This window comes from Streptomyces sp. ST2-7A (assembly GCF_021390475.1).
In the GTDB taxonomy this organism is placed as follows: domain Bacteria; phylum Actinomycetota; class Actinomycetes; order Streptomycetales; family Streptomycetaceae; genus Streptomyces.
Genome location: NZ_JAJUWS010000046.1, coordinates 1 through 53,192, shown reverse-complemented (window position 1 = coordinate 53,192; position 53,192 = coordinate 1). Strand labels below are relative to the sequence as shown.

The following is a 53,192-nucleotide window of genomic DNA, read 5'->3' as shown; positions in this document are numbered from 1 at the left end:
CCACCGCGCGCAGACCCGGGACGAGGTCCTCGAAGAGGGCTTCCTGGCGCTCACCGTGCCCGAGGGCTTCAAGGCCGAGCTCATCGAGGGACAGATCGTCGTGACCCCACCCCCGGACGGCGACCACGAGGACATCATCAGCACCCTGATCCGTCAGGTGCTCGCCGGCTCCTCCGAGGAGATGGACGTCTCCGGACACAAGGGGCTCCTGTTGGAGCGGGCGGATGGCGGAGCACCCGGCAACCGCTTCGTGCCCGACGCGACCTTCGCCCCGCGTGAGCTGCGGGTCTTCCGGGGAGCCCCGCCCTGGATGGACCCGACCGGCATCACCATGGTCACCGAGGTCACCAGCGGTCGCCCCGACCACGACCGCACCACCAAACGCCTCGCCTACGCCCGCGCCGCCATCCCCCTCTACCTCCTCATCGACCGCCGCACCGAAACCCTCACCCTCCACACCGACCCCGAACCCCGCACCGGCGACTACGGGCACACCCACACCGTCCCCTTCGGCAAACCCCTCACCCTCCCCACCCCCTTCGACTTCGACCTCGACACCACCGACCTCACCTGAGGCGCTCTTCCTCACGGGGTGTCCCGATACCCTTCCGGGCATGGCCGTCGACCCGCGCAACCCCGATCCCGTCTATCTCGAGTTCTGGCGGGAGTACCACCTGTGCACCCTCACCACGGTCCGCACCGACGGCACCCCACACGTGGTGGCGGTCGGGGCCACCTACGACCCGGAGGCCGGGCTGGCCCGGGTGATCACCAACCGGCACAGCCGCAAGGTCGCGCATGTGCGGGCGGCCGGCCCCGGGGGCGCCCGAGCGGCCCTCTGCCAGGTGGCCCGTGTCCGGTGGGCGACCCTGGAGGGCGTGGCGACGATCAACGAGGACCCGGCCGCGGTGACCGACGCGGTGGCCCGGTACGCGGAGCGGTACCAGCGACAGCCGAAGCCGAACCCCGACCGCGTCGTCATCGAGATCGCCCTGACCCGGGCCATGGGCCGCGCCTGATCCCTTGCCGGACGGCGAGCCCATCGCGCCGGGGCGGTCGTCCGCCTGCCCGCCGCCCCGGGAACCGGGGCCGCTCCCGGGACATCCCCCATCCCGGGTCCGTCCCGCCCGGCCCATTTCGCCCGCCCCGCGACGTCCGAACCGTTTCGGCTGCTCGCCATCGCCCCCGCTCGCGGCGACACCGGGCATCCAGTCGTCCCGGTCCGCGGCGGCCGCGTGCGAGCGTGGAGTGCTGATGTAGGCGACCATCGGGTGCATCGCGGTGAAGGGGGTCGCGAAACGGCCCGGGCTCATGACGAAGCCGTTGGCGACGTGGAAGGCGGTGGCGCCGCCGATGATCGGCTTCGCCGGTTTCCCGCCCCGCGAGCAGAGGAGGGGAAGAGGCACTCCAGGGCCGGCACGCCGTGGGCGAGGGTGTGGGCAGCGCGCGGGTACCGGGTGGTGAGCCGCCAGACGTCCTCCTGGCCGTATGTGCGGGTGCGCATGACGCCGCCGAGCGCCGCCCCGGACCGCCGGCCCTTCCCCTGCGACTTCACCCAACCGGAGACCGGGTACGACAGGTCGGACTGCGCCACGACGTACCACAGCAGGGCGTCGCGGGTGCGCGGGTCGTTCAAGAGCCGGGCCGGCCCGACGGCTCCCTGCACGAGCGTGGAGGCCTGGTCGGCGCCGTCGGTACCGTAGCGGTGGCGGGGGTGGAGGGCGGCGTTGCCGAGACCCGGGAAGAGGTGGGCGGCGCCGCGCCACCGGCGCCACCGGGCAGCAGCAGGCCGACCGAGGCGGCGACCCGGGCCAGGTACGGGCCGGTGGTGGGCGGTCGTCGGCGACCAGGTCAAGGAACTTGCGCAGAACCGGGTGCCGCGGCGCATGGTTGTCGCGAGCGATGGCCCAGTCGTTGAGACCACCCGGACGGGTGTGCCGACGACGGGTGAGGTGCTCGAGGCCGGAGGTCAGCGACGTGGCGGCGGTCAACCACTCGGAGAGGGCCATGGCGCGCTCCCGCGACACGAGCACGGGGCCCAGCAGTGCGTCCCTCGATCGGCGCAGGGCACGCGGCAGCCGTATGGGCCGTCGGGAGGGGTGCTCATGAGGCCCTCCGGGGCGTGAGGAGAGGGGCGTGGGAGGGGAAACGGGCGTGAACGGGCGGGGCACGGCGGAGTGGTGCGCGACGGAAACCGTCCGGTCGAGCGGTGTGATCGGGCACGCGCGGGACGCCGTACGGGCCACCGCTCCAAACCTCGGGAAAACCCGGCGACACCGAATCCACGACACCCGGGAAACAGGCGGACAATACATTCCCGGGACCTCGAGGGGAAAGCGGAAACCCTCGCCGAGTGGACACGGAATACAGCCGGTCACGGCGGAATTCCGTGATCCCCACCCGGTAATCGGGAGGTACTCCACCGAAGGGAATTCTCGGCGTTCGCCGGGTTGGTCCATCGGATGATTCCTCCGGCCGACCCGTCGACGGTTCCGGCGCGGTCACCCGCACGGAGTCCCCCGGTCGGGGCTCTGCGGCGTGGACCGGGTGGGCGGTGCCGGCGCGCCGGGCGGCCCGGGCCCGGGCGGCGGTCAGTCGGCGCTCGACGTCACTGGATGACCTGGCCGGCCCGGCGACCGGCCTCGTACGCCACCGCCATGGCGCCGCTGAAGGCGATGCCGGCCATGAAGGCGACCGGCGAGGCGCCCCCGGTCAGGTGCCCCCGCTCGTCCCGAGTGTCGATCCCGGCGAGCTCGGTGGACCGGTTCACGAAGCCGGTGAGGTCACGCATGGTGTCCCTTCTGTGGTGGGCCCGGACGAACCCGGGCGGGTGTCGTGGTGCCCGGACGGCCCCGGACGGTACGGCCGGGGCCGTAGTCCAATCCCGGTGTCCTCCCGCGGGTCGGGGAGAGGCCCGAGCGTGGCGGGGAGGGTGATGGGCCCGGCCGGTTCACCGGAGCACCTCACCGGCGGCCAGGGTGACGCCGGCGACGAACGTCGGCACGGTGGTGGGGGTGGCCAGCACGGGCTGCCCCGGCTCAGTGGTTCAGCCCTCGCTATTCTCACCGAATTCCCCGAACTCGGTGAGACGCCGGTCCAGCTTCCACTCCAGCATAAATGCTCCCGAATGATTTTTCGGAAAGGGTTTCGAGATGTGCCGGACCGGAATCCGGCCGGATCGCCCCGGCACGCACCACTGTTCCAATTCCGGAAGATCCATTGAAGAAACGGATTTGTCCACATACTGCACGGCGGGCGGCACCACCCTGCAGCCGTCCGGATCCGACGGTCCCACCATCGACCCCGCTGATCGGGAACATCCCACAGGGGCGAAGCCGTTCGAGGCCCCGGTCACCACTCCCGATGGTCGGACCGGCCACGAAGCGCGGGTCGACCCCGGCTCCCGCCCCTCCCCGTCCACTCCTGTGTGGCCCGTGCGGGCGACGAGGGCCCAAGCGGGCGGCAGGAGGCCTGGGGTGGGGGCGGGAGGCGGGGCCCTCACCCCGGAACCCTCACCGAGGGCGATGCGGCACGAGGTCTCCGGGAGTGATTCCCACGGGAAAGAGCCGGGGCGCACCGCGGCGGGATCTCGCCCTCCGCTTCGTTCCGAAGGTGGCCAACCGGCCGATGAGGGCACCATGATGGAGTGGCGGACCACACACGGGACCGGCCACCGGGCCGGTCGAACCGCCCGATCGGTGGACGGAGTCCCCCCGTCGCGTGAAGGAGCGTCATGTCCCATCCCGCCCAACTCAGGACCTACACGGTTCGGAAAGGACTGATGGATGAGTGGGTGGACCGGTGGCGCCGGGAGATCGTTCCCCTCCGATCGAAGTTGAACTTCGAAGTGGGGGGAGCCTGGATCGACCGGGAACGCGATCTCTTCATCTGGCTCCTCATCTACACGGGCCCTGGAACCCTCACCGAGGGCAATGCCCGTTACTGGGCCTCCCCTGAGCGAGCGGCGATGGGGCTCGACCCGGAGGACTACCTTCTCCGCACCGACGATCGCGACGTCGAAACCGTGGGGACGGCCCTCTGAAGCGGCTGTAGGACCTGGCGGGGAGAGCGTCGGTCACCTCATTCCGAAAGCGGCAGCATATGGTGTCGCCGTTCCTCCTCGGTAAGTGTCCGGGCCACCCGGGCCCGGGCCCGGGCCTGTAGTCGCCGGAAGTCCGGAGCGGTGGCCCATACCCGGGCCGTGCCATCGCGAGAAGCCGTCAGCACTGCCGAGCCGTCGGGTGACCAGTCGACCGACATCACCGCGCCCCTGTGCACCCCGATGACCCGCGCCGTGTCCCGATCGGCCGGGGACCACACCCGGACGGTCCCGTCGTCGGCTCCGGAGGCGAGGAACTCTCCATCCGGGGACCACGCGACGCAGCGCACCCGTGCCTCGTGTCCAACCAGCTTTTTCCTTCTCACGCCCGTGTTGGCGTCCCAGAGGGCCAGGGTTCGGTCGGCCGACGCCGTGGCGACCAGGGACTCGTCCGGGGACCAGGCCACTCCGTCCACATATCCCTCGTGTCCACGCAGCACGGTTCGCTGCTCGCCGGTGTCCAGATCCCAGATGCGGCAGGTCCGATCATCCGAACCCGACGCGAGCGCGTTACCCCCGGGAGACCAGTCCAGGGCTCCGACCCAGTCCTGGTGACCATTGAACTGCGCGATCACCGCGCTCGTGTGGGAATCGCACACCCTGATCACGGCATCATGACCGGCCACGGCGATCCGCTTCCCATCGGGTGCGCAGGCCACCGCCTCGATCGCTTCGTCGAATCCGACTTCGAGAACCGGTACAAGACGGCTCGAGCGAAGAGCCCGAACCGCGCCATCACCGGTAGCGAGTACGAGCAGCGACTCGTTCCGGCTTCCGGATCGCCCCGGCGGACCCCAGGCAAGTGCGGTGATCTCGTCCGCGAACTGATGGGAGGAACCGATCTCGCCGCCGAAGGAATCCCGAATTCCGAGAACACCGTCCGCGCCGGCGGTGGCCATCATCAGGCCGTCGGGTGACCAGACAGCACGGTTCACCGCACTCCGACCATGATCCATGAGCGTCGTCTCCGCACCCTGTGGGCGCAGGTCCCAGATTCGCACCGTCGTGTCGGCGGAACCGGTCGCCAAACAGGCACCATCGGGAGACCAGGCGACACTCCACACGGTGTCTTCGTGCCCGCTCAACACGGAGATCGGTTCGGCGTCTTTCGCATCGAAGATGCGAACAGTGCGGTCCGAGGAACAGGATGCCAACATCGAGCCGTCAGGAGACCAGGCCACGTTCCAGACATAATCCGAGTGCCCGCGCACCAGAAGTCGTTGGCGTCCGCTGTCGGCCTCCCACACCCGAACGGTCCGATCACCGGAGGCCGTGGCGATTTCGGTGCCGTCAGGGGACCAGGCGACCCCCTCGACGAACCCGGTGTGCCCCCGCAGGGTGGAGACGACCATGCCGGAGACCGCGTCCCGAACAATCACCGTGCGATCGTGTGAGGCCGTGGCGAGACGATGTCCGTTGGGAGACCAGGCCACCCCCCACACGTCGTCGGTATGACCGACGAACCCGCTCTCCAACTTTCCGGAGGTCGCCTTCCAGACCCGTACCATCCGGTCCCGGGAAGTGGCCGCGATCCAATCGCCATCGGGAGACCAGGCCACCCCCCGTCCGAAATCCGTGAGACCGCTCAGAACGTGGCGCGTTCCGGCCTCGATGTCGATGACACGGAGGGCTCGGTCCCGTGAGGCCACGACCAGCTTTCTCCCGTCAGGGGACCAGGCAACAGATTCAACCATGGCCCCGTCCCCCTGGTATGTGGACAGGACACGGCCCGAACGGGCCTCCAGGACAGCCACGGATCCGTCCCTTGACGCGGTGGCCAGCCGTCCACCGTCCGAGGACCACACCACCTGTCGGACTGCGTCGTGGTGGAAAGCGACCTGTTCGCGCAGATGACTGAAGCTCAAAGACGTCATCAGCGCTCGCTCAGCGGCGGGAGTGGGCGTGCATTCCGACAGGGCCGCCAGGGACAACAGAACGGACAGCTCCGGATAGCGATCCGCCCGGGTCAGGACATGGCGGCCCACGGACTCGGACACCCTTCGCAGAAAGGCGAGATCCCGACGCCGGGACTCCTCCACGAGGGCACGGGTGTGCGGGGAGTCCTGGCCCGTCTCCTCGAGCGCGAGCAACCACTGCTGCGCCAGGGTGAGACGGTCCCCGCTGAGCAGGTAGTCATCGCTGCGGCCCGATCTCCGCCAATCGTCCGCCCAGCGTTCCAACTCGGCACGATTACGCAGCCTTTCGGCACTCGCCTCCACCTCTTGGCGCAGTGGGGGCCACTGCCGAAAGAGTGCCTCGTGAGCGACGTGGACCACGGCTCCCCGTTCCTCGGAGCCCTCTTCCCCCACGGGAGCGGTGTCCACGATCAGGAGACGGGCCTCCACGAACGCGTCGACGATCCGCCGCTCTTCCGCGGACAACTCGGCAAGGGCCACCCGTCGCCGGGTGACATCCTGCCCCTCGACCGTCACACATTTCAGGAGGACGCGCGACACCGCTGTGAGGCCGTGCATGGTCCGCAGCTCGGCCAGTGTCTGATCGGCCTGACGTGACAAGGCACCGGCGACCCCTCCCAACCGTCGATAGTCGTTTTCCGTGACCACACCTCCGGGTCCGACGGCGTAGTACAACTCCTGGAGAAGGTATGCGAGCAGTGGCAGGGCATCCCCGGTGCCCACCTCGTCCACGATCGTGTCCACGATTCCGGGAGCGAACCCCATCCCCACCAGAGCCCCCGGAGCCTCCACCGCTTGGACCAGTTGCCTTCGACTCAGGGACCCCACTGTCACGGGTGTGCGAAACAGGGGAGCATGGGATGTTTCCAGCATCGGGCCGAGGAACTCGATCCGTAGGGTGGAGAGAGCCCACAGGCGTGGGTCCCCCTCCATGGCCACTCGTAGCGCGTCGAGGAAGAGCGACCTCTCCCTCTCGCTCGCCAGGGTGATCGTTTCCTCGAGTTGGTCGACAACCAGCAGGACCCGCCTGAACCTGCGATCACCCCGAAATCGGCGCAGTTCTTCTCCGAGGGCATCCGTATCCCGACGCAGCCGACGCTGTACCCGTCCGGGATCCTCCCCCAGCGCCTCGGCAAGCGGGGCCGCGAGAGCCGACAGCGGGGCGGCGCCGGGCGCGGGAATGTGCAGGATCATCCATCGACGTTGCCGCAACCGGGGCAGCACTCCGGCCCCGACGAGCGAGGACTTTCCGCTGCCCGACGCTCCCACCAGGGTGACGCACCGGTCGGCGGCTTCTCCTCCTTGTCCGTGCAGACGGCGAACAAGTTCATCGACCTGGCCCTCACGACCGAAGAAAACAGCGGATTCCGCCTCGGTGAAGGCGTCCAACCCCGGATAGGGAATCCGATCCCGATCCCAGACCCGGGGCGGAGGAGCGGGACGCCCCAGTCGATGCGCCGCGATATGAAGAACGACCATCAGGATGATGAGCACGCCGATACCGGGGACCGCAGCCCGCTGTAAGAGGTCGAGAGCCGGAGGAGGTTCGTCCGTTCCGGTGGCGTAATTCGTGACGATTCCCAGCATTCCGGCGATCAGAACCAGTAGAGCCTGGAGAACGAGTTCGAGCTGTCGCCGTCTCATCGGTGTGTGCCCCCCGAGGCGCTCCGTGTCATCGATCCCCGCGCTGCCACCGCGCCGTCCCCCTTCGTCGCCGCTCACGCCCGCCGAGCCATGATCGGGGAACCCCGGGGCCTGCGCAAGGACGCCTGACGGCCCCGGTGCGAGACTCCCCGGCCTCCGAAAGGCCGGGGAAACGCACGACGTTCACCCGAAAGGGGTGGGGCGCGGTGCCGGGGTGGGCCGGAACGACGTGGTGCCCGTCGCCACGACCGGGAGAGGTCGGGGTGACGGCCACCACGGGGAGAAGCGGCCCACCGGGCCGGCGCGTCAGCGGCGCCGACGCTCCGGCCGCCAGACGACCAGCGCGGAGGACTGCCGCACGTCCTGATATGGCACCAGGTCGCGTCGGTAGGAGGCGTGCACCTGGGCCTCGCGGCGGCGCATGGCCACGGCCGCGCCGTCCACCGCCTGCTGGAGTTCGGCCACCCGCGACTGGAGCGCCGCGACCTGGTTCTCCAACTCGATGATCCGCTTGATACCGGCGAGGTTGATGCCCTCGTCCTGGGAGAGCCGCTGGACCACACGCAACAGTTGGATGTCGCGCGCCGAGTAGCGGCGCCCCCGTCCGGCGGCGCGATCGGGGCTGACCAGGCCGAGCCGGTCGTACTGACGCAGCGTCTGCGGATGCAGCCCGGAGAGCTGGGCGGCGACCGAGATCACGTAGACCGGGGTGTCGTCGTTCAGCTCGTAAGGATTGTCGTACCGGGCGCCGCCGAACGGCGGCTCGGACCGGGTCCCGCCGGGGGTGCCCCCGGGGAGTCCGGTACCGCCCATGCCCTGCCCGGTTCCCATTCGACTTGCTCGGCCGTCCACGTCAGTCTCCCTTCGCGGCCTCGAAGAGCCCCGCCCGCGGGTCCTCACCCGCGGCAGCCTCGCGGTACTCCTCCAGGGCCTTCCTCGCCCTTTCCCCCATGTCGCGCGGCACCGCCAGCTCGATGGTGACCAGCAGGTCGCCGCGTGTTCCGTCCTTGCGCGTCGCGCCCTTGCCCCGGGCGCGCATGGTGCGACCGCCGGGTGTCCCGGGCGGCAACTTGAGCGTCACCGGCGGGCCGCCGAGGGTCGGCACCTTGATATCAGCACCGAGCGCGGCTTCGGGGAAGGTCACCGGCACGGTAATCGTCAGATTGTCACCACGTCGGCCGAAGAGGGGGTGCGGATCGACGTGCACGGTGACGTAGAGGTCGCCGTTGGGGCCGCCCCGCTCGCCCGGCGCGCCCTTGCCCCGCAACCGGATGCGCTGTCCGTTCGAGACACCCGCCGGGATGCGCACCTGCATGGTGCGCGAACTCGTCGCCCGGCCGCTGCCCCGGCACACCGAGCAGGGGTTCTCGGCGATCAGGCCGCGCCCCTTGCAGTCCACGCACGGGTCGGTGAGCGAGAATCCGCCCCCGCCTCCACGACTGACCTGCCCCGTGCCGACGCAGGTCGGACAGACCCGCGGCGTGCCGTTGGTGTCCCCGGTGCCCGCGCACCCCTTGCAGGCGGCGCTGGAGGACATCCGCAGCGGAACGGTGGCGCCGTCCACGGCCTCGGTGAAGCTCAGCGTCACCTCGGACTCGATGTCCTGACCCCGCCTCGGCTGCACCCGCGAACCCGGTCCGCCCCGGTTGAACAGACCGCCGAAGACATCGCCGATGCCGCCACCGAACCCACCGGCACCCCCCGTGGTGCCGGTTCCGGTGCCGCCGGCGCCGGTACCGGCGCCGAAGAGGTCGTTGAGGTCGAAGTTGAACTGGCCGCCCGCGCCCGGGCCCGGCCGGAAGCCACCGCCGCCGAACAGGGCGCGCGCCTCGTCGTACTCCTTGCGGCGCTTGGCGTCGCCGAGGACGTCGTACGCCTCGGAGACGTCCTTGAACCGCTCCTCGGCCTTGGCGTCACCGGTGTTGGCGTCCGGGTGGTACTCCCGGGCCAGCTTGCGGTACGCCTTCTTGATCTCCGCCTCGGTGGCGTCCTTGGGGACGCCGAGAACCTTGTAGTAGTCCTTCTCGATGAAGTCCTTGGTGCTCATCGCGGCGTCCCTCCTCTCATCGGCCCGGCGCCGGTCCGCCGCACCCCGGGGCCCCGCCCCGGGTCGGTTCCGATCGCCGGTCTCGCCGTGCCCGGGCCGGCCGGTGCCGGTCGGGCCACCGGTGGTTCCCCTGCTGCCGGTACCGCCGTTTCCGGTACTGCCGTCGCTGCCGGTGCTGCCAGTGTTCCCAGCGCTCCCCGTGGTCGGGCCGCGCACGTGCGCGGCAGCCCCCGGCGGCCCCCGAGGGGTCCGCCGGGGGCGTCGCCGTCAGCCCTCTTCCGGGCCACCGCTCTCCTTCTCGCCGTCCCCGCCGTCGCCGGACTCCCCGGCCGGGGAGTCCCCCGCCGACGCCTCGCCGGCGGGCGAACCGGGCTGGGGCTCGGCGACGCCGACCCGCGCCGGGCGGATCGTGCGGTCATTGATGCGGTACCCCGGCTGGAGGATCTGCACGCACGTCGTCTCCTTGACGTCCGGTGAGTAGCTGTGCATCAGCGCCTCGTGGATCGTCGGGTCGAACGGCTCGCCCTCCTTGCCGAACTGCATCAGGCCCAGCTTGGCGGCGACCGTCTCCAGCGACTCGGCCACCTGCTTGAAGCCACCGACCAGTTCGCCGTGGTCCCGGGCACGACCGATGTCGTCGAGCACCGGCAGCAGCTCGGTCAGGAGGTTGGCGATCGCGATCTCCTTGACGGCGACGCGGTCGCGATCCACCCGGCGGCGGTAGTTCTGGAACTCGGCCTGCAGGCGCTGGAGATCGAGCGTGCGCTCGTTCAGCGCCGTGCGGACCTGGTCCAGTTGGGCGGTGAGTCCGGCCTCGCGGGCGACCGCGGCTGCGGCCTCCGCGTCACGCCCATCGGTGTCGGCGGAGTCCGGGGTCTCCCCCGTCGGCGCGCCGCCCCCCTCGGAGGGCGGGGTGTCGGCGCCCCCCTCGGCGGCGCGGGCGCCGTCCGAGGGGGACTCCGGGTCGGTGCCGGCGTCGGGGACCTCGGGCTCCCGGTCGTTGTCGAAGCCCTTGGGGTCCGAGGTCACGCGGCACCGCCCTTCGGCTTCTCGTCGTCCACGATCTCGGCGTCGACGACGTCCTCGTCGGTGGAGCCGCCCTCGGTACGGGCGCCGCCCTCCCCACCGGCGGAGGCGGAGGAGGCCTGGGCGTCGGCGTACAGGGCCTGGCCGAGCTTCTGGCTGGTGGCCGCGACCTTCTCGGACGCCTCGCGGATGGCCGCGGTGTCCTCGCCCTTCAGCTTCTCCTTGAGGTCGGCGATGGCGGTCTCGACCTCGGTCTTGACGTCACCGGGGACCTTCTCGGAGTTCTCCTTGATGAAGTTCTCGGTGGTGTAGACCAGCTGCTCGGCCTGGTTGCGGGTCTCGGCGGCCTCGCGGCGCTTGGAGTCCTCGTCCGCGTACTGCTCGGCCTCGCGCATCATGCGCTCGATGTCGTCCTTCGGCAGCGCGGAGCCACCGGTGACGGTCATCCGCTGCTCCTTGCCGGTACCGAGGTCCTTGGCGGAGACGTGCATGATGCCGTTGGCGTCGATGTCGAAGGTGACCTCGATCTGCGGGACACCGCGCGGGGCGGGCGGCAGACCGGTCAGCTCGAACATCCCGAGCTTCTTGTTGTACGCCGCGATCTCGCGCTCGCCCTGGTAGACCTGGATCTGCACCGAGGGCTGGTTGTCGTCGGCGGTGGTGAAGATCTCCGAGCGCTTGGTGGGGATCGTGGTGTTGCGCTCGATGAGCTTGGTCATGATGCCGCCCTTGGTCTCGATGCCCAGGGACAGCGGGGTGACGTCCAGCAGCAGGACGTCCTTGACCTCGCCCTTGAGGACACCGGCCTGGAGGGAGGCGCCGATGGCGACGACCTCGTCCGGGTTGACGCCCTTGTTGGCGTCCTTGCCGCCGGTCAGCTCGCGCACCAGCTGCGCCACGGCGGGCATGCGGGTGGAGCCACCGACGAGCACCACGTGGTCGATCTCGGACAGCTGGATGCCGGCGTCCTTGATGACGTTGTGGAACGGGACCTTGCAGCGCTCCAGAAGGTCGGAGGTGAGCTGCTGGAACTGCGCCCGGGTCAGCTTCTCGTCGAGGTGCAGCGGCCCCTCGGCGGAGGCGGTGATGTAGGGCAGGTTGATCGTGGTCTCGGTGGAGGAGGAGAGCTCGATCTTGGCCTTCTCCGCGGCCTCCCGCAGGCGCTGCAGTGCCATCTTGTCGCGGCCCAGGTCCACGCCATGGGCGGACTGGAAGGTCTTGACCAGGTGGTCCACGACGCGCTGGTCCCAGTCGTCACCACCGAGGTGGTTGTCGCCGTTGGTGGCCTTGACCTCCACCACGCCGTCGCCGATCTCCAGCAGGGAGACGTCGAAGGTACCGCCACCGAGGTCGAAGACCAGGATGGTCTGGTCGTCCTTCTCCAGGCCGTAGGCGAGGGCGGCGGCGGTGGGCTCGTTGACGATGCGCAGGACGTTCAGACCCGCGATCTCACCGGCCTCCTTGGTGGCCTGCCGCTCGTGGTCGTTGAAGTAGGCGGGGACGGTGATCACCGCGTCGGCGACCTTCTCGCCCAGGTACGCCTCGGCGTCCCGCTTCAACTTCTGCAGGATGAAGGCACTCATCTGCTGCGGGTTGAAGTCCTTGCCGTCCAGGTTGATCTTCCAGTCGGTGCCCATGTGGCGCTTGACCGAGCGCACCGTCCGGTCCACGTTGGTGACCGCCTGGCGCTTGGCGACCTCGCCGACGAGCACCTCGCCGTTCTTGGCGAAGGCGACGACGGACGGCGTGGTCCTGGCGCCCTCGGCGTTGGTGATGACGGTGGGCTCACCGCCCTCGAGAACACTGACGACGGAGTTCGTCGTACCCAGGTCGATGCCGACCGCACGTGCCATGTCAGATCCTCCAGCCGAATCCTTGAGTAGCTTTGACTCAAGGGTGCCCGAGTATGCGACCGGCGTCAAACAGCCTGAGCGGATGTGGCTCAACTATTGGGCACCCCCCGCACTCAATTAAGGCCCTTCCCCTCGCGCGGCCACCCCGGAGGCGGCCACCCCGGAGTACGGAGCGGGGGCCCGGTGCGCACCCACCGGGCCCCCTTGTCACCCGTGGAGTGCCCCTGCCCGCTTCACCCCGGGTCAATCCCGAAAAAGGGCGGATCGGGAGAATTAACCCTCTGGTGCCGATATCCCCGTCGCCACCCCCGGTCGCCGGCGCCGCCACCCCTGAGCCCCGTCACCCGCCGGGCTCAGCCACCGGCACCGGAGGTCGTGCCGCCGTCGGTGCCGCTCCGCTCCTCGGCGAGCTCCTGGATCTCCCCCAACACGGCCGCCGGGTCGCCGTCCGGACCGACCGCCCGGTTCAGGTGCTCGAGGAGCAGCCCGCGCACCGCCGGCCAGGAGTGCTTGTTGAGCGGCTGGAGTTCGGCCTGCGGCATCTGGTCCACGAACTCCCACAGGTGGCGGTGATCCTCGTCCTCCAGCAACAATTGCGAGGCCGAGACGGTGGTGGGGATCGTGCCGTGCCGCCCGCTGGAGAAGGCGTGGTTCTCCGGTCGGTAGACGAACTCCATGAAGGCGCCGATCTCGTCCTCGTGCCCACCGTCGCGGAAGGCGATCAGCCAGTCGGAGATGCCGGTGGAGACGCCGGGGCCGCCGTCCCGGGACGGGAAGGGCACGTGCGCGTAGTCGACACCCGCCTCCTCCATGGCCACCAACATCGCGGGATGCCCCATCATCATGCCGACCTCACCGGTGAAGAAGCCGCCGTAGGAGGTGGAGCGGTCCAGTTCGGCGGGCGGCAGACCGGTGAGCCCCTCGGCGACCAGGTTGTCCCGCAGCCACTCCAGCGCCTCGACGTTCTCGGCGGAGTCGACCGCGTAGTGGTCACCGCCGTCGGTGTAACCGCCACCGGCGCCGAGCATCCACACCAACGCCTCCTCGTGCACGCCGTCCGGGCCGAACTGGAGGGCGTAGGGGATGGAGACCCCGACGTCCCGCAGCGCCCGGGCGGTACTCAGCAGTTCGGCCCAGTCGGTGGGCGGCTCCGCCACGCCCGCGCGCTCCAGCAGCTCGAGGTTGACGAACAGGCGCGGGGTGCTGGAGACGAAGGGGATGCCGTACTGCTCCCAGCGGTATTCGCCGGCCCGGGCGAGCGGCAGGTGGAAGTCGGCCTGGGTGGTCAGCGGCAGCATGTCCGAGGCGGAGTACAGCAGGTCGTCGGCGGCGTACTCGGCGAACGACCCGACCTGGGCGATGTCCGGCGACCCGCCGGCCCCCACCCGCTCGGCGAGAACGGTATCGGCGTTCTCCCAGGGGACGAGTTCCACCTCGACGGTGACGCCCGGGTTCTCCTCCTCGAAGCGGGCGGTGATGTCCTCCCAGAACACCGAGGTGGGGATGACGACGCGCTGCCCGAAGTCGGCGGCCAGGACGGTGATGGTGACATCCCCGTCGGAGGAGCAGGCGGTGGGGCCGACGGCGAGGGCGATCGCCAACAGGCCGGTCAGGGCCGTGCGGCGCGCACGACGCCCGCGAGGGGTCTCCCGCGCGCGGGGTCCCGGGGCGGGCCGGTCCGCCGGTTCGGGACCCTCCGGCGGGGAACCGGGCGGGAAACGGAGCCGGCTCCCGGGCCGACCTCCGATCCGACCGGTCGGTATTTCACGTGTATCGCGATCTGTCCGATTGCGTCGTCGCATGGTAGAGGCCCCCTGTGCCGCGCCCTTCAAGGGGTGGACGGCGGGTCCACCCGGAAAGTCGCCGGAGATTACCACGCGAAAGCCGTGATAACGGATGGTTCGGGCGGAGTACCCCGGAACCCGGGCGCCGCTCCCCACCCCGGGACCACCCACCGCTCCGGCCGTCTCGCGTCACGTTCCCGGGTCGGTCAGCCGGCGGAAAGACCGCCGGCACAACTTTTTTCATGCCCGCCCCCGCCCGCTCCCGGCCGCTCCCGGCCGTTCGGTCCGGAATCGGCCGACTCCCGGTCCGGAAACGGGCCCGAACCGGCCCTGCCGCCGGAACCCCACCCCGAGACCTCGGATCCCGCCCCTCACCGCCGGACGGGGAGGACGGGATCCGGTGCGGCGCGTCCCGGCTCAGCCGGGCGCGACGGGGCCCTCCCCCGTCCCCGGCTCGCCCCCGCCTCCCGGCACGGGCCCCCGCAACTCCGTGAACAACCCCTCGGCGGGGCCCCCGTCCAGCATCAGCCGGTTGGGGTGGTCCGGGTGCGGCAGCACCGGGACCGTACGGAAGACCAGGCCGTCACGGGGCACCTCCCGCATTCGGCGGGCCAGGGCGTACAGCTCGGCCGGGGAGTCCAGGCCGGCGTCCGTGGTCAGAGAGGACGTCGCCGCCTCCAGCACCGGATAGAGGCGGGCGGGGTTGACCAGGGTGCTGTCCGCCCTGGCCCGGGCGTAGAGCAGGCCGAAGAACTCCTGCTGGCGGGCGATCCGGTTCAGGTCGCTGCCGTCACCGACCAACTGCCGGGCGCGGACGTAGGCCAGCGCCTGCCGACCGTCCAGCAGGTGGCGGCCGGCGGTCAGGTCGTGGCCGACGTGCCAATCCGACTCGTCCCGCGCCACCTCCACCTCGACCCCGCCCACGGCGTCCACGAATCGCACGAAGCCCGAGAAGTCGACCACCATGTGGTGATCGATCCGCACGCCGATGAGTTCCTCCAGGGTGCGGATGGTGCAGGCCGCGCCGCCGAACTGGAAGGCCCAGTTGAACTGCGCGCGAGTCGGCGGGGTGTGCCCCTCCCCGTCGGGACGGGCGCAGCGGGGGATGTCCACGACCAGGTCGCGTGGCACGTGCACGACATCGGCGCGGTCGCCCTCGGCGGCGAGCCGCAGGAGGACGACGGTGTCGGAACGCTCGTTGGGGTGACCTCCCTCCCGGTCCGATCCGATGACCAGGACGGTGCGGGCGGTGCCGACCGGGGGGCGATCGGAGGAGGCCGCCTCCAGTGCGTCCGCCGCGGCGTGGTCGGTGGTGATGTTGTCGTCCAGGGAACGGTAGAGCCACCAGGTGGCACCGAGAGTCAGGAGCAGGGCCCCCGCCAGGGCGAGACCGAGGGCGCCGGTGACCCCGAGCAGCCATCGGGGGCGGCCGCCACCGGATCGTTTGACAGGCATATGCGTATTTTGTCAGCATCTGATGCCTTATCAGGTTTTCCGGATGTCCGTCGTGGTGTCGGGGTGGGCCGACGGGCCCGGGGGTCACCGGTGCGGATCCTCGGAGGCGCGGGGCGTGACGGGGTGCGCGAGGGGCGTGACATCACGGGAACCGCGCGCCCCCGATCCTGTCGACACCCCGGGTCATGATGGGAACGAGGACCCCACCACGCCCCCGAACACCTCCGACATCCCGAGCGCCCCGCCCCTCCCCCGGCCGACCGCGGATGACCGACCGGTGGGCCCCGGGGTCCGTGAGCGACGCATATCACCGGCGCTGCGTCTGCACCCCGGGCCGCCACCCGGGTACCCTCGGACCAAACCCGTTAAGTTACCGCTTAGTAAGCTCCCTCCGGGGAAGAACTCCACCCCGGGGTCCCACACCGCACGACCCGCACCACCTATCGCACCGCACCACGCACCCCCGATCCCCCGCCCACCCGTCCGTCCACCCACACACCGAATGTTCCGCCGGTTCGAGGAGCCGTTGCCATGCAACTCGTCGCGATCGTCGTATCGCTGGTCCTGACCGCGGTCGCCGTTGCCCTGATCGCCCGCGCCGCCGTGCACCTCGTCCGCTTCATGCGGCTCGGCCAACCCGTGCCCGCCGGCCTGCGCACCGATCAACCGGGGCAACGGACCCTCACCCTCACCCGGGAGTTCCTCGGCCATACCCGCATGAACCGCTGGGCCGTGGTCGGCGTCGCCCACTGGTTCGTCGCCATCGGCTTCCTCACCCTGGGCCTGACCATCGTCCAGGCGTACGGGCAGCTCTTCCGGGCCGACTGGGTACTGCCGGTCCTCGGCTCGTTCGTGCCCTACGAGATGTACATCGAGTTCATCGCCGCCATGACGACCCTGGGCATCCTGACCCTCATCGTCATCCGGCAGCTGAACCTGCCCTCCAAGCCCGGCCGCAAGTCCCGCTTCGCCGGCTCCACCGCCTGGCAGGCGTACTTCGTCGAGTACGTCATCCTCACCATCGGCGCCGCCATCCTCGTGCTGCGCGGCCTCGAGGGCGCCCTCCAGGGCGTGGATTCCTACACTCCGGCCTTCTTCGTCACCTATCCGCTGATCCTGGCCTTCGGCGGCCTGGAGACCGCCACCCTCCAGAACCTCGTCTACCTCGCCGCCATGATCAAGCTCGGCGTGACGATGGTCTGGGCGATCACGGTCAGCCTGAACCTCTCCATGGGCATCGCCTGGCACCGCTTCCTGGCCTTCCCCAACATCTGGTTCAAGCGCGACGCCCGCGGCGGTACCGCGCTCGGCGAGCTCCAGCCGATCATGGTCAACGGCAAGCCCGTGGACTTCGAGACCGTCTTCGAGGAGGAGAGCGAGGAGGAGCCCACCTTCGGCGTCTCCAAGGTCGAGGAGTTCTCCTGGAAGGGCCTGCTGGACTTCTCCACCTGCACCGAGTGCGGGCGCTGCCAGTCCCAGTGCCCCGCCTGGAACACCGGCAAGCCCCTCTCCCCCAAGCTGCTCATCATGTCGCTGCGCGACCACGCTCACGCCAAGGCCCCCTACCTGCTCGCCGGCGGCTCCACCGACGCCGAGGGCAAGGAGCGGGCGAGCGAGGAGCAGCTGGCGAACGTCCCCGCCGAGGCCCTCGCCGAGGCGCGCCGCCCCCTGGTGGGCACCGCCGAGGAGAACGGTGTCATCGACCCCGACGTCCTGTGGTCCTGCACCACCTGCGGCGCCTGTGTCGAGCAGTGCCCGGTCGACATCGAGCACGTCGACCACATCATGGACATGCGCCGCTACCAGGTGATGATCGAGTCGGCGTTCCCCTCCGAGGCCGGCACGATGCTCAAGAACCTCGAGCGCAAGGGCAACCCCTGGGGCCTGGCCAAGAAGAAGCGTCTGGAGTGGACCAAGGAGGTCGACTTCCCCGTCCCGGTCGTCGGGAAGGACGTCGAGGACCTCACCGACGTGGAGTACCTCTACTGGGTCGGCTGCGCCGGCGCCCTGGAGGACCGCGCCAAGAAGACCACCAAGGCCTTCGCGGAGCTGCTGCACACCGCCGGCGTCTCCTTCGCCATCATGGGCGGCGAGGAGTCCTGCACCGGTGACTCCGCCCGCCGTCTGGGCAACGAGTTCCTCTTCCAGCAGCTCGGACAGCAGAACGTCGAGAGCCTGAACGCCGCCTTCGGCGAGGACGCCGAGGAGGGCGTGACGGTCGAGAAGGCGAAGAAGCGGATCGTCGCCACCTGCCCGCACTGCTTCAACACCCTGGCCAACGAGTACCCGCAGCTCGGCGGGCACTACGAGGTCATTCACCACACCCAGTTGCTGCAGCACCTCATCGACGAGGGCCGGCTGATCCCGGTGACCCCCGTCGAGGGCCTCATCACCTACCACGACCCGTGCTACCTCGGGCGGCACAACAAGGTCTACACGCCGCCGCGCGAGATCATCGGGAAGGTGCCCGGCCTGCGCAACGAGGAGATGCACCGGCACAAGGAGCGCGGCTTCTGCTGCGGCGCCGGTGGCGCCCGGATGTGGATGGAGGAGCGCATCGGCAAGCGCGTCAACACCGAGCGGGTGGACGAGGCGCTGGCCCTCAACCCGGACATCGTCTCCACCGCCTGCCCGTTCTGCCTGGTCATGCTGACCGACTCGGTCAACGCCAAGAAGAACGACGGCGAGGCCCGCGAGGAGATCCAGGTCGTCGACGTCGCCCAGCTGCTGCTGGAGTCGGTGAGGACCCCGGCCGACCCGGCGGGCGGCGCGGAGAGCGGGAGCGAACCGGAACCGCAGCCGACCGTCTGAGGGCGGGCCGCGCGACGGCGATGGATGGGGCGCGCCCACCGGGATTTCCCGGTGGGCGCGCCCCGCGCACGTCCCGGGGCGCTTCCCGGCCGCGCGGGTGGGGATTGGTCGGGTGGGGATTGGTCGGGGTCGGACGACCGGCTGCCCATGGGAGCCGAAGCCCCCGGCGCACCGGAGCCTCCCGTGCCGCCCCGGATGGCCCCGTGCGCCCCCGCTTCACCCCGAGCGCCCATCCCCCGGCCGAAGAACACCGTCCCGCGCTCCGAACCGACCCCGCCGAGGCGGGTTCCGGCGGCCGGACCGCCGCACAGAAGGTAGGTTCATAGGCGTGGCAGGACACAGGAGACATCGCGACGCCCGTGACCACGGCGGTCACCGAGAACACGGCGACACCCAACCGATGCCCGGCGTTCCCGGGTCCCGGGGCGGCTACGGCCACCCGCCGCAGCCGGGCGGCGGTCACGGGAACGACGGGCACTCCGGTCACGACCACGGTTACGGCCCCCCCGACGAGGACCACGCCCCGTACGAGGACCACGGCCCCGCCGAGCCGGGCCCGCCACCCCTGGGCTGGAAGGACCTGCTGCGGGGTCTGGTGCTGTGCCCCGACCCCACCTTCTGGCACATGCGGGACCACGCCGTGTGGGGGCCCGCGCTGATCGTCACCTTCCTCTACGGCCTGGTGGCCGTCTTCGGCCTGGACAGCGCCCGGGACTCCACCCTCTCGGCGACCGCCTCCGCCCTCATCCCGTACCTGCTGGTCACCGGGGTGGCCATGGTCATCGGCGCACTGCTGCTGAGCACCGTCACCCACTCCCTCGCCCGGCAGCTGGGCGGCAACGGCCACTGGGCACCCACCGCCGGCCTCGCCATGCTGATCATGACGATGACCGATGTGCCCCGACTGCTCCTCGCCGTCTTCCTCGGTGGCGGTGACACCATCGTGCAGATCGTCGGATGGGTGACCTGGCTCTACGCCGGCCTCCTGCTGACCCTGATGGTGAGCCGGTCCCATGAACTGCCCTGGCCGCGCGCCCTGGGCGCCTCGGCCATCCAGCTGATCGCCATCCTGATGCTGGTGAAGTTGGGCACCCTCTAGCCGTCCCCCGAGCGTCCCCGTCCCGTCCCCGCGATCCGGACCGGAATCCGGGGACGGCACGGGCCCGGCCCCGACGGTGACCGGTCCGACCCGGGCGTCCCGGAGCCCCGATGCACGACCCACACCCCCGCAGCGATAACCTGCGGGGGTGTTGCTATCGGACAAGGACATCCGGACGGAAATCGACGCCGGTCGGGTCACCATCGACCCCTACGAGCCGGAGATGGTCCAGCCGTCCAGCATCGACGTCCGACTGGACCGCTACTTCCGGGTCTTCGAGAATCACCGCTACCCGCACATCGACCCGGCGGTCGAGCAGCCCGACCTCACCCGCATGATCGAGCCGGTCGAGGACGAGCCGTTCATCCTGCACCCCGGGGAGTTCGTCCTCGCCTCCACCTACGAACTGATCGGCCTGCCCGACGACATCGCCTCCCGGCTGGAGGGCAAGAGCTCGCTGGGGCGGCTGGGGCTGCTCACCCACTCGACCGCGGGCTTCATCGACCCCGGCTTCAGGGGACACGTCACGCTGGAGCTGTCGAACGTCGCGACGCTCCCGATCAAGCTGTGGCCGGGGATGAAGATCGGCCAACTCTGCCTGTTCCGGCTCACCTCGCCGGCCGAGAACCCCTACGGGGCCGGGGCGCGCGGATCGCGCTACCAGAACCAGCGCGGCCCCACCGCCTCGCGCTCCTACATCGACTTCCACCGCACCCGGATCTGAACACCGGGACCGGGCCGCACCGGTGGGCGGGACGCACCCGGGGGCCGATCCCGGGCGTTGTCGGCCCACCGGCCCGTCGCCCCGTCGGCCGGGGAACCGCCGAACCCCCGCGCCCGCGTCCCGGTCACCCATCGCCGCACCACCCCCGCGCACGGAGCGGGGCCCGCGCCGCCGTCGCGACCCGGGCCCCGCTCCCCCACATCCGAGCGCTCACGCGCTTCCGACGACAACCCCTCCCCCGCCGGCAGCCACCTCCGCGCCGACCACCGGCACGGCGCTGCGCAGCCGCGCACAGCGCGGACAGCGGAGCAGCCGGGCGGGGCCCAAACGCTCGGGATTCAGCTGCTGCATCGGGAAAGCCGGAGTGTTGAACACGTGCCCCTCGGCACAGCGGACGACGATGGTCTGCAAGACGACGCACTCCCCTGCTCTGGACGACCGTCCTTACGGTAGGGGATCGCGGGGACCGCCCCCGGCAGCGGCACTCCGTCCGAAACCGAGCCGTCACACCCGCGCCCATCGCTGCGACCGATGGGCGCGATGGGGTACTCTCTACACCGACGGGAAGCCCTTCCGGCCTCCCGACGCGGGCGTAGTTTAATGGTAGAACATGAGCTTCCCAAGCTCAGAGCGCGAGTTCGATTCTCGTCGCCCGCTCCAGCACAAAGGCCCAGGTCAGCGACCTGGGCCTTCTTCGTTGTCCGCTCCCCCGAAGCTCCTTGTGGCCCCGCCCTCCTGTGTTCCGTGGTCCCCGTGGGGCCCGGGGCCACGGGCAACGAGCGGGAGCGGAAATGCCCACTGGAGCCGTGGCGCCCTATACCGGCGGGCGTCGGCGGGTCAGGACAACGCCGCCAGAGCCCGGTGCCAGGGGAAGGCCGCAGCGTCACCGGTGCGCGGTGGGTGGGGCTCGTAGCCGTCCGGGCCACCGAGGAGGACACGGACGCCCTGTTCGCGCAAGCAGGCCACCGCGCGGGGCACGGCCGGCTGGGCCCCCAGGGCGGTGCTCCAGAACGGCATCGCGACCACCGGTACCCCCAGGTGGACACCCTCCGCCGGCAGGCCGAGAGAAAGAGTGTCGGTGATACCGGCCGCCCAACGACACGCACTGGTGGTCGTCAGCGGTGCGACGAGCATCGCGTCCGCCGATGGAAGACCACCGGACTCCCCCGGCTGGGTGTAACGCCACCGCACCGGACGGCCCGTCAACTTCTCCAATTCCCCCATCCGACCCTCCCACCACCCCGCTGCTGTGGGCGACAGGACCAGGCACACATCCCAACCAGCCCCCCGCGCGGCCCGCACACCACGATCCACGTACCCGGCCGGACCGGCGGCGGTGGCGATGAGATAGAGCACCCGGGTCATGACCGCAGTCCACAACGCCCCGCCAGAGCGGTCAAGTCCGCACTCGGCGAGGAGGCCAGTTCCATGAGCTCGCCGACCAGTTGGGTCACCGCCGGTCGGTGCACCTCTTCCGGGGCCAGTCGCTCGGCGTCCAGCAGGGCACGCTCGGCCAAAGCCCGTTCGCGGGTCAGTGCGCGGGCTCGGGCCACGGTGATCAGGTGGCGGGCCCGGCGTTCGCGGCCGAGGGCACTGACAGCGGCCGGCTCCAGGCGTTGGGCGACCTCGATGGCGGTGTAGGCGTCGTCCAGGCGGAGCAGGGTGTCCACCCGGTGCAGTGCCACGTTGGTGGCACCGAAGCCGGTGAAGTCTGCGTCCGGGCCGGATTGTCGTTCGGCGATCTCGGATGCGGCGGCGAGCCGGCCCTCCGTCGCGCCGACCGCCGTCGGGGAACGCCCGTCACCGGTGCCCGCGACAGCCGCCACCAGGTAGAGCATGCCGAGTGTGGCCAGACCGTCCGGCCCGGCCGTCTCCAGCCCGGGGCGGAGTGTGATCGCGCTGGTCGTGGCGTACTCGGCGGCCGTCGCGTACCGCTTCCGGTGCATCAGCCCGCGCGCCACCCGTCGTGCGGCGGCACCGATGGCCACCGGGTCGCCGGATCGTTCAGCGGCAGCCAGTGCCCGGTCCGCGCAGAGCACTCCGGAGACACGACCCGCTTCGCCGTACTTGAAGAAGAGCGAGGCCGCGAGCTGGTAGGCGCGGGAGAGCAGCACCGCGCCTTCCTCGCTCTCGACTGTGGTCGCCCGGGCGTCCGCGAGAACCCCGGAGAGTCCGCGGGCCGCTGCGCTGTAGTGGCAGGCGGCCCATGCCTGGCAGTGGTAGTGGACGCGGCGCCGGAGCCGGTCAACCGGGATCGTGTTCCCGGTGGGCAGGTGGTGGAGGGAGTCGGCAAGGGCGGCGACCTCGGCGGGGAGCACGCGGTGTGGAGGGGGCGAGGGGGTGTCGGTCACGAGACGTTCCATGGGGATGCGAAGTACGGAGGCCGCCCGCCGGAGCACGGACAGGCGCGGGTCCTGCTGCCGCTGCCCGCCTTCCAGGTCCTGAACCCATCGGCGGGATCGGCCCATGAGCTGCGCCAGGTCGGCCTGGGTGAGTCCACGGCGGGTGCGCCAGTAGGCGACGCGGCGGCCGATTTCTCCAGGGTCCATGACACCTCCCGTATCAGTGCACGCACACTGCGTGCCCGGCTGGTGGTGTACCCCGCCTACCGTCCACTTCATGCCCGATCACTCCAGCCGCCCCACGGAGGACACCGTGCGGCGCAGCATGTCACCGCTCCGGAGTCGGTCTCCCGCCGATCCCACCCTTGCCGTCGCCGTCCGTGGCGGGCCGGAGAGGCGGAGGTCGGAATGAAGGACGTCATCGAGAGCGGTCGTCACGCCTGGGAGTTGACGGCTTCGAAGCAGGACATCGCGCTGTGGCGAGAGAAGGCCGGTGCCGCGGTTGCCGCCCTCGGCGGCGGTTCCGAGGCGGTGGAGACGGCACGGCTCGGCGTCTCCGAGCTGCTGGCGAACGTCGTTGCCCACGTCGCCGACCCGCGGTGCCGCCTGGAGGTGACGCGTGACGAAAGCGGAATCCGGGTGCGGTTGTTCGACCGTTCGCGGCGGCCACCGGCGGTCCTGCGTCCGAACTGGGAATCCGAACACGGCCGAGGACTGTGGTTGGTGCGGGAGCTGAGCGAAGCGCTGGGCTACGTCCTGACCGGCTCGGGGAAGTGGGTGTGGTTCCGCGTGGGGGCGCCGGCCCCGGGTCGGGAAACCGGCGTGCCGGTCCCGGCCGGAGGCACCGTTCGTCTCGATCACCAGGTGCGCGTCGAGGAGGGCAGGCCCGCATGAGAGCACCGGGCTGCGCGTGGCGGGCGGAGATCGTCGCGTACCAGGGCGATCCGGTGCCGCAGATGTTCCACCTCGGTGAGGCGTTCGCGCTCGATCCCGATGTGCTTCGGGAGGCGGTACGGACACGTGTGGTGGAAATCGCCGACCACCTGGCCGAGGGGGATGTGGAGGAGCGCCGAGTGGCGAACGTGTTCCGCCGCTGGGCCGACTCCTTGGCCGGCGAGGGGCCGCACTCTTCCTCGCAGCCGGGCGGGTTCTCGATTCATTCGTTCACCGGCGGCGGGTGCGTGTGGGAGTTGTCCCTGCGCCCGGTCGGTGACTGGAGCATGGGGGTTGACCGATGAGTGGATTCCCGAGCCGAACGGCCTACCGGCGGTGGGGAGTCCGTGGCCGGTGGCGGTTGTCGACACGGCGTGCGTACCCCACGGGCGGTCCGCCCCGGCCGGGTACCGCCGAGCCATGGAGCACCGTGCCCCCGGGGCCCGAAGGGGAATTGGCGCTGTTGTACCGGATCTTCGGGCCGGATGACGCGGAGAGCATCGTGCGGATGGCACGTGAACGGGCCCACCGCCTCGGTCGAACGGAACCCGTGACGAGAGTGTCGGGACACCGGGGCGAGCGCGACGCACCTCGCCCCGCCGGCAGGGCGGATGGGACGCCGGGCTCTCCGGAGCGAGGGCTGTTGCCCTGTTCGCCGCCCGGGGCCGCCGTTACCGGGGACACCTCGCGGCGCACGGCACTGCCCCCGGCGACGCGAGCCGACGCTTCAGCCGGACCTCACGACGTTGACCGGGACGCTCCGCTCGCCCCCTCACAACCCGACGGGGCCTCTGTCACGAATGTCGGAGACTCCCGCCCCCCGGCGGACCCGGCGAGCGACGGGACCGGTGCCGGTCATGAGTGAGGAGATGCTGCTCGCTTCCTACCGTCGCCGCATCGCGTCGGTGCCGCACACCGTGGTTCTCCAACCGACGAGCTTCTGCAACCTGGACTGCGCCTACTGCTACCTCCCCGATCGTGACCGGCGGAACACCATGACGCCGGACATGGCGGAAGCCGTCGCCCATTCGGTCGGCGAGATCACCGAGGCCGGCCCGAACCGGGGCGTGGATGTGGTCTGGCACGCCGGCGAGCCGCTGGCCCTCGGTCGGAGCCGGTTCGCCGAACTGCTGGAGCCCTTCGAGTCCCTGCGGCAAGCGGGCCGGGTCCGGCACTGGGTACAGACCAACGCGACGTTGATCAACGATGCCTGGTGCGAGTTCCTGACCCGTCACGCTTTCGGGGTCGGAGTGAGCATCGACGGTCCCGCCGCACTGAACGCACAGCGAGTGGATCGGGCCGGGCGACCCACGTTCACCAGGACGCTGCGCGGCATCGATCACCTCTACCGGGCCGGGATCGGGTTCTCGGTCATCGCCGTCGTCACCGCCGCCGGCATCACCCGCCCGGAAGCCCTGCTGGACTTCCTCGCCCGGCTGGGCTGCCACACCGCGGGCCTCAACATCGAGGAAGCCGAAGGCGTCAACACCACCCGTCGGCAACCCGGCCAAGGCCCGGCCACGGAGTTCTGGCGACGCACGCTCGCCTGGAGCCGGCGCAACCCCGACCTGACCATTCGGGAGCTGGCCCGTCTCGGCGACTACCTCGGCCTGGTCCGCACCGGACGCGGCACGGAGTGGGGACAGCGGCTGATCGACCCCATCCCCACCATCGCGGCCAACGGCGACGTGGTCCTGCTCTCCCCGGAACTCGCCGGAATCACCGCTCCCCGGTACAAAGACTTCCGCGCCGGCAACATCCGCGAGCAGTCCCTCGCCGAGATCCTCGCCCGGGCCCACCGGCTCCCCTACGTGCGGGAGTTCCTGACCGGCCTCGACCGATGCCAGGCCACGTGCGGCTTCTTCGACTTCTGCCGGGGCGCCCAGGCCGGCAACCGGTACTTCGAGAACGGCCGGTTGGACACCACCGAGACCAACCACTGCCGCACCTCACGACAAGCCCTCGTCACCGCACTGTCCGATACCGCCCGAGAGGAACACACAGCGTGACTCTGCTGGAACTGCTCGCCCTCGCCGACACCCCGACCATCTCCCACCTCACCGGTCACGGCCGACCCGACACCACCGTGAACATGTTCAACAACCAGCCCACCTGGGACAACGCCGGGGGAAACACCTTCGACAACCGTCCCACCTGGGACAACTGGAACAAGAAGCAGTGACCGCCCGCGTCGATCCCGCAGCGTCCACGGGCCCTGCGGGACCGACGCCGACCCCACCGGAGCGCCCACCTCATGACGGAACAGACCTTCGGCCGAGTCACGGCCACCCTCCCGAACCTGAACGAACCCGGGCTCTACCTCACCAACGTCACGTCCCTGGAGAGCGGACGCGGCGTCGTCCAGGACTTCCGCTACTCCGGCGCCGACCTCCGTGACATGGACCTCACCCACACCCGCCTGATCACCGGGGGCGTCACCGGGCTGACCGCCAAACGCGTCCATCTGCACGACACGCGGGTCGACTCCGTGGAGTTCACCGGCTGTGACTTCGGCACCGCCGAGATCACAGCCGGCAGGTTCAGTCGCGTCCTCTTCCGCGACTGCAAGCTCATGGGCGCCACCCTGACCGGCCCGACCCTCGACAACGTCGTCTTCGACACCTGCCGGCTCGACTACGCGACCCTCACCGGGATCCGTGCCACCGGACCGGTCGTCTTCACGCGCTGCGTGCTCACCGAAGCCGTCCTGGAGCGCTGCGACCTCTCCCACGTGGTCTTCGACCGCTGCACCCTGCGTCTGACCGACTTCGGCCCCGGCCGCTACCACCGCACCGACCTCAGCGGCAGCGACCTCTCCTCCGTCCGCGGTGTCACCAACCTGCGCGAGGTCCTCATCGACCGCCACCAACCGAGCGAACTCGCCCACGCCCTGACCACCGATCTCGACCTCACCTATACCGAAGACCTCGAACCCGGGTGACCACCATGGACCTCAAGATCGCCCACATCCGCCCCGAGGCCCTCCGGGAGCGCAGCGAAATCACCACCGTCCGAACGGGGCACAACGACCCGGATTACGAAGACGGCGCCGTCATCCCCGCCGATGCCTGGCAGCCGCTGACCGACGAGCACCTGACCGCCGTCACCGCCGACCGGCACACCCCCGACCACGCACTCGTCGAACTCGTCGCGCTGCCCGCCGGTGCCGCTCCCACCCACCTCGCGGACCTCGTCGCTCCGCTCGGGGACCCCGACGCCGTCCATCTCGGCCGATCCCACAGCCCCGCCGACGCCCGCACCACGACCTGCAACGGTGACGGCGGACAGCGCATCGGCCTTCACATCGACACCTGGGACCGACATCTCCTGGCCACCCGCCACCGGTCCCGGCGCCGCCTCTGCTACAACCTCGGCCCCGGCGACCGCCACCTGCTCCTGATCACCGCCGACATCCGCACCATCTGCCGCACCCTCCGCTCCGCCCCGGACCACCAACCCCACACCGACGACTTCCGCCGGTACATCGCCACCGGCCACACCACCCACTGCGTGCGCATCCGCATCCACCCCGGCGAGGGCTACATCGCCCCCACCGAACTGCTCCCCCACGACGGATCCACCCACGGAGAGCCCCACCCCTCCACCACAGCCCACTGGCTCGGCCACTGGCCCGGCAACATCCTCGAACGCCTCATCTGACCGGCTCACCGTTCACAGGCCACGACCCCGGCGAGCCGGAGCATCGAGCGCCCTCGCGGGTACCGGTTCAGATCGGGAGGTCGCGGGTGGCGTAGTAGGCGTGGAGGGCCGCTTCGGCGCCGGAGCCGGTGGCGGTCATGATGCGCTGGAAGCGGGCGGAGCGGATGTCGCCGGCCGGGATGAGTCGGGGGTGTTGGAGGTCGGCGGGACAGTGGCCGGAGGCGTCCCGGGCCGCGCCCGCCGGGGCGGTGGGGACGCTGCCGAGGTTGGCGAACACCGCGTCCGCCCGCCACACCGTCCGCTCCCCTCCAGGCAGATGGGCGAGGGCGCAGGGTGCGCCGTCCCGGGTGGCGTCGAGCGTGACGCCCTCCACGCGGAGGGAGATGACCCGGGCATCGTCGGCGACCTCCTCGACCTTGTAGGCGTCCTCGTGTCCGTGCAGGACGACCAGCTTGAGACCAGCGTCGGGGTGGGCCCGCAGGAGGGTGCCCAACGGCCGGTCGGCTCCCAACACCAGCCAGGTTCCACCGAATGTCTCCCCGGCGTCGGCCTCCCACAGCGTTGGGAGCCGCATCCCCGCGGGGGCGGTGATCCAGGGGCAGTCGGCCGGTTGGAGGGGGCCGACGCCGGTGGCCAGGACGGCGTGCGGGGCGGTGTGCCGCGCGCCGGTGTCCAGGGTGATCGTGACGCCGTCCCGGCCCGGTTCGATGCCGGTGACCGCCGTGCCCGTCATCACCCCGCACAGCGGGTTGTCGGCGAGGTCGGCCGTGACGGTGGCGGCGAGGTCGGGGCCGGTGCGAAAGCCGCCCAGGACGTTGTTCAGGGCTGGGATGTGGTGCAGCTTTCCGCACACCCGGCCTTCCCGCTCGACCAGCAGGGAGCGCATGCCGACACCGGCGGCGGTGAGCGCGGCGGCGCAGCCGGCCGGGCCGCCACCGATGATCAGTAGATCCGGGGTCATCGGTGAACCTCCCGGGCGGGGGTGAGGACGTGCTCGGTGGTGATGAGTTGGCCCCGGCCGATGAGCCGGCGCGCGACCAGGAGCCCGGCCTCGTGGACGGCCGGCCCGGCGTCACTGGCACAGGCGTCGGTGACCAGCCAGGGCGAGTGACCGCGCTCGAAGGCGTCCGCCGCGGACTTCAACACACAGCTCTCCGTGGCGATCCCGCAGAAGACCAGATCCCCCCACCCCTGTTGGGTGACCAGGCGCTCGGCTGCGGGGGTGAAGAAGGAGTAGCCGGTCTTGTCGATGATCGCGGCGGCTTCCCCCACGAGGTCGTGGAGTTCGGGGACCAGGTCGGTCTCCGGCGGGCCCTGCAACCGGGTCCAGGAGAACAACCGCTCGTACGGGCTGTCGGGATAGTTGCGGTACCGGGTGAAGACCACCGCCCCGCCCACGGCGCTCCACTCACGGACCAACTTCACCACCACCGGCACGACGTGCCGGCTGTGCTCGTTGACGAAGCCGTTCTGGACATCGACCACCACGAGCGCCGCACGCTCCGGATTGATGCGGTGCATGGCCTCGCGTCCCTTCAGCCGGCGCTCTCGCGCAACGCGTCCTGCGCTTCCCGCAACCGCCCCGCGAGGCCGCTGGTTCTCACGATCGCCTCCCGCATCAGGCAGTGCTGCGCCGTCTCACGAGGGCGCGCTGTCGTAAGCCGAGAGTACGCGGCACGCAGGAATCGCCAGCCGTATCGGTCGGGCATCGAGGGATCCCCGCCGTCCTCGATCAGACGCTGGATGTAGCGGGAGTAGCACCAGAGGGTTTGCACGCTCAGCTCGCAGGCTACGAGTTCGTCGATGGTGAGGCTGCGTTCCGGTGCGCGGGCGGCGTACGCCACACCGGACCATCCCGCGTAGCCGACGGAGACGCCCCGGACGCCGAAGGGAACGACGTCGGGATGGTCGAACCCGGAGGCCATGAGGGACTTCTCGACGGATTCGCCCAGTCCGGCGGGTCCTTCCGGAGCTCCTCGGTCCACAAGGACGGATGGAGTCGACAGCAGGCGCACCGCGGCGTGCAACTCCTGCCCGGCCCACGGGCCGGAGTGGAGCCAGTACAACGAGAGCACGTACTCGGGCTCGGAGTTGCAGGCGTCCCCCAACAGCTCTCCGAGGGCCCCGGCAGCCCAGGGGAGGTCGGAAGCGTAGCTGCGGTAGCGCCAGACCGCGAGTTCGGTGAGCGACCGCGGGCGTCGTTCCTGGATGATGTGGAAAAGCGCCGTGCCGCAGGCCGCGATGTGAAGCGTGCAGGTGCGGGCGTCGGGGTGTTCCACGCGTAGTGACGCGCTCTCCAACCACGAGTCGATCGGACCGGACCGCAGGTCGGCCAGCAGGGCGCGGGCACGGTCGGGGCCGATGTAGGCGGGCACGAACTTGTGCGAGTCGAGGTGGATGTCCTCCTCGCCGGTTGGGCGCTCGACCTCGGCCGTGCCGCCCATGGAGGCGGCGAATCGGGTCCGGACCTCCTCCGCCGAGCGGGTCAGCGCGGTGTCGAGAAGTGCCTGGGTTTCGGATCGGGGCACGTAACCGTCGGCCCCTGCCTCCCACTTGGACACCGCGCGATCGCTGACCCCCAGGTGGGCCGCGAACTCGCGCAGCGTCATTCGCAGGGCCTCGCGAAGCAGCCGCGCCTCGCGCCCCGTCCATCGCTGCACCGTCACCATCATCGGTCCCCCTGCCCGCGCCCGAACCCAACCACCCGTGCGGGGCCGGTCGGTTCGGCACCGGTACAGCGCCGGTACGGCGGCCGGTCATCCCCGGGACGGTCGGAGTACTCCATGCTGGTTCAGCACAGCGGGGAAGCGCAACCTCACACCGGGTGAGGAACCCGCCGGCACGGCGAGGAGGCCGAAAGTGACCGGGATCGTCAGACGCAGTGCTCGCGCCCTTCTGCTCGACGGTGACGAGCTGGTGTTGATCAAGCGCACCCGGCCCGGCAGGGAGCCGTACTGGGTGACCGTGGGTGGAGGGGTCGAGGACGAGGACGCGAGCCTTGAGGACGCCCTGCGCCGGGAGGTCTTCGAGGAACTCGGAGGAACGGTGGACCGCGCCGAACTCGTGCACCTGGTGACCGATGAGCTGGACGACGGCCTCGGGGTGCAGCACATCTTCGCCGCCCGGCTGGAGACCATGGACCAGTCCGCGCGGACCGGGACGGAGTTCTCCAGGCCCGAGCGCGGCGGTTACGAGGTGGTGCGGATTCCGTTCACCGCCGAGGCGATCCGGGCCACGGAGCTGATGCCTCCCCCGCTGGCGGAGTTCGCGGCGAACAACACCGAGGCGATCCGCTCGGTCCTGGACCGGCCGGTCCGCGCCGCCTGATCGTCGATGACCGGTCTCCCGGATTTCGTCAGCCTCAACGGGCCGGACAACGTCGGCAAGACCACACAGCTCCGCCTGCTGGCCGAACGCACTTCGCGCTTTCAGGGATTGGGTTCGATCCACGAGCACGACACGGAGACATGGCGACGGGTCGCGGGCCGGGACTACGCACGGTGGTGGTTCGAGACCTCCACCACTGCGGAGCTGACGCGGATGCTGACGGCGGGGCACACCCACCGGGCGAAAGCCAGAGGGCCGGGCCGCATCGGTCTCCTCGACCGGGGACTGCCGATGCTGCTGGCGGTCGCCGCCGCCACGTCCGCGCTGAAGGACGACCTGCCCGTACCTGCCGCCCTGGACCGCGTGACAGCACTCGTCGGCACCACTTCCCCGCCCGAGTCCCCGGTATTGCTGCTGCCCTCCCTCGACGCGGAACGCAGCTACGCGATCACCAGCGCCCGCGAGGGCCGGCCGTGGACCGGCGTCTACCCGACCTACCAGCGGCTCCTGCACAGCACCCTGCTCCGGCAGGCCGAGCGCGGAACGTATGCGGCGGTTGTCCTGTGCGAGGAACGCTCCGCGGCCGACATCCACACCGAGGTGGTCCGCCACCTCTCCCCCCACTTACCGACTCCACCGCAGGCGGAAAGGAGCAGCCCTCCATGAATACCGACCATGCCCCTGCGCTGGTGCTTCCCCCCGGCCTGGCACGTGCCACGAGTTCGCTGGGCGAGAAGGACCGGCGACGTCTCGATGATGTCCTCACCAGGTTGCACACGGTCAACGGCCGGCTGTGGGAAGCCGAGGACAGGGTTCGCGACCCCGACCTCCCCGCCGCCGGTGTGGCCGATGCGAAGCGGGAGATCGATCAGCTCAACGCGGAGCGCAACGCCCTGGCGGAGCGCGCCGACGACATCCTGGCCGGCTTGGCGGCGAGCACCCACCTCGACCTTCCTCCCCACACCGAGACCCTGGCCTCGGCCGTGGACCGTCTCTCCGTCCTCACCCTGCGCATCTGGCACAACGAACGTGCCGCCGAGCGCGACGGCCTGGCCCGGCACCGTGCCCCCGCACTCCTGCGCCAACGCACCGAGCTGGGCGCCGCCGTGGACGCCCTGGCAGCGGCGGTGTGCGCGGGACGGGTGCGTCTTCCCTCCGCCGCTCGGCACAAGCTCTACGGCCGGGTCGGTGACGGCACCGCGGGCATCGCCCCCCACCCCCGTCTGGAACGGGTCATCGCCTTCGGCGGCCTGAGCGAATGCGGCAAGAGCACCAGCGCGATGTTCCTCCAGCACACCTGCGGAGCGCAGCGCCTCAAGATGGGTTACCTCTTCCGCCAGGCCGCGGAACGCCACGGACTGGCCAACCCCTACGCCCTGTCTCCTCGACGCCGGGCCGAGCTGCTTCTCGACGAGCTCAACCGGTTCGCAGAGGGGCACGCCGATCAACGGTTGTTCACCATCGAGTCGGTGCACGATGACCTGTCGATCGGCGAGTTGAAGCGGTTGATGGGTGATCGGCTGCGGATCGTGTACCTGGACGCCGCCTTTCCCGAGCGGGTGGGACGTTCGGGGACGACGGCGCGGGTGGTGGCGGCCAAGGATGAGATCAAGATGAGCCGGGGCGCCCATCGGGTGGCCGGTCTCGCCGACCACGTCATCGACAACTCCGGCAGCGTCATCGCCCTCCGCGCCCGGTTGCGGCGTATCGCCGCAACCGCCGGGACAACCGGCCCACGGACCACCACCCCCTACGGCCTGGGCCTTCCCCCGGCGGTCGCCGCCGCGACCGCCGACCTTGTCGAGGAACTGCGCGTTCGGGACCCCGCGATCGATCTGGTCGCCCTCACCGGCAGCGCCGGGGAGCACGCCTGGATCGCCGGATGGTCAGATCTCGACCTTCTGGTCATCGCCGATTCCGGGGCCGCGGGAGAGGTGGCCGTCGCGGTCGCCCGCTACCGGGAGGCGCTCAACGGAGCCGCGCCGGTCGGGCCCACGCTGATCACACCCGGTGAAGTGAGCGCCCACCGGATCACCCCTCGCCTGGCCTTCTCGCTCCACCGGCTCCAGGAGGGCGGCCCCGCCCTCCATGCGGCCCCCGGTCTCGAACTGCCCCACATCAGCCGGCACGACCTCGTACTGGCGGCGACCAGGGAACTTCCGCAGGTCGTCCTCACCATGCGCCGCCTGCGTGCCGACGCCCGGGCGAACCGGTTGAGACCGTTGTACAAACACATCGTGCTGGCCTGCCGGCTTCTGTTGCGCGAACACGATGTGTGGCGGGACGGGGCCGACCGGATTCTCGCCACCGCGTCATCGTTGCCCGATTTCCCGACACTCGCCCTCCCACCGTTGGCGGAAGTCGCCGCCGCCTGGCGCGAGGACAGGGCGGACGAGGTACTGCCCCTCGTCATCGAGGCCGCCGACCGGCTTCTGACCCGGTACGCGCAGGACACGGCCGCGTAGTCACCGGCGCCCCGCCCCACCGGCGCCTTTCTTTTCCACCACCACCCACAGGAGCTTCGTCATGCCCGAAACCCTCACCGTCCCGACGCCGTTCACGGCCCGCGTCGTCGAACGCCTCGGCGTCGGCCCCGCCGGCCGTCCCGAACGGGTCATCCACTCCCTGGATGGGCTGGAGGCATCCGTCCGGCCGTCGGACCTGACCGCTGTCGGCGGCGAACTGTGGCAGTGCGTCCGTCAGGAGATCCCCGCCGTCGGAAACGGCGTCGATTTCGTGCTCGGTCTGGACGCCGGGGGCATCCTCCCCACCGTCGCACTCACCGGCGCCGCCGGGCTGCCGTACAAGATCGCCTGGAAGCTGGACCTTCCCCTGAAGGGGCGCGTGCGTTTCACCGAACCGCACGCCAACCGCACCGATGTCTTCGTCTACGGCATCTCGGCCGGCCAACGGATCCTGTTGGTCGATGACGAGATCACCACCGGCCGGACCCTGGCCGACCTCACCGTCCGTCTTCGGGAGGCCGGGGCTCTCCCCCTCGGCGCCGCCTGTCTCGTGGAGGACACCGAACAGGAAGGACGCTCCCGCCTCGCCGATCTCGACCTTCCTCTGGTCTGCCTCACCCGGCTCGGCGACTCCCGATGACCACCACGACACCGCCCCCCGCCTTCCGCCCCGGCGCCCGAAGGGCGCTCGCGGGCGATGTGCATTCGGTGCCCCTCGGCTACGACCGCGCCGCCATCGGACCCGGTACGCCCCTCCCCCTTCCCGCCTCCGAGGTCCTGGTGGAACGGATGCGTGACTGCACCCGGGTGGAGTTGGCCTTCCACGACAAGCTGGGCGACAGCCTCTTGGCCCTGGCCACCGCCCGGGCCGCCCTGGACCGCTTGGGAGAACGGCGCCACGTCGTGCCCCCGACAGTGCATGCCTCCGGACCCCACACCGAACTCATCGACCGCACGGGACTCCTCACTCCCGCTACCTCCCCCGCAGGAAGTGAAGGCCCGCGCCTCGTGATCGGTGACCGGGCCGGTATCACGGCTCGCGGCTCCGACGCGACACTCGCCCTGGTCTGCGATCCGGCGGCACCTCCCTGCTGGTCGAGCGACGGAGTCGTGCACACCGCCCTCCCGGACCGCCACTACCTGGCGCTCGAACGTCGCCTCGGCATCCGCCTGCCGTCCGAGCCGCCGTTCACCCCCCGGCTCACCGCACGCCCCAATCGGCTGGTGCACCGCCTCCGGGCCATGGGATGGCTCGACGGTGTCGCGCTCGCCGCCATCACGGCCACCAGCCGTGCGGACCTCAAGGACTACACGGCCCCTCGCTTCACCGCGGTCGCCCGGCGGGTCGCCGAGATCCTCGACGCCTCCGTACGTCTCCTCCTCATCGGCGGGGAACCGGCGAGCGGGATCCGGATCACGGCCGCAGACGCCCGGGATCGGGTTCAGAGCCTCCGTCTGGACGGTCTCCCCGCCGATGATGTCGCCGACCTCCTGCCCCACTGCTCCCTGGTCATCGGAAACGACACCGGCCTGACCCACCTGGCCGCCCTCTCCCGCACCCGGGACGGAACCGGCCCGCAGGTCATTGGCCTGCACGCCCGCCACAGCGCCGGCAAGTGGAACACCGGTCTGCCCCACCACCACGCCGTGGCCACCGGGTTCGCCGAGTTGATGCACCAGGGTGACCTGTGCCCCGTTCGGGACGCCGTCGTTCCCCCGACCGAAGACGCCCACCTGGCTGCCATCACCCCGGACCGCCTCGCCCACATCGCCGTCCGCCTCCTCACCGGGGGCCGGCCGTGACGCCCTCCGCCGACACCCGCCGGTGGTCCATCGGCCCTCTTCGCCGATTCACCCGCAACCTGGTGCTGCCCGGGAACCTGGCCGGCCGACCGCTCCTACTCAAGTACACCCGCCGCCCGGGCGAGGCCCGCGAGGAGATCCGCGGCCACCACAGCGTCCGCGACCACTACCGCGTACCCGCCCTCCACGCCCACCTGCGCGTTCCCGGCGGCCGACTCCTGGCCTACGAACGGCTTCCCATCGGTCGGGACCACGGCCTCCTGCTCGACCTCCTCAACACCGACCGGCCGACCCTTGAACTGGAGCGGTACCTCCACGACCTCACCGACCACTACCGCACGGTCATCCTCGCGACCGCGCGCCTCACTCCACCGGCCCAGCTGGTCCGCAAGCTCTACTGGGACCGCGCCGCACCCGGCGGACGCCTCGACCACTACTACGCCGACGCCGACCCGTTCCTCACCGACGGCCGTGCCCACCTACCCCTGTCCCGCCTCCGGAACCACACCCTGTGGATCAACGGCACCGAGTCGCACTTCGACTGGGCGGCCACCCTCACCCATCTCAAACGACACTTCGGGACCGGGGAACCGGTGTGGGCGGCTCTCACCCAGGGCGACCCGACCGACCTCAACCTCGCCCATCCGCCGGCGTGGTTGGACCTCGACACCGCCGGAGCGAACAGCATCGCGGGCGAATTCGCCAACTTCCTCTGGTACACCACCGTCCTCGGTGGCTGGCTCGTGCCCACCCACAACCCGGGGGCTTTCGCCGACCACCCCGCCACCTTCGCCCATCTGGCAGCCAACGCCCCGGTGGTCCACCGGACCCGGATCGACACCACCCGCCGCACCCTGACCGTCGACTACGTGCCAAGGCTTTCCGAGCCCCGGCGCACGGCCGCGGAGATTTACTGGCGCCGCCTCGTCGAGCCCGTCGCCGCCGTCCTGTGGCCCGACACCGATCTCGCCGACGTCCTGCGCCCCTACGTCGCCATGCGCATCCTCGCCGTCCACCACATCGGCGACCTCACGCCCCGGGAAAGGCTCGTCCTCGTCTGCCGACTCGCGGACGTCATGAGCCCCCGTTTCGCCCCCCAATCCTTCTTCCTCACCCCGGAGGCAACATGTCCGGTCCGCTGAACGGGCACACCGCGCTGATCACCGGAGCCACTGGCGGCATCGGCACGGCGCTCTCCCGCCGCCTCGCGACCCTCGGTGCCGACATCGCGCTCACCCACCTCGACGACCACCCCGCGGCCGAAGCCCTCGCTGGCGAGCTCACCGACGCGGAGAGCGAGGCCGTACCGCTGCAAGCGGACCTCCGCGACCCCGATGCCGTCCGGAGTCTGTGCCGCAGGGCCACCGAACGGCTCGGCCCCATCGACATCCTCGTCAGCAACGCCGGTGCCTATCCCCGTGTCCCGTGGCACGGGATGAGCACCGGCACTTGGCACGAGGCGTTGGACACCAACCTGACCAGCCACTACCACCTCGTCCGGGCCCTCACCCCGGACATGGTCGACCGGGGCCACGGCCGCATCATCACCATCGGCTCCGTCCTGGCCACAGCCGGACGCCACGACCTCACCGGATACATCAGCGCCAAGGCCGGCCTGGAAGGGCTCACTCGGGCCCTCGCCCGCGAGCTCGGCCCCTCCGGGATCACCGCCAACTGTGTCGCCCCGGGATCCATCCGCGTCCCCGCCGAGGACACCGTCGTCGAGGACGGCGACGCCATGACCGCCCGCCAACTCGCCCGTCAGTGCGTCCGGCGTCGTGGCACTCCCGAGGATGTCGCCGCCACCGTGGCCTTCCTCGCCGGCGACGACGCGGGCTTCATCACCGGCCAGACCGTACGTGTCGACGGGGGCTGGATCCTTGGCTGACATCCGACTCATGCGGCACGCCGCCTACAAGGGTCATCGCCCCGGTTACCACGCCCCACCCGACGCACCGCTCAGCGCGGAGGGGTACGACCAACTCCGTCGCATGCCCCCTCCTCTCGATGGCATCACCGGCATTGTCACCAGCCCTCTTCTCCGCGCCCGCCAGACGGCAGAGACCCTCGGCTCCCTCACGGGCCTCCCCGTGATTGCCTCCAGTGACCTGCTCATCGAGTGGCGTGCGCCCACGAGCATTCAGGGCACCACCTCGGAGACCTGTCCCCCGGCTTACCGGGCCTGGCGGATTCACCGTCACACGAGCCCTCACCTCGCGTACGAGGACGGTGAATCCCTCGTCGCCCTCCACAGACGGGCCACTCACGCCGCCGCCCATCTCCACCACCTCGCAGGGCACCGGGGCGGTGTACTCGTCGTGTCCCACAAGCTCCTTCTCGGTGTCCTTCTCAGGCTTCCCATGGGCCCCTCCGCCTCCTTCGAGGCCGCAGCCCGTGCCGTGTGGCCGTTCGGGGCCATGGAGCCCTTTCCACGACACCGCTTCGGAGCTCGGACGTGAGCCTCCGACGCGCGATCCGAAAGTTCCTGGCCCGGCGCATCGGCGAAGCACGCCGCCACCTGGCCGCCTTCCTCCTCGCCGCCGCCCTGATCGTCCTCACCATCAGCCTCGTCGGCCTCCCACTCACCGGCCTTGCCCCCGGAATGCCACTGGCACCCGGACTGGGGGAGCATTCTCTACAGCGATGAACTCACCACAGCTATGCAAGAATTCCAAAATGCACCGCACACCCCCCATCAAGAAGACAAAAATTTACACAGAATCCACCCTTGCGAAAAGGTGGCCTGTCGTCACTCCCAACAGGCCACCCATGAGCGTGAGAATTGCCAGCTAGACACGAAGGACCATGACCCATGTTCCAGCACCACCCAGAGCAAGGAATACCATAAAGGCCATCCATCTGGGAAAGCAATCGACCCGAAGATACAGCACCCCCGCCACTCGAAGCTCCAGAAGAGGACTCCGACTCCTTGACGCAACTACTGCATTACTTGACCGACTCACTCGACTCTCACTATCCGTTCGCCAAGAGTAATCCCCTTCTTCGAGTGGCGCACGACCACATTCCCCCAGTGGCTCGCCCCGCCCTTCACCTGAAGTGATCCCCGAGCCTACCTGCATAAGAACACCCATCTTGCGAACGATTCCTAGTCCCCGAGAAGCATTTGGATCGGTTTTGGCATTTTCTCACCCTTCTGGAGGCGCAAAACCTTTACCGAGCGTCCAGCAACCCAAGCATTCCATGCCTTGATGTAAAGACCCACCTGCCCTTTGGTGTCTGTGCGCCGACGGGCAGTCGACCCCCCTCGCAAGCTCCTAATAGTTCGGATCAGCACCAGCCTTGGATCATCGCTTCCAAGATTCGCCCCGGTACTCAAACCCTCAACCCATTCCTCAGTCCGCGCGGCAGGGGCAGCTTCCGTGGTCAAAAAATATGCAGTCGATGCCGCCGTGGGAATCATTCCGATCTCTTTACCCAGGGTCCGCCCCATACTTACAGCAGCAGTAAACCTCTCACGCTGAGAGCTGAAAATTTCTAGAATTTTCGCGTTACTCAGACGAGAACTTGAACCGACCCATGAACCAGAGGGGGAAATCCTAAAGAGATGGACATGCCGAACCGTTGCAGCGAGAAGCGTCGTGTCTTTCTCTCCACTGAGAGCGAGAACATCTCCGCCCGAGCGACGCTTCCCTTGATCAAGCACCGAGAAAGTCTCACTTGGAACGTTCTCAAAAATCAGCACAGGAACAGGAGAAGAAGACTTCGCAATTGCATGCAGTCGGTGTTGGCCGTCAATCACCCTCCCGGAATCAAGCGGCCCGTCCAGCGCGATACCCTGGTGAGTAACCTGCCAGTTTCCATTGCCAATCTCATTCGAGATGAGAGAAACTAGGCTTTTATCCACAGGGCGATTGCTCGAATTTCTTTCGAGCAATTGAGTAGCAAGTTGCGGTGTGACATGAACCAGCTTAGGGCGGGGGAACATTATTTCGAACTCCAGTCAGGTGGCCCTACTCGTCGATGGCGATCTTGCCATTCTCCGCACAGCACGGCCGTCTGGATGACAAATTTTGCCCACAATTCTTCTATTTCTTCTTGAAATCTGTCACTCAGATCGAATTCATGGGCCTTACGGTTGAAACCTCGGCACGCTTTTGATCATTCTGTCGAGTGGAGGAGCCTTAGAGCTAAGGAGTGTGGCGATGACGTAGGTCGCCAAAACAGGTACAGGCCAGGTGACTCCCAATGAGGTGGCGCAGGACGCAAGCTGGCCCCGCCCGGTCTCACCTTCATGGAAGTAGGGGACGTGGACGCGATCACCCATCTCATCAACCATGGCCCAGCCCCAGTTCGTGGGACTAGAGGCTTCAGCTGGCCAGCAAGATCGGTCCCCTTGTTACATCCTCCGGTCTCTGCGACCAGCTATTGAGGGCGCTCGGCCCCCATCCAGCTAGTTTGGGAAGGTCGCAGCATCGCCGGTGCGGCTCATAGCCGTCGGGGCCTCCGAGGATGACACGGACGTCCTTTTCGCGGAGGGTGGCCACCCCGCGAGGCATAGCGCCCTGGCCCTGGACTCCGGGGGTCGCACTCCAGGGCGGCATCGCGACCATCGAGACGCCCAGAGGGGCACCCTCCGTAGGCGGCCCGAGAGAAAGAGTGTCGGTGATATCGGCCCCCCAACGACACGCGCTGGTCGTGGTCAGCGCCGCGACGAGCATCGCGTCCGTAGGTGGGCGCCCCGAACTCCCCCGGCCGGGTGTGGCGCCACCGCACCGGATGGCCCGTCAGCTCCTCCACCTCCCCCATCCGACCCTCCCACCACCCCGCCGTCGTGGGGACAGGATCAGGCAAAAATCCCCCCACCTCCCAGATGGCCCGCGCCCCACGGGCGATGTACTCGGCCGAACCGGCGGCAGTGGCGCTCAAAGAGAGCCCCCAGGTCATGCAGCATGTCGTCCTCTCCCTCGCGCTTTACGTCCCATACCAGGAGCACAGCCGGTGTTCCGCGTGCCCTATCCGTGCCCTTCGGAGCGGGCAGCACCGGTCAACAGCGGTGTTCACGGACTTGCCGGGACGGCTGGCGACAGTGGCGTTTCCGCAGATCAGGGCGGCTTTCGGTGCCGCAGTGTCGGTGATTCCCAAGCTCAGAGCGCGAGTTCGATTCTCGTCGCCCGCTCCACCCAGAACCCCCGGGTCAGCGACCCGGGGGTTTGTCGTGGAGCGGGCTGTGGGATTCAGGCAGCGTGGGGGGTGAAGGTGACGCGGGAGTCGTCCGCGGTGAGGGCCACGTTCAGCGAACCGTCCAGAGCCTTGGCCAGGCGCCGCAGCAGCGGAAGTGTCGGTACGGTGTCGCCACCCTCGATGCGGGAGATCTGGGGCTGGGTCATCGCCGCACGCTCGGCCAGCTCGGTCTGGGACAGGCCGAGCTCGACTCGACGGTCGTGGACGGCCTGCCCGAGGTCGCCGGCAAGGCGGGCATCAACGTATTCCTGGTCGTATTCCACAGTCTCCCCGAGGAGCTGCTTGGTACGACGCGTCTTCCACTGGCTGTGGTTCATCACGCCTCCTTGACGCGGTCGTAGAGGTGCTGTGCCGGGCCGTGTTCGGCCTCGCAGATTTTCTGGGCTTGATGGGCTCGCTCGACTTCGGCGGCTTCACGCATTCTGGTCTTGCGAAAGACGGTGAGCAGAACAATCCGCCGGTCCGGCGCGAGCCAGTAGGGGATGCGAACAGCGTCTCCGTCGAGCACCATCCGCAGTTCCCGCAGCTTGCCTCCCAGATGGCGGGAGTACGGCTCGCCGAGCGTTGTGGGCTCCGCCAGCAGACGATCGGCCTTGTCCTCGACGCGACGGTAGAGGCGGAGGGGGAGCAGCTCCAGCCAGTCCCGCACCTCGGGCTCGACCTCGATCACATACTCCTCATCCATGCACTGAACGATATATGCATCGAAATGCATAACACAAGTCGTTCGGAGCACGTGGACACCACCACTCGACCGGCGACCGGAACGGCTCGGCGTTTGCCGGGGAAGCGCAGACGCCATCACCGCTACACGCGCGGAGCGAAAAGCATCCCCTCGGCATCTCCACGGATCGTGAGCCCCACCCGATCCACCGCAGCCGACGACCGCCGCCCGTCCATGCCGTGCCCCATCCGTGCCCTTCGGAGTGGACAGCACCGGTCAACAGCGGTGTTCACGGACCCGCCGGGCCAGGCGAAGAAGAGGGCGTTTCCACAGATCAGGGCAGCTTTCGGCGCGGAAGCGTCGGTGATTCCCAAGCTCAGAGCGCGAGTTCGATTCTCGTCGCCCGCTCCAGCACGAAAGGCCCAGGTCACAGACCTGGGCCTTCGGCGTTGTCGGAACTCATCACCGCCCGCGTGCCCGTTGCGTGCCCGACGGCCCTCCCTCGTCCGCCGGGGACGACCCGGGTGGTCGAACCGTCGCGGTCATCGGGCCGATGCGCTCAAGGACGGCACGGCGTGACGTGCGCCGCCGAGAGGGCCGTGCATCAGACACGTGGGAACAGCGCTCGCTCCGCGCGCAGCAGACGCCAGGCGACCACCAGCAGACCCCCGCTCAACACGACCAGTACGAACCCCGCTGTCCCGGCGCCACCGGACCCGGGCGCCGAGCTCCACCAGTACAACTGCCACTGCCCGCCATCCGAGAACTCCATCCAGGCGGCGATCCAGTAGTGCGGGGTCCAATCCCGAAAGCCGGTGGTGACCAGCGGCAGGGTCACCGTGAGGGGCCCAGCCCCCAGCACGGCGGCGGCGATCACCCCGCGGGAGGCCGCCGCCACGAAGGCGCCGATCGCGGCGTATCCCACCAGCACGAGCAGTGTGCTCCCACCGGCCTCCAGGGCCTCACCCCAGGTGGGACCACTGGTTCCGGTCGACTCGGTGAGGGGTGCCACGCTCGATCGCGGTTCGTCCGGCGGCCATACCGCCGTACAGACCCGCATCGCCGTCCACAACGCCACAGCGGTCGATCCCGTGCTCAGCACGGCGAGGGACAGAACGGCGAGGAGTTTGCGGGTCATCAGCAGCCACACCCGCGACTCCTGTAGTCGCATCAACGGCCATGTTCCGCTTTCCAGGGCTCCGGCCAGTACCACCGCGCCGAGCAGCGCGACGAAGAACAGGCCCAACAGCGATGCGTGATGCCAGGCCGCCGACTGAAGCGCTCCGGGCGCGCTCCGCAGGATGAGGATGTTCGCGTCCGTGTTCGCCGTCCCGCGTGAGAAGGCGTCGAGGTACAGCAGCACCGCCCGCGTCGTAGCGACGGCGGCCACCGCCGCACCGAGGACGACAGCGGGGAGGACGGCGGGGCGGAACTCGGCCCGCAGTGGTCCCCACGGCGAGGTGGCTTGCCGCGCCATCGTTCGGGGTGGGGTCGGTGTCATCCGGTTGCTCTCTTTGGTCACACCAGGCTCCGGGGCCGGACGCGCCATCCGTGCCACACCACGCCGAGCAGCAGGACCACCCATGGCAGGGCTCGTATCGATGCGGGGACGGAGGTGCCGAGGGGGGTCGTCCAAACGTGATCCCACGCGTTCAGGTAGGGCTTCAGTTCCAGGCCGTCGGCGAGGATCGCGCCCGGGGACCAGGCGGTGATCGGTAGTGTGACCAGTCCCAGAAGCAGGACTCCGGCGAGCGAGCTGCGCAACGGGGACCGCAACGCCGCGGCGAGTGCGACCGAGGCCACGCAGGTGATGGCGAGCACCAGCAGCCCCACTCCGGCCCGTTGGAGGGTGTATGCACGTACCTCGGCGTCGGAGACCATGTCGTGCAGTGGATGGGCCCGGCGGGTGTGCAGGGCCGCCAATGCCCACAGGGCGAGGGACATCACCGCTGCCGTGAGCAGGGACCACACCAGCAGTACGGCGGTCTTGGCGGACAGCAGTCGCCACAGCCGTTGCTCATGCAGGAGCAACGGCACCACGGTGCCGCGCGACCATTCGCCGGCCGTGAAATACGCGGCCAACAGAATGATGGCCACCAGCCCCGGCACCGTCGCCAGCCACCCGAACGAGGCACCGACCGTCCCCACCGGATGCTGGGCGGGAGCCAAGTGCTCGGCTGTGGCGGTGAAGCCGACTTCGATGTTCCGATACATCTCGATGGTGCGCGGGAGGTTCTCCACACACTCCCGGTGGAACACCTCGGGAGAGACCCCGGCGTCGGGTGGGAGCCCCGCCGTGTCCTCGGCGCACCCCTCCGGGGTCAGGTGTGCCATACCGGTGCGCACCTGATCCAGGTTGCTGTGGGCGACGTCCTGCACCGCGCGGGCCTGGAAGACGGCACCGGTGACCAGGAGCACCAGGAGGCCGACGGGGAGCAGTCGGGGAAGCGTTCGACGCAGTTCGGCACCGAACAGCCGGAGCCAGGAGCCCATCACCGTTCACTTCCCGCTCCGCCGGCCCGGGGTCCGGTGTGCTGCTGGGTGAAGAACCAGTCCTCCAACCCCTGCGGCCCGTCGGCGACGCCCAACCCGAGCTCGCCCACGGTGCCCGAAGCACTCACCACACCGCGGGAGATCATGACCACGTTGTCGCAGACCCGTGCGATCTCGTCGAGTTGATGGCTGGAGATGAGGATGCCCGCGCCCCGGGCCACCTCCTCCGCGATGATACTCCGTACCAGTCGCACGCCGGCCGGGTCGAGGCCGTTGGTCGGCTCGTCGAGCACCAGGAAATCGGGGGCTTTCAGCAGCGCCGCTGCGAGCGCCAACCGTTGACGCATGCCCTGGGAGTACGTACCGACCCGGCGTCGTGCCGCGTCGGTCAATCCCACCCGCTCCAGCATGTGCTCGATGCGACCGTCGTCGGGGAGGCCGGCGGTGTCCAGCAGGGTGCGCAGCATGCCCTGTCCGGTCATCCATCTGTAGAAAGCGGGGGCGTCCAGCGCCGCGCCGACCCGGGCCAGAACGGCGGGCCGGATCGGAAGGCCGTGGCCAAGGACCCGGACCCGTCCCGACGTGGGGGCGATCAGGCCGGTGGCGATGCGCATCAATGTGGTCTTGCCCGCCCCGTTGAGGCCGAGGAGGCCGGTCACCCGACCGGCCTCCACGCCGAGGGACACGCCGTCCAGCACGGTGTGCTTTCCGTACGTCTTCACCACACCGCGACAGGAGAATACGGCTGTCATGGAAGGAGATGCCTCTCAGGAGGTGACGCGCCTGACGCGGAGATTCAGCTCATCCACCACGGCACCCGAAGGAGTCGAATTGACCTTCGCGTAGTAATAACCGTTGCCCGCGCCGGTGTAGCTCTTGGTGTAGGCGACGTTGTCACAGGACCAGTCGCGCCAGGCCACCCACTTGTCCGGGCTCAGGCTGATGTCCTTCATGAAGTCGTAGGAAATACGACCGGTGTAGCGGGACTGACAGAGCGTCTGGTTGATGTACTGCGTGTGCGAGCCGACCGCATACCACCGGGAAGTCTCGGAACCCGCCGTGGCGGACTTGAGGTAGCGATCGTTTGTGTTCCATGTCACCGCGGAAGCGCTGGTGGCAGCCACCCCGAGAGCCAACACGGCAAGCAGAGCGGTGACACCGGCGCGGCGTAAGCGGAAACTGACGGAGTTCATGATTCCTCCTGAAATTACCCAACGGCATGGAGTCGTCGATGAGAGGCAACCAGCCGACCACCGGTGGATCATGATCCCGAAACCCGAGGAGTGTCAAGCTCTTAAAATTCCTCGGCCGACCCGAAAGCCACTCCCTGCCAGGCAGGCACCCCACCATCTGCGGACCTTGATTTTTTGACGAAATCCAACCCCTGGCATAGCAGGCATCTCTTCCTGTAATGCCAATTCCCACCCATGAAGGTTGATTTCTGCATTCTGTAGCACATTTCGGACCTTGCATATCCGAGTTCCGTCGGGACACGAGCCACCCACCGAAGGGTGACCCGAGTCGACCGAGTCCGTTTCGACAGAGAGGTCCGGAAGGCCGCTTCCTGCGACGCGGAAAGATCGGACCATGCACCAGGCGTGCCCCGTCCGTGCCCTTCGGAGCGGTCGGCACCGGTCAACAGCGGTGTTCACGGACCCGCCGGGACGGCTGGCGACAGAGACGTTTCCGCAGATCAGGGCGGCTTTCGGTGCCGAAGTGTCGGTGATTCCCAAGCTCAGAGCGCGAGTTCGATTCTCGTCGCCCGCTCCACCCCGAACCCCCGGGTCAGCGACCCGGGGGTTTGTCGTGGAGCGGGCTGTGGCATTCAGGCCGCGTGGGGGGTGAAGGTGACGCGGGAGTCGTCCGCGGTGAGGGCCACGTTCAGCGAGCCGTCCAGAGCCTTGGCCAGGCGCCGCAGCAGCGGAAGTGTCGGTACGGTGTCGCCACCCTCGATGCGGGAGATCTGGGGCTGGGTCATCGCCGCACGCTCGGCCGGCTCGGTTTGGGACAGGCCGAGCTCGACACGCCGGTCATAGACGGCCTGCCCGAGGTCGCCGGCAAGGCGGGCGTCGACGTACTCCTGGTCGTACTCCACAGTCTGACCGAGGAGCTGCTTGACACCATGTGTCTTCCACTGGCTGGAGGTCATCACGTCTCCACTCGCCGCTGCCGGCGCTGCTGCCCCGTGTTCCAGACCTGTCCGGCAACACTGCCGGTCAATGCCGGATCGGCGAACCGCTCGACGCCGGAGAAGGTCTCCTGGAAGGACTGCGGGAGGCGGTCGTCCAGATGCTGCTTGCGTACCCAGGCCGCCCATCTGCGTTGGGCCAGTTCAGGAAGGGCTGCCAAGTCCGGGAGTAGGCCCCGCAGCCGTACACCCCGGTGTTTGGCGACTGCTTCCATCGCCGCCATGAGTTCGTCGCCGTCGGCGTCGTGTCGCGCCGCCAGCAGGTACACGTCCGCGAAGTCTCGCCAGCGAGTGTTGACTTCACCCCGCTCCAGCATGGTGATGATCTTCTCGGCCCGGACCATGGCCAGCGGGTAACCGAGCAGTGTGACGGCACCTCCTCGCAGGCGCGGCAGCGCGACGCTTCCGGGAGTGGGGACAACCGGGTCGCCCACGTTCACATCGACATGGAACGTCATCCGTGCGCTGGCCAGTTCGACGGTCATGGTGACCCGTACCCCGTTGTACTCCTCGTCGTCCCTGATGATCTCGGCACGTGCCTCCTCGGCATGGAACACCGTTCCGTCGTCGATCGGCTGAGCGGCGATAACCCGAACAGCTTCCAGGACGGCGTCCGGCGATGCCGTCAGACGGTCGGCGCGAAGATCGATATACGCGTGTCGGCCGGCGCATGTCGTATGCCGCCAGCAGCACCCCGCCCCTTGAGGACAAATCGATCCGCGTAGGAGGAACGCGCAAGGCGGTCCAGGAAGCACTCCAGAACGTACAGCTGATGCAGCTCTGCCGTAGGTCGGCCACCGCGCCTGGCAAGGTTCTGCAGGTCCAGGTAGACACGACCGGCTTCCGTCGCGCGTGTGGGCCGAGGGTTCACAGCAGGATCTCCAGACTGGCGCGCAGAGGTGCGGCGGCCCGTGGGAAGTGCTTGGCCATGGTCATGAGCTCAGCGGGCCGGCTGGATCGCCGGGACAGCCACCTGCGCAGCGCTTCGACGGCGAGTTCCGGCCCCTCCAGATGACGCAGCCGGAAGGCATCGATGATGCACCGCTCCGCGCCGTAGATGGCGAGCGGCTGATCGGCGCCCACGGGCAGCGGCTCCCGACCGATCGAGAAGGTCTCACGTGCGAAGTGGTGCCAGCTGACAACTCCAGCTGTTCGAGGAGCACGTTGTCCACGCGGGATGGCCAGGTCGATGGAGGCCGGGATCTGATCCGTCAGGTCATGGTGGGCCAGCGCCGAGACAAGGCACATCGTCGCGTTCGGAGCACGCTGTGCCGCCTCGATCAGATCGAGATCCACCAGGGGATCGGCATCAGCCCTGCGGTACACCCCCCGGGACAACCGCTCCACCTCCCCCCGGTCCAGCAGACGGCGCAGAAGACGGTCCGAGATGCCCCGACGGCGAGCGTCCGCATACCTGAAGGTCTCGGGCAGGCCGGCTGCACCCTCGGATTCCCTCTCCATCCCACCTCCCACACCTGCCGACGGGAAACGTCTACACATAGCCTATATCTGTAAGCACTATCCGCCGCTGCCGCTGGGCGAGCTTCACCCGATCGAGTGCGATCCGGCGACCGCCACTCACGCGGGTGTGCCCGATGCGTGCCCGTCAGGGCGGTCAGCACCGGTCAACAGGGGTGCTCGGGAGCAGACGGTCCGTAGCCCTCGGGATACGTTTCCGTTGGTTGCGGAGGGTGGCCCCGGCCCGGGCCGCCCGCTCGTCGATCGGCTTGAAGGGTCGCAGGTCCATAACCTCAAGGAATTACGCCCCGGCTCCGCAGGCCGCTCCGAGATCCGTCTCCTGTTCGTCTTCGACCCGTGGCGTTCGGCGATCCTGCTGGTGGGCGGTGACAAATCGGGGAACTGGTCGGCCTGGTACCGCCAGGCGATTCCACGCGCGGAAGAGCTGTGCGTCGAGTACGTGGAGGAACGTGAAGCAGAGGAGGGACAGCAATGAAGAAGTTTCCCAATTGGAGCGATGTACGTGCCGATGTTGTTGCGGGTGCCGGCGGCGAAGAGGCTGTAACCGAGGCCCGCAAGCGCAACCAGGCGCACATCGACGGGTATCGGCTTGCCGAGCGCCGCAAGGCCCTGGGCATGACGCAAAGCGACGTCGCGGAATTGATGGACATGACCAAGGGCCGGATCTCGCAGATCGAGCGCGGAGAGGTTTCCACCGTGGAGGCCATCGCCCGCTATGTCGCCGCTCTTGGCGGCCGGATCCAGATCTCCGCCGTTTTCGGTGACGACCTGTACATCCTGCGCGGAACGGACACTCACGCGGCATAGGTCGGAGGCCCTGAGCGCATCCACATCCTTGCCGTGCCGGTCTCACACGAGTCGTGGCACTCGGCACGAACCTCCCGAGTCGCAGAAAGGTCGGTTGAGCCTTTTCCAAGCTGGCTGAGCTCGGGAGGCATGGGGGCGGGGGCCGGGTGGGGGAAAGAACGAAGCTCCTGGTGGATGAGTTCACGACCAAGCTCACTCGCTCGACCAGGAGCTTCGTCGTGCTTGTCCACCCGTCGGGAGTGGATTTGTCCACTTCGGCCCTGCATCACCTGTCGGAACTCCTCGCCGCGCAGCGGCGGGTGGCCGGGACCCGGTGGCGGCGTCTTTCCCCCGGTCGCCAGGCGTTGTTGGTTCCGGCCCATCTGCGGTGCGGACACACTCCCCCGGCCTTCGGCCGGGAGGTGCCCCCATGCGCAGCTCGCGGCGGGGTTCGGGGTCGGTGTCGCGACCGCCCACCGCTGGGTCGCCGAGGCCGTGGCGCTCCCGGCCGCGCGGGCCCCGGACCTCCACGACACCACCCGGGCGGCGGCGCGGAAGGTGTTCGTGAGTCCCGGGCGGCACCCTGCTGCCGATTGATCGCGTGGCGGCCGAGCGGCCGTACTACTCGGGGAAACATCGCCGGCACGGGATGAACGCGCAGGTCCTGGCGGCTCCTCCCCCAACCTTCGGCCGGGAGGTACCCCCATGGACGCCTGTTGTGGGCCTCGCCCGCGCTGCCCGGAGCCGTCCACGACATCCGCGCAGCCCGCACCCACACCATCATCGATGCTCTGACCTGCGTGAACGTGCCCTGCTGGGCGGATAAGGGCTATCAGGGCGCCGGTGGAACCGTGCGCACCCCCTACCGCGGCCGAGGGGAGAACCTCTCCGCCGGCCAACGAGCCCACAACCGCTCCCGGGCGAAGATCCGAGCCCTGGGCGAACAGGCCGTGGCCACTCCGAAGTCCTGGCGACTCCTCCGTCGTCTGCGGTGCTCAACCACCCGCATCACCGACCCGGGCAAAGCCATCCCGACCCTTCGCCTCGCCTCAACCAGCTGAGGTTGGAAAGGCTCAATGTCCCGATCGGTTCACGGGGTTGTCCCGGTTGATCCTCGCCGTGAGTCACACCGCCCGGCAGCGACTAACGTGCCGGTCACAGAACCACATGTCTTTGCGATGACGGTCTGCGCATACTTATGCTCATACGACACTACGGGGACGACCACATGGCCAAGGGACGCAGCAGCACAACGGGCGGCAGGGCTTCCCGGCGACAGGCACTGCGACTGGCGGCAGGCGGCGTCACGCTGGCTGTCCTGGGGGCCGGAGCGGCCGGCTGCGGTGAGAAGGATGAGGGTTCGGGGGACGACGGCAAGGGCTCCGGTGGCGACAGGCCAGCCGAGGACAACGACCCGTCCGAGGATGCTACGCCCGAGGCCGGACAGGCCCCCGAGCCGCTGTGGACGAAGTCGACATCGGCACAGACGTACGGGAACAACGACGAACTCGTGGCGGTGGACGGTGTGGTGATCGCGGCCGGTAATCCGCTTGTCGCCCTCGACGGGGCGACCGGCGAGGAGCAGTGGTCGCTGGAGGGCGGCGCAGTCCCCGGTGCGGCGCTGCTGCTCGGCAACGGCACCCTCTACCTGGCCAGCGGCAATTATGACGGCACGGTTGGCGGGTACGACCCGGCTTCGGGCAAGGAGACGTGGCGCAGCCATCTGGGCAAGGAGTATCGGCAGCCGCGGCCGATCGCGGTGGACGAGGCGCAGGTGTATGTCATCGCCGAGATCCTCGAGGGCGACGGCTCGTCCTCTACCAATGTGGTCGCCGCGCTGAACAGCGGCACGGGCAAGGTGGTGTGGAAGGAACAGCGAGACGTCGGCACGGAGCAGAACGGTGTTCACGCCGTCGTCCAGGACCGCTACCTCATCTACACCGACTTCAAGCAGAACCTCACGGTTCGCGACACCGCCACTGGCGGGCAGGTGTGGACGCAGAAGACGACAGAGACGAACTACGGGGTCTTCGCCGTTCACCAGGATCTGATCATCGTCCCGCAGCGGCAGCAGCTCCAGGCGTTCCACCTGCCCGACGGCACCGAGAAGTGGTCTGTGCAGGCCGAGGACTTCGACGCCTTCCAGGAGCCGGCCATCGTGGAGGACGTGCTCTACATCGCGGACAGCGGCAGGACGCTCTGGTCCATCGAGCCACGGACCGGCGAGGTGATCTGGCAGTCCGGAGACCTCTCGGACGCGGGTGCCCGGGTGCCGCGGCAGTTCGTCAAGGCGGGCGACACCCTCTACGGAGCCACCAGCCTCGACGAGCAGGGCGGCATACACGCCTTCGACGCGACGACCGGTGCTCTGCGCTGGACGTTCAACGACGGCTCGGGGGACCATCGCGCTTGGCTGGTGGCCACCGACAGCACGCACGTATTCGCCCTGCACGGCGAGGACCTGCACGCCCTGCCCGCGTAACGGCTACGTCCTCGTCATGCCGGTGGTTGGACACCACGACCATGGCGTCCGACCACCGGCATGCGGCGCCTCCCTCGCCGTCACCGAAGTAATCGAGGCCGGTTCAACTACCTGCCGTGCCCTGACGAAGCATGGGACCGAGCCCTGGACAGCCGGCCACAGGCCATCCGCGTCCCGGACGTGGATACGCGGCTTGTAACGGGACCGCTCATCGCCTCCGGCCATGTGGTCCATGGTTGTGGATGAGTGCGAGTACGTCGGCGGTAGGCCGGACATCGCCGAACGTGCGGTGGATCGTACGAACTGTCGCGTGGTGGTCCTCGTCGCGCCGGGCGTCGTCGGCGTCGACCACCATGATGACCCGGTAGCCGAGGGTGCTCGCGTCGCGGGCGGAGAACTCGCAGCACACGTAGGTGAAGGTACCGGTGATCAGCACGGTGTCGATGCCACGCCGTTCGAGAAGCCCGGTGAGCGGGCACCGTCCCGGGAAGAAGGCGCTGGCGGCGGCCTTCTCCACCACGAGATCGCCGTCATCGACCTGGAGCTCCGGCCACAGCCGCTCGCCCAGCGGACCGGTACCGGCGCACTTGCTGAGTAGTTTCGCGCTCCGCCCGCACCCTGGCGTCGAGTGCTTCTGCACTCTCCTGCCGGCGCTCCCGGTTGGAGTGCTGGTGGATCAGCGCGGCCCCATGGCGTCGGCCAGAGCGTCCACTACGCCGTCCGCGTCCTCAGTGGCGTGGGCGGACATGATCCCAGGAGCATGATCGGCCACGGGAAGGTGAGCCACCCCTTCTCGGGTGACCTCTGGCTGTGCTGGCTGCAGGGGACCAGACCCTATTCGCTGCTGGGCTCCGGCGTTTCCAGCTCGAGGCGTGTGCCTTCCAGGAGAGCGTGCACGGCGGCGCTGTCGCCGGTGATTTCGATCTCGTCATGATCCTCCAGAGGCGCTCGGCCGAGGATGAGGGCCTTCCAGGCACGGGTGGTGGCCTGGACGCGTGCGTCGGCGGTGTCCGTGGTGCCCTTCTCGATCTCTGGGCCCGATGTTGTCAATGTGGCGACATACTCGACCGACGAGTCACCGGGAGCTCGTGAGTCGATGAGCTCAATGGTGACCTGCATGTTGCGTGGCACCGGAACTGGTCGCGTGTGAGCACGCATGGCCAGGACAAGACTGTCGGGACTCATGTCTGCATGGACCGGAAGTTTCGGCGATCGGGACGCCCATGCCGACAACGCGGTATTGACCTGCTCAAGCCCACGCCCCCAGTCGGTCAGGTCGTACGCAAGGACGCGTGCAGGCGGGGGCAGGGTTCGCCGGGTCACGATCCCGACCGCTTCGAGCTGCTGGAGCCGTTGGGTCAGTGCCCCGGGCCCGACGCCTGCGACGTCCCGCTGTAGATCGACGAACCGTTTCGGCCCCAGGAGCAGCTCACGTACGACGATGAGCGCCCACCGCTCGCCGACGAGGTCGAGCGCATGTGCCGCGGCGCAACCGTCGTTGTACGAGCCGTAAGTTCTGCGCGACGCCACCGCTGGACCCCTAACCGCCGGAACACCACAACACACATATACTACTTGTCCAGTAGACAGTACTACTGTAAGAGTAGCGCCATGCCTGAAGTAAAGACTGCCATCTGGTCTGTTGTCCACGCCGAACGCCATGCCCTGATTCAGGATCTGGAAGACCTCACTCCCCAGCAGTGGAGCGTGGCATCGCTGTGCGACGGTTGGACGGTTCACGACGTTCTTGCCCATCTGATCGACACCGCGAAGACGACCCGTATCGGGTTCGCCCGACGCTTGATCGCCGCCCGCTTCGACTTCGACCGCGACAACGCCGTAGGCGTCGTCCGTGAACGCCATGGCGAGCCGGACCGGACACTTGCGGCGTTCCGTAAAGTCGTCGAGCACACAAGCACGCCACCGGCTCCTCTCGCCACCCGGCTGGTTGAAGCCTTCGCGCACGGGGAGGACATCAGACGACCGCTCGGAATCCACCGCGACTATCCGCCGAGCCACGTCGCAAAGGCCATCCGGTACCAGGCCAAAACGAGCGAGAGCTTCGGTGGTGGCAAGGAGCGGGCACGAGGCTGTCGTCTGGTCGCGACTGATGTGGACCTTCAAATAGGCGACGGCGACGAAGTCCACGGCACTGCCATCGCCCTGCTTCTGGCGCTATCCGGTCGGCCGACGGATTCAACCGAACTCAGCGGCCCTGGAATACCAGCCCTCGTCCGCCGGCGCTGAGACAACCCGCAGGTGGTATGGCACCCGTATTCATTCACCCGGCGGACGCACCCGAAATGGGATGACCAGCAGAAACAGCACGGCCTTCGGGTCGCCACCGATTGACAAGCGGGGGGGGAACCAACCGTGCGGACCGAGCGCTTGCTGGTGATCCGGCGCTCGGCTTGCATCCCGTCGCCATGTGGCGCGGAAGGCAAGCGTGCCCCATCCGTGCCCTTCAGAGCGATCAGCGCCGGTGACCAGAGGCGTTCAGAGGCCCTCCGCAGCAGGCGTTGATCCCGGTGTTTGCACAGGTCAGGGCGAAGTTCCGCACGCGAGCACCGGTGATTCCCGGGCGAGGGGCGCGAGTTCGATTCTCGTCGCCCGCTCCAGCGCGAAGGCCCGGGTCACGGACCCGGGGCTTCGTCGTTGTCCATTTCCGCCGAGGGCCCCGCGCCCTCCGCGTGCCCCGGGAAGCGATCCCTCGAGCGGGAGTGTCCCATCAAGTCGCTGGAGGTCATCGGTCGCGAGTGCGACCGTGTGACGCCGAGGTCGATCAGCGGCTGGGAGACCTTCTCGAGCGGGACGCCCCTCGGACCGGTGAGCGTTGCCCGGCCCCGCGCTCCGTCGCCGTACGAGTCCTGACGTTGTCGCGTTACCCGGCGGGGGGGGGGGGGGGGGCCG

53 protein-coding genes, 1 tRNA gene and 1 pseudogene are annotated in these 53,192 nt (G+C 69.2%); 27 read left to right on the top strand and 28 right to left on the bottom strand.

Annotated elements, in window-relative coordinates; genetic code table 11:
- Both LZF96_RS22530 and LZF96_RS22525 read left to right on the top strand, forming a co-directional pair.
- A partial coding sequence (locus LZF96_RS22530) for a Uma2 family endonuclease (protein ID WP_233875953.1) occupies positions 1 to 574 on the top strand: 574 nt, incomplete at its 5' end.
- 40 nt (positions 575 to 614) lie between these two features.
- Positions 615 to 1,019: a pyridoxamine 5'-phosphate oxidase family protein gene (locus LZF96_RS22525; protein ID WP_233875951.1), complete on the top strand. Its 405-nt coding sequence runs from the start codon at positions 615 to 617 to the stop codon at positions 1,017 to 1,019.
- Between the two features lie 290 nt (positions 1,020 to 1,309).
- Here the strand turns inward: LZF96_RS22525 and LZF96_RS22520 are convergent, their stop codons facing one another.
- The 3 genes from LZF96_RS22520 to LZF96_RS22510 all read right to left on the bottom strand — a co-directional run bounded on the left by LZF96_RS22520 (position 1,310) and on the right by LZF96_RS22510 (position 3,250).
- Positions 1,310 to 1,888, bottom strand: coding sequence for a hypothetical protein (locus LZF96_RS22520; RefSeq protein ID WP_233875949.1), 579 nt, complete (start codon positions 1,886 to 1,888; stop codon positions 1,310 to 1,312).
- Between the two features lie 720 nt (positions 1,889 to 2,608).
- Complete coding sequence (locus LZF96_RS22515) at positions 2,609 to 2,791, bottom strand: hypothetical protein (protein WP_233875947.1); 183 nt, start codon at positions 2,789 to 2,791, stop codon at positions 2,609 to 2,611.
- A 255-nt stretch (positions 2,792 to 3,046) separates the two neighbouring features.
- Positions 3,047 to 3,250, bottom strand: a complete 204-nt coding sequence (locus LZF96_RS22510) for a hypothetical protein (RefSeq protein WP_233875945.1) — start codon at positions 3,248 to 3,250, stop codon at positions 3,047 to 3,049.
- A 483-nt stretch (positions 3,251 to 3,733) separates the two neighbouring features.
- On the opposite strand from LZF96_RS22510, the gene LZF96_RS22505 reads away from it, so the two are divergent.
- Positions 3,734 to 4,042 (top strand): NIPSNAP family protein, encoded by a 309-nt coding sequence (locus tag LZF96_RS22505; RefSeq protein ID WP_233875943.1) that lies wholly within the window; start codon positions 3,734 to 3,736, stop codon positions 4,040 to 4,042.
- A 38-nt stretch (positions 4,043 to 4,080) separates the two neighbouring features.
- On the opposite strand, the gene LZF96_RS22500 is transcribed toward LZF96_RS22505, so the two are convergent.
- The 7 genes from LZF96_RS22500 to LZF96_RS22470 form a co-directional block, all read right to left on the bottom strand.
- A complete protein-coding gene (locus LZF96_RS22500; protein WP_233875941.1) occupies positions 4,081 to 7,659 on the bottom strand; it encodes an AAA family ATPase in 3,579 nt (1,192 codons plus the stop codon).
- A 306-nt stretch (positions 7,660 to 7,965) separates the two neighbouring features.
- Complete coding sequence (locus tag LZF96_RS22495) at positions 7,966 to 8,472, bottom strand: heat shock protein transcriptional repressor HspR (protein WP_374203309.1); 507 nt, start codon at positions 8,470 to 8,472, stop codon at positions 7,966 to 7,968.
- A gap of 40 nt (positions 8,473 to 8,512) precedes the next feature.
- Entirely contained in the window at positions 8,513 to 9,706 is a 1,194-nt protein-coding gene (dnaJ, locus tag LZF96_RS22490; protein ID WP_233875940.1) for a molecular chaperone DnaJ, read from the bottom strand.
- 267 nt (positions 9,707 to 9,973) lie between these two features.
- A complete protein-coding gene (grpE, locus tag LZF96_RS22485) occupies positions 9,974 to 10,735 on the bottom strand; it encodes a nucleotide exchange factor GrpE (protein ID WP_233875939.1) in 762 nt (253 codons plus the stop codon).
- Positions 10,732 to 12,585 (bottom strand): molecular chaperone DnaK, encoded by a 1,854-nt coding sequence (gene dnaK, locus LZF96_RS22480; RefSeq protein ID WP_233875937.1) that lies wholly within the window; start codon positions 12,583 to 12,585, stop codon positions 10,732 to 10,734. The genes grpE and dnaK overlap by 4 nt, the downstream gene beginning before the upstream one ends.
- A gap of 353 nt (positions 12,586 to 12,938) precedes the next feature.
- A complete protein-coding gene (locus LZF96_RS22475) occupies positions 12,939 to 14,186 on the bottom strand; it encodes an extracellular solute-binding protein (protein WP_233875935.1) in 1,248 nt (415 codons plus the stop codon).
- A 600-nt stretch (positions 14,187 to 14,786) separates the two neighbouring features.
- Positions 14,787 to 15,824 (bottom strand): LCP family protein, encoded by a 1,038-nt coding sequence (locus LZF96_RS22470; protein ID WP_233875933.1) that lies wholly within the window; start codon positions 15,822 to 15,824, stop codon positions 14,787 to 14,789.
- A 531-nt stretch (positions 15,825 to 16,355) separates the two neighbouring features.
- Here LZF96_RS22470 and LZF96_RS22465 point away from each other — a divergent pair.
- The 3 genes from LZF96_RS22465 (at position 16,356) to dcd (ending at position 20,458) form a co-directional block, all read left to right on the top strand.
- A complete protein-coding gene (locus LZF96_RS22465) occupies positions 16,356 to 18,635 on the top strand; it encodes a (Fe-S)-binding protein (protein ID WP_233875931.1) in 2,280 nt (759 codons plus the stop codon).
- A 400-nt stretch (positions 18,636 to 19,035) separates the two neighbouring features.
- The gene (locus LZF96_RS22460) at positions 19,036 to 19,734 is read left to right on the top strand and encodes a Yip1 family protein (protein ID WP_374203308.1); all 699 of its coding nucleotides are present in this window, start codon (positions 19,036 to 19,038) and stop codon (positions 19,732 to 19,734) included.
- A gap of 148 nt (positions 19,735 to 19,882) precedes the next feature.
- On the top strand, positions 19,883 to 20,458 hold the full coding sequence (gene dcd / locus LZF96_RS22455) for a dCTP deaminase (protein WP_233875929.1): 576 nt from the start codon (positions 19,883 to 19,885) through the stop codon (positions 20,456 to 20,458).
- A 210-nt stretch (positions 20,459 to 20,668) separates the two neighbouring features.
- On the opposite strand, the gene LZF96_RS22450 is transcribed toward dcd, so the two are convergent.
- Complete coding sequence (locus tag LZF96_RS22450; RefSeq protein WP_233875927.1) at positions 20,669 to 20,869, bottom strand: hypothetical protein; 201 nt, start codon at positions 20,867 to 20,869, stop codon at positions 20,669 to 20,671.
- A 175-nt stretch (positions 20,870 to 21,044) separates the two neighbouring features.
- Between LZF96_RS22450 and LZF96_RS22445 the strand changes: the two genes are divergently transcribed.
- Positions 21,045 to 21,118, top strand: a tRNA-Gly gene (locus LZF96_RS22445).
- Between the two features lie 177 nt (positions 21,119 to 21,295).
- On the opposite strand, the gene LZF96_RS22440 is transcribed toward LZF96_RS22445, so the two are convergent.
- Both LZF96_RS22440 and LZF96_RS22435 read right to left on the bottom strand, forming a co-directional pair.
- Entirely contained in the window at positions 21,296 to 21,823 is a 528-nt protein-coding gene (locus LZF96_RS22440; RefSeq protein ID WP_233875925.1) for a flavoprotein, read from the bottom strand.
- Positions 21,820 to 23,007 (bottom strand): helix-turn-helix domain-containing protein, encoded by a 1,188-nt coding sequence (locus LZF96_RS22435; protein ID WP_233875923.1) that lies wholly within the window; start codon positions 23,005 to 23,007, stop codon positions 21,820 to 21,822. The genes LZF96_RS22440 and LZF96_RS22435 overlap by 4 nt, the downstream gene beginning before the upstream one ends.
- 201 nt (positions 23,008 to 23,208) lie before the next feature.
- Between LZF96_RS22435 and LZF96_RS22430 the strand changes: the two genes are divergently transcribed.
- The 6 genes from LZF96_RS22430 (at position 23,209) to LZF96_RS22405 (ending at position 27,393) form a co-directional block, all read left to right on the top strand.
- Positions 23,209 to 23,694 carry an ATP-binding protein gene (locus tag LZF96_RS22430; protein ID WP_233875921.1) on the top strand — a complete coding sequence of 162 codons (486 nt, stop codon included), beginning with the start codon at positions 23,209 to 23,211 and terminating at the stop codon, positions 23,692 to 23,694.
- Entirely contained in the window at positions 23,691 to 24,038 is a 348-nt protein-coding gene (locus tag LZF96_RS22425) for a hypothetical protein (RefSeq protein WP_233875919.1), read from the top strand. The genes LZF96_RS22430 and LZF96_RS22425 overlap by 4 nt, the downstream gene beginning before the upstream one ends.
- A 552-nt stretch (positions 24,039 to 24,590) precedes the next feature.
- Positions 24,591 to 25,742, top strand: a complete 1,152-nt coding sequence (amcB, locus tag LZF96_RS22420; RefSeq protein ID WP_233875917.1) for a cyclophane-forming radical SAM peptide maturase AmcB — start codon at positions 24,591 to 24,593, stop codon at positions 25,740 to 25,742.
- Complete coding sequence (amcA, locus tag LZF96_RS22415; RefSeq protein WP_233875915.1) at positions 25,739 to 25,915, top strand: multiple cyclophane-containing RiPP AmcA; 177 nt, start codon at positions 25,739 to 25,741, stop codon at positions 25,913 to 25,915. The genes amcB and amcA overlap by 4 nt, the downstream gene beginning before the upstream one ends.
- A 72-nt stretch (positions 25,916 to 25,987) precedes the next feature.
- Entirely contained in the window at positions 25,988 to 26,674 is a 687-nt protein-coding gene (locus tag LZF96_RS22410; RefSeq protein WP_233875913.1) for a pentapeptide repeat-containing protein, read from the top strand.
- On the top strand, positions 26,671 to 27,393 hold the full coding sequence (locus LZF96_RS22405) for a hypothetical protein (protein ID WP_233875911.1): 723 nt from the start codon (positions 26,671 to 26,673) through the stop codon (positions 27,391 to 27,393). The genes LZF96_RS22410 and LZF96_RS22405 overlap by 4 nt, the downstream gene beginning before the upstream one ends.
- A 67-nt stretch (positions 27,394 to 27,460) precedes the next feature.
- Here LZF96_RS22405 and LZF96_RS22400 read toward each other — a convergent pair whose 3' ends face one another.
- The 3 genes from LZF96_RS22400 to LZF96_RS22390 are packed head-to-tail and all read right to left on the bottom strand — an operon-like array spanning position 27,461 to position 30,062.
- The gene (locus tag LZF96_RS22400) at positions 27,461 to 28,354 is read right to left on the bottom strand and encodes an FAD-dependent oxidoreductase (protein ID WP_233875909.1); all 894 of its coding nucleotides are present in this window, start codon (positions 28,352 to 28,354) and stop codon (positions 27,461 to 27,463) included.
- Positions 28,351 to 28,914, bottom strand: coding sequence for a cysteine hydrolase (locus tag LZF96_RS22395; protein ID WP_267941242.1), 564 nt, complete (start codon positions 28,912 to 28,914; stop codon positions 28,351 to 28,353). Before LZF96_RS22395 ends, LZF96_RS22400 begins: the two co-directional genes overlap by 4 nt.
- Positions 28,915 to 28,928: 14 nt before the next feature.
- On the bottom strand, positions 28,929 to 30,062 hold the full coding sequence (locus LZF96_RS22390) for a DNA-binding transcriptional regulator (protein WP_233875907.1): 1,134 nt from the start codon (positions 30,060 to 30,062) through the stop codon (positions 28,929 to 28,931).
- A 190-nt stretch (positions 30,063 to 30,252) separates the two neighbouring features.
- Here LZF96_RS22390 and LZF96_RS22385 point away from each other — a divergent pair, with 190 nt between their 5' ends.
- The 9 genes from LZF96_RS22385 to LZF96_RS22345 all read left to right on the top strand — a co-directional run bounded on the left by LZF96_RS22385 (position 30,253) and on the right by LZF96_RS22345 (position 37,635).
- Positions 30,253 to 30,720, top strand: coding sequence for an NUDIX domain-containing protein (locus tag LZF96_RS22385; protein ID WP_233875905.1), 468 nt, complete (start codon positions 30,253 to 30,255; stop codon positions 30,718 to 30,720).
- Between the two features lie 6 nt (positions 30,721 to 30,726).
- Positions 30,727 to 31,386 carry a hypothetical protein gene (locus LZF96_RS22380; RefSeq protein ID WP_233875903.1) on the top strand — a complete coding sequence of 220 codons (660 nt, stop codon included), beginning with the start codon at positions 30,727 to 30,729 and terminating at the stop codon, positions 31,384 to 31,386.
- On the top strand, positions 31,383 to 33,185 hold the full coding sequence (locus LZF96_RS22375; protein ID WP_233875901.1) for a DUF4254 domain-containing protein: 1,803 nt from the start codon (positions 31,383 to 31,385) through the stop codon (positions 33,183 to 33,185). Before LZF96_RS22380 ends, LZF96_RS22375 begins: the two co-directional genes overlap by 4 nt.
- A 61-nt stretch (positions 33,186 to 33,246) precedes the next feature.
- Complete coding sequence (locus LZF96_RS22370) at positions 33,247 to 33,825, top strand: phosphoribosyltransferase (protein WP_233875900.1); 579 nt, start codon at positions 33,247 to 33,249, stop codon at positions 33,823 to 33,825.
- A complete protein-coding gene (locus LZF96_RS22365; protein ID WP_233875898.1) occupies positions 33,822 to 34,988 on the top strand; it encodes a glycosyltransferase family 9 protein in 1,167 nt (388 codons plus the stop codon). Before LZF96_RS22370 ends, LZF96_RS22365 begins: the two co-directional genes overlap by 4 nt.
- Complete coding sequence (locus LZF96_RS22360; protein WP_233875896.1) at positions 34,985 to 36,130, top strand: hypothetical protein; 1,146 nt, start codon at positions 34,985 to 34,987, stop codon at positions 36,128 to 36,130. Before LZF96_RS22365 ends, LZF96_RS22360 begins: the two co-directional genes overlap by 4 nt.
- Positions 36,115 to 36,876, top strand: a complete 762-nt coding sequence (locus LZF96_RS22355; protein ID WP_233875894.1) for an SDR family NAD(P)-dependent oxidoreductase — start codon at positions 36,115 to 36,117, stop codon at positions 36,874 to 36,876. The genes LZF96_RS22360 and LZF96_RS22355 overlap by 16 nt, the downstream gene beginning before the upstream one ends.
- Positions 36,869 to 37,447 carry a histidine phosphatase family protein gene (locus LZF96_RS22350; RefSeq protein WP_233875892.1) on the top strand — a complete coding sequence of 193 codons (579 nt, stop codon included), beginning with the start codon at positions 36,869 to 36,871 and terminating at the stop codon, positions 37,445 to 37,447. The genes LZF96_RS22355 and LZF96_RS22350 overlap by 8 nt, the downstream gene beginning before the upstream one ends.
- Positions 37,444 to 37,635 (top strand): hypothetical protein, encoded by a 192-nt coding sequence (locus LZF96_RS22345; protein ID WP_233875890.1) that lies wholly within the window; start codon positions 37,444 to 37,446, stop codon positions 37,633 to 37,635. The genes LZF96_RS22350 and LZF96_RS22345 overlap by 4 nt, the downstream gene beginning before the upstream one ends.
- A 459-nt stretch (positions 37,636 to 38,094) precedes the next feature.
- Here LZF96_RS22345 and LZF96_RS22340 read toward each other — a convergent pair whose 3' ends face one another.
- The 10 genes from LZF96_RS22340 to LZF96_RS22295 form a co-directional block, all read right to left on the bottom strand.
- Positions 38,095 to 38,934, bottom strand: coding sequence for a hypothetical protein (locus LZF96_RS22340; RefSeq protein ID WP_233875888.1), 840 nt, complete (start codon positions 38,932 to 38,934; stop codon positions 38,095 to 38,097).
- Positions 38,935 to 40,183: 1,249 nt separating this feature from the next.
- Positions 40,184 to 40,507 carry a helix-turn-helix domain-containing protein gene (locus LZF96_RS22335; protein WP_143616319.1) on the bottom strand — a complete coding sequence of 108 codons (324 nt, stop codon included), beginning with the start codon at positions 40,505 to 40,507 and terminating at the stop codon, positions 40,184 to 40,186.
- Positions 40,507 to 40,875: a type II toxin-antitoxin system RelE/ParE family toxin gene (locus LZF96_RS22330; protein ID WP_182605859.1), complete on the bottom strand. Its 369-nt coding sequence runs from the start codon at positions 40,873 to 40,875 to the stop codon at positions 40,507 to 40,509. Before LZF96_RS22330 ends, LZF96_RS22335 begins: the two co-directional genes overlap by 1 nt.
- Before the next feature lie 583 nt (positions 40,876 to 41,458).
- Positions 41,459 to 42,355 carry a hypothetical protein gene (locus LZF96_RS22325; protein WP_233875886.1) on the bottom strand — a complete coding sequence of 299 codons (897 nt, stop codon included), beginning with the start codon at positions 42,353 to 42,355 and terminating at the stop codon, positions 41,459 to 41,461.
- 17 nt (positions 42,356 to 42,372) lie between these two features.
- Positions 42,373 to 43,347, bottom strand: coding sequence for a hypothetical protein (locus LZF96_RS22320; protein WP_233875884.1), 975 nt, complete (start codon positions 43,345 to 43,347; stop codon positions 42,373 to 42,375).
- Positions 43,347 to 44,099 carry an ABC transporter ATP-binding protein gene (locus tag LZF96_RS22315; protein ID WP_233875882.1) on the bottom strand — a complete coding sequence of 251 codons (753 nt, stop codon included), beginning with the start codon at positions 44,097 to 44,099 and terminating at the stop codon, positions 43,347 to 43,349. The genes LZF96_RS22320 and LZF96_RS22315 overlap by 1 nt, the downstream gene beginning before the upstream one ends.
- A gap of 15 nt (positions 44,100 to 44,114) precedes the next feature.
- Positions 44,115 to 44,540, bottom strand: coding sequence for a hypothetical protein (locus LZF96_RS22310; protein WP_233875880.1), 426 nt, complete (start codon positions 44,538 to 44,540; stop codon positions 44,115 to 44,117).
- A 632-nt stretch (positions 44,541 to 45,172) separates the two neighbouring features.
- Complete coding sequence (locus LZF96_RS22305; RefSeq protein ID WP_233875878.1) at positions 45,173 to 45,496, bottom strand: helix-turn-helix domain-containing protein; 324 nt, start codon at positions 45,494 to 45,496, stop codon at positions 45,173 to 45,175.
- Positions 45,496 to 46,290, bottom strand: coding sequence for a nucleotidyl transferase AbiEii/AbiGii toxin family protein (locus tag LZF96_RS22300; RefSeq protein ID WP_233875876.1), 795 nt, complete (start codon positions 46,288 to 46,290; stop codon positions 45,496 to 45,498). Before LZF96_RS22300 ends, LZF96_RS22305 begins: the two co-directional genes overlap by 1 nt.
- Positions 46,291 to 46,402: 112 nt before the next feature.
- The gene (locus LZF96_RS22295) at positions 46,403 to 46,996 is read right to left on the bottom strand and encodes a type IV toxin-antitoxin system AbiEi family antitoxin domain-containing protein (protein ID WP_233875874.1); all 594 of its coding nucleotides are present in this window, start codon (positions 46,994 to 46,996) and stop codon (positions 46,403 to 46,405) included.
- A 127-nt stretch (positions 46,997 to 47,123) separates the two neighbouring features.
- Here LZF96_RS22295 and LZF96_RS22290 point away from each other — a divergent pair, with 127 nt between their 5' ends.
- The 4 genes and pseudogenes from LZF96_RS22290 to LZF96_RS22275 all read left to right on the top strand — a co-directional run bounded on the left by LZF96_RS22290 (position 47,124) and on the right by LZF96_RS22275 (position 50,282).
- Entirely contained in the window at positions 47,124 to 47,489 is a 366-nt protein-coding gene (locus LZF96_RS22290; protein WP_374203307.1) for a type II toxin-antitoxin system RelE/ParE family toxin, read from the top strand.
- Positions 47,486 to 47,821, top strand: coding sequence for a helix-turn-helix domain-containing protein (locus LZF96_RS22285; RefSeq protein ID WP_233875872.1), 336 nt, complete (start codon positions 47,486 to 47,488; stop codon positions 47,819 to 47,821). Before LZF96_RS22290 ends, LZF96_RS22285 begins: the two co-directional genes overlap by 4 nt.
- Before the next feature lie 218 nt (positions 47,822 to 48,039).
- Positions 48,040 to 48,861, top strand: a pseudogene (locus LZF96_RS22280) (transposase family protein).
- 167 nt (positions 48,862 to 49,028) lie between these two features.
- Positions 49,029 to 50,282, top strand: coding sequence for a PQQ-binding-like beta-propeller repeat protein (locus LZF96_RS22275; RefSeq protein WP_233875955.1), 1,254 nt, complete (start codon positions 49,029 to 49,031; stop codon positions 50,280 to 50,282).
- Positions 50,283 to 50,490: 208 nt separating this feature from the next.
- On the opposite strand, the gene LZF96_RS22270 is transcribed toward LZF96_RS22275, so the two are convergent.
- Together LZF96_RS22270 and LZF96_RS22265 are read right to left on the bottom strand one after the other, a co-directional pair.
- Positions 50,491 to 50,922: an isochorismatase family cysteine hydrolase gene (locus tag LZF96_RS22270; protein WP_233875870.1), complete on the bottom strand. Its 432-nt coding sequence runs from the start codon at positions 50,920 to 50,922 to the stop codon at positions 50,491 to 50,493.
- Positions 50,923 to 51,116: 194 nt separating this feature from the next.
- A complete protein-coding gene (locus LZF96_RS22265) occupies positions 51,117 to 51,812 on the bottom strand; it encodes a helix-turn-helix domain-containing protein (RefSeq protein ID WP_233875868.1) in 696 nt (231 codons plus the stop codon).
- A gap of 81 nt (positions 51,813 to 51,893) precedes the next feature.
- On the opposite strand from LZF96_RS22265, the gene LZF96_RS22260 reads away from it, so the two are divergent.
- Positions 51,894 to 52,529 (top strand): maleylpyruvate isomerase family mycothiol-dependent enzyme, encoded by a 636-nt coding sequence (locus tag LZF96_RS22260; RefSeq protein WP_233875866.1) that lies wholly within the window; start codon positions 51,894 to 51,896, stop codon positions 52,527 to 52,529.
- Positions 52,530 to 53,192 lie beyond the last annotated feature (663 nt).

Coding starts and splice junctions, on each gene's coding strand:
- LZF96_RS22375 (WP_233875901.1), top strand. CDS start 31,383: ATGAATACCGACCATGCCCCTGCGCTGGTGCTTCCCCCCGGCCTGGCA.
- LZF96_RS22495 (WP_374203309.1), bottom strand. CDS start 8,472: ATGGGCGGTACCGGACTCCCCGGGGGCACCCCCGGCGGGACCCGGTCC.
- LZF96_RS22295 (WP_233875874.1), bottom strand. CDS start 46,996: ATGGAGAGGGAATCCGAGGGTGCAGCCGGCCTGCCCGAGACCTTCAGG.
- LZF96_RS22515 (WP_233875947.1), bottom strand. CDS start 2,791: ATGCGTGACCTCACCGGCTTCGTGAACCGGTCCACCGAGCTCGCCGGG.
- LZF96_RS22340 (WP_233875888.1), bottom strand. CDS start 38,934: ATGTTCCCCCGCCCTAAGCTGGTTCATGTCACACCGCAACTTGCTACT.
- LZF96_RS22315 (WP_233875882.1), bottom strand. CDS start 44,099: ATGACAGCCGTATTCTCCTGTCGCGGTGTGGTGAAGACGTACGGAAAG.
- LZF96_RS22275 (WP_233875955.1), top strand. CDS start 49,029: ATGGCCAAGGGACGCAGCAGCACAACGGGCGGCAGGGCTTCCCGGCGA.
- LZF96_RS22395 (WP_267941242.1), bottom strand. CDS start 28,914: ATGCACCGCATCAATCCGGAGCGTGCGGCGCTCGTGGTGGTCGATGTC.
- amcB (WP_233875917.1), top strand. CDS start 24,591: ATGAGTGAGGAGATGCTGCTCGCTTCCTACCGTCGCCGCATCGCGTCG.
- LZF96_RS22440 (WP_233875925.1), bottom strand. CDS start 21,823: ATGACCCGGGTGCTCTATCTCATCGCCACCGCCGCCGGTCCGGCCGGG.
- LZF96_RS22285 (WP_233875872.1), top strand. CDS start 47,486: ATGAAGAAGTTTCCCAATTGGAGCGATGTACGTGCCGATGTTGTTGCG.
- dnaK (WP_233875937.1), bottom strand. CDS start 12,585: ATGGCACGTGCGGTCGGCATCGACCTGGGTACGACGAACTCCGTCGTC.
- LZF96_RS22470 (WP_233875933.1), bottom strand. CDS start 15,824: ATGCCTGTCAAACGATCCGGTGGCGGCCGCCCCCGATGGCTGCTCGGG.
- LZF96_RS22325 (WP_233875886.1), bottom strand. CDS start 42,355: ATGACACCGACCCCACCCCGAACGATGGCGCGGCAAGCCACCTCGCCG.
- LZF96_RS22410 (WP_233875913.1), top strand. CDS start 25,988: ATGACGGAACAGACCTTCGGCCGAGTCACGGCCACCCTCCCGAACCTG.
- LZF96_RS22390 (WP_233875907.1), bottom strand. CDS start 30,062: ATGGTGACGGTGCAGCGATGGACGGGGCGCGAGGCGCGGCTGCTTCGC.
- LZF96_RS22310 (WP_233875880.1), bottom strand. CDS start 44,540: ATGAACTCCGTCAGTTTCCGCTTACGCCGCGCCGGTGTCACCGCTCTG.
- LZF96_RS22355 (WP_233875894.1), top strand. CDS start 36,115: ATGTCCGGTCCGCTGAACGGGCACACCGCGCTGATCACCGGAGCCACT.
- LZF96_RS22465 (WP_233875931.1), top strand. CDS start 16,356: ATGCAACTCGTCGCGATCGTCGTATCGCTGGTCCTGACCGCGGTCGCC.
- dnaJ (WP_233875940.1), bottom strand. CDS start 9,706: ATGAGCACCAAGGACTTCATCGAGAAGGACTACTACAAGGTTCTCGGC.
- LZF96_RS22335 (WP_143616319.1), bottom strand. CDS start 40,507: ATGAACCACAGCCAGTGGAAGACGCGTCGTACCAAGCAGCTCCTCGGG.
- LZF96_RS22400 (WP_233875909.1), bottom strand. CDS start 28,354: ATGACCCCGGATCTACTGATCATCGGTGGCGGCCCGGCCGGCTGCGCC.
- LZF96_RS22505 (WP_233875943.1), top strand. CDS start 3,734: ATGTCCCATCCCGCCCAACTCAGGACCTACACGGTTCGGAAAGGACTG.
- LZF96_RS22320 (WP_233875884.1), bottom strand. CDS start 43,347: ATGGGCTCCTGGCTCCGGCTGTTCGGTGCCGAACTGCGTCGAACGCTT.
- LZF96_RS22500 (WP_233875941.1), bottom strand. CDS start 7,659: ATGAGACGGCGACAGCTCGAACTCGTTCTCCAGGCTCTACTGGTTCTG.
- LZF96_RS22330 (WP_182605859.1), bottom strand. CDS start 40,875: ATGGATGAGGAGTATGTGATCGAGGTCGAGCCCGAGGTGCGGGACTGG.
- LZF96_RS22260 (WP_233875866.1), top strand. CDS start 51,894: ATGCCTGAAGTAAAGACTGCCATCTGGTCTGTTGTCCACGCCGAACGC.
- LZF96_RS22370 (WP_233875900.1), top strand. CDS start 33,247: ATGCCCGAAACCCTCACCGTCCCGACGCCGTTCACGGCCCGCGTCGTC.
- LZF96_RS22380 (WP_233875903.1), top strand. CDS start 30,727: ATGACCGGTCTCCCGGATTTCGTCAGCCTCAACGGGCCGGACAACGTC.
- LZF96_RS22365 (WP_233875898.1), top strand. CDS start 33,822: ATGACCACCACGACACCGCCCCCCGCCTTCCGCCCCGGCGCCCGAAGG.
- LZF96_RS22525 (WP_233875951.1), top strand. CDS start 615: ATGGCCGTCGACCCGCGCAACCCCGATCCCGTCTATCTCGAGTTCTGG.
- LZF96_RS22460 (WP_374203308.1), top strand. CDS start 19,036: ATGCCCGGCGTTCCCGGGTCCCGGGGCGGCTACGGCCACCCGCCGCAG.
- LZF96_RS22435 (WP_233875923.1), bottom strand. CDS start 23,007: ATGGACCCTGGAGAAATCGGCCGCCGCGTCGCCTACTGGCGCACCCGC.
- LZF96_RS22305 (WP_233875878.1), bottom strand. CDS start 45,496: ATGACCTCCAGCCAGTGGAAGACACATGGTGTCAAGCAGCTCCTCGGT.
- LZF96_RS22520 (WP_233875949.1), bottom strand. CDS start 1,888: ATGCGCCGCGGCACCCGGTTCTGCGCAAGTTCCTTGACCTGGTCGCCG.
- LZF96_RS22430 (WP_233875921.1), top strand. CDS start 23,209: ATGAAGGACGTCATCGAGAGCGGTCGTCACGCCTGGGAGTTGACGGCT.
- LZF96_RS22425 (WP_233875919.1), top strand. CDS start 23,691: ATGAGAGCACCGGGCTGCGCGTGGCGGGCGGAGATCGTCGCGTACCAG.